The sequence below is a fragment of the Sphingomonas aerolata genome (assembly GCF_003046295.1).
In the GTDB taxonomy this organism is placed as follows: domain Bacteria; phylum Pseudomonadota; class Alphaproteobacteria; order Sphingomonadales; family Sphingomonadaceae; genus Sphingomonas; species Sphingomonas aerolata.
Genome location: NZ_PZZN01000001.1, coordinates 1,261,645 through 1,317,209, shown reverse-complemented (window position 1 = coordinate 1,317,209; position 55,565 = coordinate 1,261,645). Strand labels below are relative to the sequence as shown.

The window sequence follows — 55,565 nt, the reverse complement described above, 5'->3', positions numbered from 1 at the left end:
CGGATCGTGCTCGGGCTGGTGTGGCGGCCCGAGGAGATTTTCTCGGTCACGCTGTCGTGAAGCCGGGCGCGCCGCTTCTCCTGCTTGCGCCGCTGCTGATGGCACAGGCCAAGCCCGTGCTCGTCCCCGACGTGTCGCAGCGCAATATCGAGATCGCCTACAGCTTCACCGGGGCCGAACTGCTGCTGTTCGGCGCGATCCTCTATCCCGGCGGGCGCCTGCCGAGCGGCGAGAGTCCCACCGACATCGTCGTCGTCGTCAAGGGGCCGACCCAGTCGATCGTGATGCGCGAGAAGGAGAAGGTCGCCGGCATCTGGGTCAACACGTCGCGGCTGCGCTATCGGTCCGCGCCCAGTTTCTATGCGATCGCCTCATCCAAGCCGATCGGGCGGCTGGTCGACGACCGCACCCGGGCGATCTACGAACTCGGCCTCGACAGCCTGCAATTGTCGCCCGCCTCGAGCGCGCCGATTCCGACGCAGGACCGGTTCCAGCGCGGCCTGGTCGACCTGAAACGGCGTGCCGGGCTGTATTACGAGGCGCCGGGCGCGGTCGAGATCACCGATGACGTGCTGTACCGCGCGCGGGTTTCGGTGCCCGCGCGCGTACCGGTCGGCCGCTTCACCGCGGAAACCTTCTTGATCCGCGACGGCCGCGTGCTGGCCGCGGCGGTGCGTGACATCGACATCCGCAAATCGGGGTTCGAACGCTTCGTCGCGCGCGCGGCCGACCGGTCGGCGATCGCCTATGGCCTGGCCGCGGTCTTTCTCTCGATCTTTCTCGGCTGGGCGGCCGGCTGGATCGCGCGCCGGGTCTGAGGCCCGCAGGCGCGCGGACGCTCACGCATTCTTTACCCGTGCGCGGCATGGATGCGGACATCTGGCAAAAGCCGGAGGATCGAGGACCGACCGCCTATGACCGACATGCCCGCCGCCCATCTGTTCCAGCGGGCGATTGCCGCCGCGGCGATCGCGGACGGCGCGGGGCCGGACGCACCACCGGGGGGACAGGCCGACGCTCCGATCGGCGTCATATCCGCGATTGCCGGTGCCAGCAGCCGGGTCCTGCTCGACCGGGCCGCGATCGCGCCGCTGCTCGCGCACCCCGATGCGGTGCTCGCCGCCGCCGGCCAGGTCGGCAGCCAGGTCAAGATCCGGGTCGGCACGTCATGGATCATCGCCAATGTCCGCTCGCTCGCGCTCGAGGCGGCGATGGGCAGCGTCATCGCGGGCGAGATCGATTTCCTTGGCGAGGGGGATGAGGACCGGGCGACCGGCGCGTTGTACAGATTCCGCCGCGGCGTGACGCGCTATCCCATGCCGGGCTGCGAGGTGTTCGCGGTCACGACGCGCGACCTGCGCGAGGTCTATGCCGCCGAGGACCGCGCGAATATCGCGATTGGTACCGTCTATCCGACCGCCGACGTTCCCGCCGCGCTGTATGTCGATGCGATGCTGGGCAAGCATTTCGCGCTCGTCGGCTCGACCGGCACGGGCAAGTCGACCGCTGCCGCGCTGATCCTGCACCGGATCTGCGACCTCGCGCCGCAGGGGCATATCGTGATGATCGACCCGCACGGCGAATATGCCGCGGCCTTTGGCACGAACGGCGCGATCCACGACGTGTCGAACCTGCAAATGCCCTATTGGCTGATGAATTTCGAAGAGCATTGCGAGGTCTTCCTGACCAGCACCGGGGAACAGCGCCAGTTCGATGCGGACATCCTCGCCAAATGCCTGCTCGCCGCCCGCGCCAAGAGCCGGCTCGGCCAGACGATCGCCAAGCTCACGGTTGACGCGCCGATCCCCTATCTGCTCAGCGACCTGACCGGGATCATCAGCCTCGAAATGGGCAAGATGGACCGCGCCGGCGACACCAGCCCCTATCTGCGGCTCAAGGGCAAGATCGACGAGATCAAGGCCGATCCGCGCTATGGCTTCATGTTCTCGGGGATGCTCGTCGCGGACACGATGGCCGCTTTTCTTCAGCGCATCTTCCGCCTGCCGGGCGACGGCCGACCGATCTCGATCATCGACGTGTCGGGCGTGCCGTCGGACATCACCGCCGTCGTCGTCGCGATGCTCGCACGGATGACGTTCGACTTCGCGATCTGGTCGCGCAACGAGCCGCAACGACCGATCCTGCTCGTCTGCGAGGAGGCGCATCGCTACATCCCGAACGACCGTCAGGCGGAGAGCTCGGTCGGGCGGATCCTCGGACGGATCGCCAAGGAGGGCCGCAAATACGGCGTTTCGCTCGGGTTGATCACGCAGCGCCCGTCCGATCTGGCGGAAGGCGTCCTGTCGCAGTGCGGGACGATCGTCGCGATGCGGCTCAACAACGAACGCGATCAGGCCTTTGTCCGCGCGGCCATGCCCGAGGGCGCACGCGGCTTTCTCGAATCCATCCCTGCGCTGCGCAATCGCGAGGCCATTATCTGCGGGGAGGGCGTGACAATCCCGATCCGCGTCGCGTTCGACGATCTCGAGGACACGCGCCGCCCCGCCTCGAGCGATCCGCTCTTCTCGGCGCTGTGGCGCGATGTCGGCGGCGAGGAGCAGATCATCGACCGGACGATCCTGAAATGGCGCGCGCAGGGCAAGTAAGCCGGCTGTAGGTCGTCGTGGCGGGTGCTACTCGCGGCGGCGCCTAGGCGGCGTAGTCGGTTTCGTGGATCTCATTGTCCGCCATCAGCCGCAGCCGGTTGATCAGGCGGCATGCGATCTCCGACTTGCCGGGCCCGTTCGGGGTGGCGAGCATCGGGATGAGCTGCTGGTCGACGAACGTGTCGGGACCCGAATAGGCCAGTGAAAAGCGCCGGAACCCCCGGTCGAGGCCGATCATGTCCGTGATGATCGTCACGTCGCTATGGCGCCGGTCGGCGCTCAGCCGCGCGAGCAGATTGGAGATCGCCGGATCCGGTCCCTCGACCAGCTGAACGAAGTGCAGATCGGTGATGATCAGCGCGCCGGTGATGCCGGCCTGTGCGTTCCGCGCGCTGGACTCGTTGACGATCTCCATCAGCGCGCGCTGATCCATCGCGATATCGGGCTTGATCTTGCTCAGATACAGCACTGTCCGCAAGGCCGGCATGGGCGTCGCGCGGGCGGGCCGGATCGCGGTAACTGGTGTCGGGCGCGGTTGCGGCCGGCTGGCACCGCGCAGGGCCCAGTCCTGCTCGCGGCGCACCGCGCGTCCCGGAACATAGCCCTGGATCGAAATGAGCCGTCCGGTCGCGGTCGAGGAGAGCCCTGTCTGCATGATCGTCACATATCCGGTAAAGCGATGGTGCATCCCGCCTAGCATGGTGCATGACGGTCCTGTAATATCGTAGAACTACGAACCGCACTTTAGTATGGGATCTGCGTCCGTGATTGGGGCCGACAGCGCGTTAGTCTGTGAGAATTCGGAAAGATGATCGATCAATAGTGCACGCGGTCGACACGGGCATCTGCGGGGACTCGGCGGCGGATGCAGATTCGTACGGCGCGACGCGCGTCCCTAGGTGCCGGTGCGGACCGCGAGCAGGCGGGTGACCCGCGCCTTGAACGCGCGCAGTGCCTGGCCGGACAGCTGTGCCGCGCTCGCCAGCGATACCGATCGCGGATTGATAGCGCCGCCGTTCTTCCACACCTCCCAGTGGAGATGCGGCCCCGTCGACATACCGGTCGAGCCGACATAGCCGATGACCTGGCCCTGGCGTACGCGCGTGCCCGATGCGACCGCGATCCGGCTCAAATGGCCATAGCCGCTCGCCAGACCGCCGCCGTGGACGAGCTTGACGAAATTGCCATAGCCGCCGGTCCGGCCCGCGAAGCTGACCACCCCGTCGGTCATCGCATGGATCGGCGCGCCCCGCGGCGCCCCGATGTCGAGTCCCTTGTGCATCCGCGTGAAACCGAGCAGCGGATGCACGCGCAGGCCGAAACCGGACGTGATGCGGCCGATCACCGGCATGCCCGACACGGCGCGGCGTTCGGTCTGGCCATTGGCATCGAACCAGCCGCCGCGGCCGGCGTCTTCGCCCTCTGCAGTGTCGAGATCCGACTGGTTGTCGGTCGCAGCGGCCGGTGCGAAGCGGACGAGTTGCAGCGTGCGCCGTCCCTGGTTGATCCCGGCGAACAGCAGCGCGCCGATCCGCGTTTCGCCGGTCGCGGCGCGTTCGCGGGCAACGATCAGGTCGAAACGGTCCGTCGCGCTGACGTCGCGCCCGATCGACAGCCGTGTCGCGATCGCCTTGATATAGGTCTCGACCGCCTTGGCGGGCACGCCGGCGGCGCGCATCGACCGGTAGAGGCTCGATCCGGCGAGTCCCTGGATCCGCAGCGGGGTGCGGTCGACCGCGATCGCCGTGCGCGTCATCGCCAGACCCGCCGCGGTGCGGTGCAGCGATACGTCCAGGTCGAACCGCGCGCGCACCGCGAGCGAGTCGAGCGGACGCGCGACCGTGCGATCCGCGCGCCGGCCCAGCGTCAGCGCGATCCGCGTGCCCGCCGGGATCGCGCCGGGATCGACCGTCTGCGCGATCAGCGCCGATGCAGCACTGGCGTCACGCCGGCTGACGCCCGCGCGGATCAGCACCCGGTCGAACGCATCGCCCTGACCCAGTGTCGCGGCAAGGTCGACGCTCGGCCGTTCGGGTGCCTGCGCGAGCGGTACGACGAGGTCGTTCGCCGCCATCCGCCGCCCCGTATCCGCGCCCTGGCCAAGCGGCGCGATCGCCAGTGCCCGCGCCTGCTCGCGTGCCGAACCGGCCAGCGGTGCCGCGACGCCGCCGGTCAGCGGGCGAAAGCCGGGGGCGAGCATGACGGTCGCGGCGCACAGCGCGGTGCAGGTCGCGAGGCCGCGCCACCAGACGGCGCTGCCGATCGCGCTGCCCAGATCGGGCACCCAGTCGATCCGTGCTGCGGCGTCGTGCAACCGCGTGACGCCCCGGGGAATTGCGTCGGAACCGGTGGTGGCGGCGCGCCCGAAACCCCGGGCGTCGATGCCGCCGGCCAGCCTCAGTTCCTGCTCCGTCCCTAGATACACGTCGCGCACCTCGTGGCCCAAATTCCTGGCGCACGTTCCCGGCCAGGCTCGCCGTTCCCCCCGGCGCGGGTCGGAGTCCTGTGCAGCAAGGGTCCTAAAGTCAAATTAACCCGCCGCGTGCCAGCCACGCACGACGACGAGGCGTGGTGCGGCGGGGGCGGACGGAAGCCCGTGCGCGGAATACGGCGAACTTGTCCTGCCGGTCATTGCGCCGCGCGACCTTACGCCCGATGTTCTGGGCTATGAGTGACGATGTGTCCGGCGGCGTGACCGCGGTCCTGGGGCCGACCAACACAGGCAAGACGCACCTCGCGATCGAGCGGATGTGTGCGCATTCCAGCGGCATGATCGGCTTCCCGCTGCGGCTGCTGGCGCGCGAGGTCTATGACCGCGTCGTCGCGATCAAGGGCGCGAATCGCGTCGCGCTGGTCACCGGCGAGGAAAAGATCATGCCGCCCGATGCGCGCTGGCTGCTCTGCACCGCCGAATCGATGCCCGACCGCGACGTCGCCTTTGTCGGACTGGACGAGGCGCAACTGGGCGCTGACCCGGAGCGCGGCCATGTGTTCACCGACCGGCTGCTGCGTGCCCGCGGACGCGAGGAGACGATGATCCTCGGGTCGGAGGCGCTGCGGCCGATGATCAAGGCGCTCGTGCCCGGGGCGGAGATCGTCAACCGCCCGCGCTTTTCGACGCTCACCTATGCGGGCGCCAAGAAGATCAGCCGCCTGCCCAAGCGCTCCGCGATCGTCGCCTTCTCGGCGGAGGAGGTCTATGCCGTCGCCGAGATGCTCCGCCGGCTGCGCGGTGGCGCCGCGGTGGTGATGGGCGCGCTGTCACCCCGGACCCGCAATGCGCAGGTCGCGATGTTCCAGGCGGGCGAGGTCGATTATCTCGTCGCCACCGACGCGATCGGCATGGGGCTCAACATGGACGTCGCGCATGTCGCCTTCGCCAGCCTCAACAAGTTCGACGGCAAGCGCCAGCGTCGCCTGACCGTCGCCGAGATGGCCCAGATCGCCGGCCGTGCGGGCCGGCATCAGCGCGACGGCACGTTCGGTGCGCTGTCCGATGACGGGCCGGGCGCGTTCCTGCCCGAAGAGGTGCTCGCGATCGAGGAACACCGCTTTCCCCGACTCGAAAACCTCTACTGGCGCCAGGGCGAACCCGATTTCGCGAGCATCGACGCGCTCGTCGCGAGCCTCGAGGCGCGCCCGCCCGCGGGCGTCCTGCGCGCCGCACCCCAGGCGCTCGACCTCGGCGTGCTCAAGCGGCTCGCCGAGGAGGGCTGGGTGCGCGAGCGCACGCGGCATCCGAAGATGGTCGCGCGGCTCTGGGCGGCGTGTGGCATCCCCGATTTCCGCAAGGTCGGGCTCGACCCGCATGCGCGCTTCGTCTCGCGCGTGTTCGGGCATCTCAGCGAGGGGCGGGGGCATATCCCGCACCAATGGTTCGCCGACGAGATCGCGCGGCTCGACACCGTCGCGGGCGACGTGCCGGTCATCGCGGGCCGGATCGCGGCGACGCGGATCTGGGCCTATATCGCGCAGCGGGCCGACTGGCTCGCTGAGCCCGCGCACTGGGCCGCGCGCACCGCCGCGCTCGAGGAGCGTCTGTCCGACGCGCTCCATGCCAGTCTGACGCAGCGCTTCGTCGACAAGCGCACGACCGCGCTGATGCGTCAGATCGGCGCGGACGCCGCGTCGCTTCCCGTCGTGATCGGTCCGGAGGGCGAGGTGATGGTCGAGGATCACCCGATCGGCCGGCTCGACGGCTTCCGCTTCACCGTCGCTGCCGACGCGCGCGCCAGCGACAAGCGCCTGCTGCTCGCCGCCGCCGAAAAGCGACTTGCGGGCGAACGCACGCGCCGCGGCCAGTCGCTCGTCGATGCGCCGGATGCGGACATCGCGCTCGACGAGTCGGCGCAGATCGTCTGGGCGGGGCATCCGGTCGCCCGTCTCGGCGCCGGCCCGTCCTTCGCCCGACCGAAACTGATCCTCGATCGTGCACTCGACTGTCTCGACAAGACGGCGCGCGAGCGGATCGAGACGCGCCTGTCGCGCTGGCTTGCGGGGATGCTAAAGCGGCGGCTCGCGGTGCTCGTCGATCTTGCCGCGCTCAGCCGCGACGCGGACGCGACCCCGGCGCTGCGCGCGGTCGCCAGCGCGATCGAGGAAGCGGGTGGGATCCTCCCCCGCCTGCCGATGCGGCTCGCGCTCGAGGCGGTCGATCCCGACGAGCGCAAGCGGTTGCGCAAGATCGGCATCATGATCGGCGCGCTCGACCTGTTCGACATCCGCCTGCTCAAGCCCGAGCCGGCGCGCTGGCGCCGTATCCTCGCTGGCGTCCGCGGGACGGTGATCACCGCGCCGCGCGACGGGGCGACCGTGCTCGCGCGCGGCAGCGACGGCGCGACGCTCGAGGCCGGGTTCCGCCCGCTGGGGCTTCAGGCGGTGCGCGTCGACCTGATCGAGCGTATCGCCCGCGCCGCGCATGACTCGCGTACCGGCCGCGCACCGTTCGCGCCCGACCCGGCGCTCGCGACCTCGATCGGGCTCGAGCCTGCGTCGATCGAGCGGCTGATGGCCGAGCTCGGCTTCAAGGCGCTGGCGGGCGACACGCCGCGTTGGGTCTGGCGCGGCCGCCCGCCCGCGCGCGCGGTCCCTGTAACGCCGATCGACCCGTCGCGGCAGAACGCGTTTGCCGGGCTCGCCGCACTGGTCCGCCATGGTTGAAGGCGCGATGCGGATCGATCGGTTCCTGTGGTTCGTCCGGCTCGCCAAGACGCGCAGCGCGGCCCAGGCGATCGCCGAGAAGGGGCATCTGCGAATCGACGGCCGCGCGATCGATCGCGCACACTGTCCCGTCCGGATCGGCAACGTCCTCACCTTCGCCGCCAACGACCGCGTCCGCGTGATCCGCATCGAGGCACTGCCGACACGCCGCGGTCCCGCCCCCGAAGCGCAGGCGTGCTATCAAGACCTGATCGCCGGCCAGACCCCCGCCCTCGACCAACCGAATCCTCCCCCTGGCGGGGAGGGATTAGCCAGCGGCAAAGCCTGATAACGTCTCGCAGAAGGCTTGCTATGATTGACGCGACGGGCCTGCGCGCATAGTCGCAGGCCGTTCGTCGCCGGGAAGGAATCCGGCCCAGGAGTTCTGCAATGACCTACGTCGTCACCGATGCCTGCATCCGCTGCAAGTACATGGATTGCGTGGAAGTGTGCCCGGTCGATTGCTTCTACGAGGGCGAGAACATGCTGGTGATCAATCCCAGCGAGTGCATCGACTGCGGCGTGTGCGAACCCGAATGCCCCGCCGAGGCGATCCTGCCCGACACCGAAAGCGGGCTGGAGCAGTGGCTCGAACTCAACACGACCTTCTCCGCGCAGTGGCCCAACGTCACCCGCAACGACAACCAGACGCCCCCCGACGCGGACGCGATGAAGGGCGTTGAGGGCAAGTTCGACAAGTATTTCTCGCCCGAACCCGGCGCCGGCGACTGAAAATCGCGCGAAATTCGTGTCTTTATGGCGGATTGGGGCACGAGGGCTGTCACGATCGGCTGGTAATTTTGTTGCAAAGATGGTAATTGGGTCCGTGACGGGCGCGATATGTCAAGTCGTCCGCCTGGAGTATGTTCGAACCCTATTCCTCCACGGTGCAATCCGGCGAACGCGTCGCTGTGGCACCGCGTGGAGGCATTGATCCGGAAAGGCCCCCAATGGCTGCCAAGGCACTGTCCTTCGACGTCGGTGATTTCGTCGTTTACCCAAAGCACGGAGTCGGCCGTGTGATCGAGCTGCAACGCTCGGAAATCGCCGGCATGACGCTCGAACTTTACGTCCTCCGTTTCGAGAAGGAGCGCATGACGCTCCGCGTTCCGACCAACAAGGCCGAAAGCGTCGGCATGCGCAAATTGTCCTCGGACAAGACCATGCGCGAGGCGATGGACACGCTCAAGGGCAAGCCCAAGGTCAAGCGCACCATGTGGTCGCGCCGCGCGCAGGAATATGAAGCGAAGATCAATTCGGGCGACCTCGTGTCGATTGCCGAAGTGGTCCGCGACCTGTTCCGCGCCGACGACCAGCCCGAGCAGAGCTATTCCGAGCGTCAGATCTTCGAAGGTGCGACCAGCCGTCTCGCCCGCGAACTCGCCGCGATGGAAGAGATTGACGAGCCCAAGGCGCAGGAGAAGATCCTCGACATCCTCCGCGCCGCTGCCGCGATCTACAACAAGGACAAGCTGCCCGCCTGACCGCTGGCGCTCCGTTCGATGACGCAAGGGCGGTCCCGCGGGGCCGCCCTTTTGCGTTTATGGTCCGCCGGCCGATGACCACCACGGATTCCGCTTCCGCCTCTCGCCGATCGGGTGTATTGTTTGGGCAATACACAGGATGATGCCATGAAGTATCTCGCGCTCGGTCTGATGATGCCGCTTGCCGCCTGCTCGTTCAGCTGGTCGGGGGACGATGACGGGGCGGGGGCATCGCCGAGCGGCACCGGCACGACCCGTACCTATATGGTCAGCGATTTCAGCACGATCGACCTGCGCGGTGCGAGTGACGTCGATGTGCGCGTAGGCACGGGCTTTTCGGTGCGCGCCCAGGGACCGGTCGAGCTGCTCGACCGGCTGAAGATCGAGCGGGAAGGCGACACGCTCGAGATCGGGCGGCGCAAGAATATGGATTTTGGCTGGGGCCGATCGGACAAGGTCAAGGTCTTCGTCACGCTGCCACGGCTGGCGGCGGCGGCGATATCGGGATCGGGCGACATGACCATCGACCGGGTCGAGGGAACGCGATTCGCAGCCAATGTCGCAGGGTCCGGCAGCCTGGGGGTCGCGGCGGTGAAGGTCGATGATCTCGCCGTCTCGATCGCGGGCTCGGGCAGCGTCTCGGCGGCAGGATCCGCGCGGGCGCTCGCAGTCTCGATCGCGGGCTCGGGGGATGTCGACGCAGCCGGGCTCAAGGCCCGCTCCGCGCGGGTCGAGATCGCCGGCTCGGGCAGCGTCCGCGCGGTCGTCGATGGCCCTGCCACCGTCGACATGATGGGGTCGGGCGATGTCGATTTGGGCAGCGCGGCACGGTGCACCGTGTCCAAGATGGGCTCCGGCTCGGTCCGCTGCGCACCGTGACCCGCTGCGCGCGCGGCTTGCGTCGGTGCGTCGAAGCGGCAACGATCGGGCGATGATCCGTTTTCTTGCCCTGCCGCTCCTGTTTGCCTGTCCCGTCGCCGCGGCCGCGGCCGATCGTAGCGTGTCGGTGGGCAGCTTCGAGCGGGTCCGGATCGACGGTCCGTTCGACGTGCGCCTCGTCACGGGATCGCCCGGCGCAAAGGTCTCGGGGGATCCGCATGCGACCGAGGCGGTCGAGATCCGAGTCGACGGCGCGACGCTGTCGGTCCGGCGGAGCACGAGCCGCTGGGGCGAGCGCCCTGAGACAGGGGCGCCGCGCCCGGTAATCGTGACGCTGTCCACCCCGCGTCTCGCCTTTGCCAGTGTCGTGGCGGGGGGGCGGCTGACGATCGATCGCATGAAGGGGATGCGGCTGGACCTCGCGGTCAGCGGTGCGGGCAGCGTTGCGGTGAACGATGTGCAGGCGGACCAGTTGAACGCCACCGTCATCGGCACCGGGCGGATGACGCTCGCAGGGCGCAGCGCGCGCGCACGTCTGACCGTCAGTGGTCCGGGGCTGATCGACGCGACCGCACTTGCCGTCGATGATCTCGTCGTCATGCAGGACGGCGTCGGCGAAACCCGCGCCTCGGCGCGCCGCACCGCGCAGGTGACGAACGGCGGTGCGGGCTCGGTCACGGTCGCGGGCACCGCCGCCTGCACGGTCCGCGCCGCCGCCACCGGCCCGGTGATCTGTGGCCGCTAAGCGCGCAGGCTAGATCAGCGCGAGTTCGGCGAGCTTGGTCATCAGCGCGGGCGGCATGATGTCGAGCCCGGTCGCGTCGCCGCCGAGATCGGGCGGCGCATCGGCGCCCTCGAGATACCGCCACCCCTGATGTGCGCGCTTTGGCCGGGCCTGAACCAGCACCAGTTTGGGGTCGATATGGATCGCGACGCGTCCGCCCTCCGCCTCGCCAAAGCCCAGGATCGGCGACCGCGCGATCAGCTGGTGCTTCAGGATCCAGTACATCGAGCCGCCTTCGCCGACCGGCCCCGCTACCTCCTCGTGTCGCTTGGGCAGGTAGCGGGTGGTCAGGAACACGGGGCCCTCCTCACCGCGCAGCCGCAGGCGCTCCGCCAGATGGTCGACGCTGTCCGCGCCGAACGCGACTTTGGTGAGGTGAAGCGGCATCCGTCTGGAAATGGGCGCTAATCCGCGCCAGTCAACCGGAGCATCAACCGTGCAGCCCCCACAGGCTGGCAAGACCGAGGAACGAGAAGAACCCCATCGTGTCGGTCATCGTGGTCACGAATACCGCCGACGAGACCGCGGGATCGATCCGGAACTTGTCGAGCGTGATCGGCACCAGCACGCCGGAAAGCCCCGCGGTGATGTTGTTTGTCAGCATCGCCGCGGCGATCACGACCGACAGGTCGGTGTTGCGGAAGATTACATAGGTGCCCAGACCGATCAGCGTGCCCAGCATGATGCCATTGGCCGTGGCGATCCGGAATTCGCGGACGATCATCCGCTTGGTATTCGAACTCGTCAGCTGGTTGGTCGCGAGCGCGCGGACCACGACCGCGAGCGTCTGCGTCCCGGCATTGCCGCCCATCCCCGATACGATCGGCATCAGCACCGCGAGCAACGCGAAGCTCGCGATCGTCCCCTGGAACAGCCCGACGACCGACGATGCGACCATCGCGGTGCCGAGATTGACCACCAGCCAGGTGAAGCGCGTCCGGACCGTCAGCCGGATCGGCTCGTTGATGTCGCCGTCGCCTGCACCCGCCAGACGCAGCGTATCCTCGCCCGCCTCTTCGGAAATGATGTGGACGATGTCGTCGACGGTGATCATGCCGACCAGCCGGCCGCCATGATCGACCACCGCGGCGGAGATCAGCGCATATTTCTGGAAGCGGAGCGCCACCTCTTCCTGGTCCATGTCGACCGGGATCAGCGTCTGTTCGCGCTTCATCACATCGGCCATCGCGATCCCGCGCGGCGTGCGCAGCATCCACGACAGCTGGCACGTGCCGATCGGCTTGTGCGCGGGGTCGACAACGAAGATTTCCCAGAAATCGGTCGTCAGCTCCTCGTGACCACGCAGATAATCGATCGCGTCGCCGACGGTCCAGTGCTCGGGCACCGCGATCAGCTCGCGCTGCATCAGGCGGCCCGCGGATTCCTCGGGGTAGCTCAGCGCCTCCTCGATCGCGGCGCGATCATCGGGATCGAGCGCGCGCAGCACCGCGCGCTGCTCGTCCTCGTCCATGTCCTCGATGATCGCGACCGCGTCATCGGTATCGAGTTCGGAGGCGAGGTCGGCGACCTGGTGCGGCTCGAGCGCATCGATCAGATCCTCGCGGACATAATCGTTCATCTCGGCGAACACGTCGCCGTCGAGCAGATCGGTGACCGCGCGCGCCAGCGCCGCGCGATCCTCCTGCGGCGTCAGCTCGAACAGATCGGCGATGTCGGCGGGGTGCAGCGGCTCGACCAGCGCGCGCGCTGCCGCATTGTCGCCGTCCTCGACCGCGTCGAGCACGGCGCGGACGAATTCGGGCCGCAGCCGGTCGTCGCGATCGAGCTGGGTTTCGGGCTGGGTCTCGGTTTCGACCTCGGGAAGCTCGAGTTCGCTCATGGCTGCCTCCCTTAAAAGCGTGCGCTTGGGCCCTAACGCGCCGCGCATGCATTTGCCAGTCGCGGGGTGGATCCCTATCTGCCGCGCATCAATTCAGGAGAAGACCCAATGGCCGATACCCCCGAAACGCTGACGCTGACCCTCGACGGCGGTGACGTGACGATCAAGCTGCGCCCCGATCTGGCTCCGAAGCACGTCGAGCGCATCGTCGAGCTGGCCAATGATGGCTTCTATGACGGCGTCGTGTTCCACCGCGTGATCCCGGGCTTCATGGCGCAGGGCGGCGATCCCACCGGTACCGGCATGTCGGGCTCGGACAAGCCAAACCTCAAGGCCGAATTCTCGGCCGAGCCGCATGTCCGCGGCGTGTGCTCGATGGCGCGTACCAACCAGCCCGACACGGCGAACTCGCAGTTCTTCATCGTGTTCGACGACGCGCGCTTCCTCGACAAGCAGTACACCGTCTGGGGTGAAGTCACCAACGGCATGGAGCTGATCGACGCGCTCCCCAAGGGCGAGCCGCCGCGCGCACCCGGCAAGATCGTGAAGGCACGCGCAGCCTGAGCTGAAGACTGCACCGGCGCAGCGAAGCTGCGTCGGAGACAGTCGAAGCCGGCCGGCGGAGCAACGCTCCGTCCGACGGCGCGGCTTGGCCGCGACGCGCTTCAAGTCAGAAGCGCGTCGCGGTTGCTGCCCTGACCCTCTCTCAACCGTACATCCGGTATCCGAGCGGAGGCTGTGCCTCGCTAAACTTCCGCTAGCGTCTTGATCAGCCAGTCATGGAACAGCTTGACCGGCTTGGCCTGCAGCGCGCGCGGGCGGCAGACGAACCAATAGCTGTACGGGCTCTCCACCTCGATTTCGAACAGCCGCACGAGCCGCGGATCGTTCGCATCCTCGAAATGGCTGGCATGCATGAACGCGACGCCCAGCCCCTGCGCCGCCGCTTCGAGCATCAGCGCCCCCGAATCAAAATGATCGATCGCCAGCGGCTCGATATCGTCGAGCCCAGCCGCCGTCCGCCACGCGGTGAACGTATCCGTCATGTCGCGGTGGACCAGCGCGGTCAGCGTCGAGAGCTGTTCGGGTCGGGTGATCGGATCGGCGCGGTCGAGCAGGGTGCGCGCACCGATAACATAGACCGAATTGCGATCGAGCCGCCGCGCATAGAAGGCCGGATCGATCTCGCGCGACAGCGCGATCACCGCGTCCAGCCCGTCACCCAGCCGCGATACCAGATGCGCCGCGGTATCGATGTCGAGATGCAGTTCAGGATGCGACGCGCGCAGTTCACCGAGCCGCGGGAACAGCTTCTGCGACGCATAGAGCGGCAGGATGCCCAGCCGCAGCCGCAGCACCTCGGTCGTGCTGGTCATCGACTCGACCGCATCCGACAGCGAATCGAGCACCGGCGCGATCTGCGCGAGCAGGCGTTCGCCGTCGGCGTTCAGCACCATCGCCTGATGCCGGCGTGCGAACAGCGGCTTGGCGATGAACCGTTCGAGGCTCTGCACGCGCCGGCTGAGCGCGGGCGCGGACAGCGCGAGGTCCTCCGCGGCGGCCTTGATCGAGCCCAGCCGCGCGACCTGGACGAACGCCTCGATAGCCCCGAGTGGCGGCAGCCTCCGCATGATTCCTCCCCGACTCCCTTATCCGACTCGATGCATGTGATCCGCATCATTGGCCGCATTGAAGCCTACGATTGCAGTTAGCGCAATCGTAGCGGATCCATTCGCACTTGCAACATGAACCGCCTCGACGCAAAAAGACCTCGCCTTTCAGGCATCCTCTCCTAAAAACTTTCATGGGCTGGCCTTCATTGGCCGGCCCTTTTTTTTGTCTTTTCAAGTCCTCGCAAGCCCGGCGGCGGCCCCCCATCTGACACGCTTCGAGTTTGAAGGAGTCGAGATGCCCGATAGCGAAACCCCGACGCGGAAAATCCAGGTGGCGAACGCGCGTCCCGAGGACAGCGGCCGCGGCCTGGCGCATCTGCCGCGCGCGCTGATGGCGACGCTCGGCATCGGCGAGGGCGACGTGATCGAGATCCTCGGCAAGCAGAACACGCCCGCGCGTGCCGTCGGGCCGTATCCGGAGGACGAGGGGCTCGACATCCTGCGCATCGACGGGCTCCAGCGCGCGAATGCGGGTGTGGGCTCGGGCGATTTCGTCGAGGTGCGCAAAGCCGAATCGAAGCCCGCGACGCGCGTCGTCTTCGCGCCCGCACAGCAAAATCTGCGGCTTCAGGGCTCGACCAACGCGTTGAAGCGCACATTCCTCGGCCGGCCGATCTGCCAGGGCGACATCGTCGCGACCGCGGGGCATCAGCGGGTCGGCAACATGCCCGCGGGCGTCCAGCAGTTCATGAATGCGCCCGCTTATGCACTGCAGGAGATCCGCCTCGCGGTGATCGCCGCCAGCCCCAAGGGCGTCGTCCATATCGACGAAAATACCGAGATCGAGCTGCGCCCCGAATATGAGGAGCCGCAGGACGCACGCCGCGCCGACGTCACCTATGACGATATCGGCGGCATGGCACAGACGATCGACCAGTTGCGCGAGATGGTCGAGCTGCCGTTGCGCTACCCCGAACTCTTCCAGCGTCTCGGCGTCGATCCCCCCAAGGGGGTGTTGCTGCACGGCCCCCCCGGCACCGGCAAGACGCGGCTCGCGCGCGCGGTCGCCAATGAATCCGACGCACAGTTCTTCCTGATCAACGGCCCCGAGATCATGGGGTCGGCCTATGGCGAATCGGAAGGCAAGCTGCGCCAGGTGTTCGAGGAAGCCGCCAAGGCCGCACCGTCGATCGTCTTCATCGACGAGATCGATTCGATCGCACCCAAGCGCGGGCAGGTGTCGGGCGAGGCGGAAAAGCGTCTCGTCGCGCAGCTGCTGACGCTGATGGACGGGCTGGAGGCACGCGCCAATCTCGTCGTGATCGCCGCGACCAATCGTCCTGAGGCGATTGACGAGGCGCTGCGGCGTCCCGGCCGGTTCGACCGCGAGATCGTCGTCGGCGTTCCCGACGAGCGCGGCCGCCGCGAGATTCTCGGCATCCATGCGCGCGGCATGCCTTTGGGCGACCGGGTCGATCTCGACGAGTTGGCGCGCACGACGTACGGCTTTGTCGGTGCCGATCTCGCAGCGCTGGCGCGTGAGGCGGCGATCGAGGCGGTGCGGCGGATCATGCCCAAGCTCAACCTTGAGGAGCGCACGATCCCGCCCGAGGTGCTCGACGACCTGTCGGTCACGCGCGAGGATTTCCTCGGCGCGCTCAAGCGCGTCCAGCCCTCGGCGATGCGCGAGGTCATGGTCCAGGCGCCGACCGTGCGCTGGGCCGATGTCGGCGGGCTCGACGATGCGCAGATGCGGCTGAAGGAAGGCGTCGAGCTTCCGCTCAAGAACCCCGACGCGTTCCGCCGGCTCGGCATCCGCCCGGCCAAGGGCTTCCTGCTCTACGGCCCGCCCGGTACCGGCAAGACGCTGCTCGCCAAGGCGGTCGCGCGCGAGGCGGAGGCGAATTTCATCGCCACCAAATCGTCCGACCTGCTCAGCAAATGGTATGGTGAGAGCGAGCAGCAGATCACCCGGCTGTTCCAGCGCGCGCGCCAGGTCGCACCCTGCGTAATCTTCATCGACGAGCTTGATTCGCTGGTGCCCGCCCGCGGCAGCGGCGCGGGTGAACCGCAGGTGACCGAGCGTGTGGTGAACACGATCCTCGCCGAGATGGACGGTCTGGAGGAGCTCCAGTCGGTCGTCGTGATCGGCGCGACCAACCGGCCGAACCTGATCGACCCGGCGCTGCTTCGCCCGGGGCGGTTCGACGAGCTCGTCTATGTCGGCGTGCCCGACAAAGCGGGGCGCCGGCGGATCCTCGGCATCCAGACGCAGAAGATGCCGCTCGCGTCCGACGTCGATCTTGATCGTCTCGCGGACCGCACCGACTGGTTCTCGGGTGCGGATCTGGAGGACGTCGTCCGCCGCGCAGGCCTTGTCGCGTTGCGTCGCTCGATCGATTCGACCGACGTGACGATGGCCGATTTCGACAACGCGCTGAAGGAATCGCGCGCCAGCGTCACGCCCGAGACCGAGCGTGAGTATGAGCAGATGGCCGCCCGCCTGAAACAGGACGCGACCGCCATCCAGCCGATCGGCTTCGCCTTCCCCAGTAAAGGCGCGGCGTGATCATCGCCCCTCTCCTTGGCGGGAGAGGGGCTACCGCCAGCATGGTTCCATTCGGCGGTCTATAGTCGACTGGCCGAATGGCCCTGATCTTGTGCCATGTGTTGACATTACCGGGCACGGGTCCAATGTAACTTTCATGTACGCATCCGCGACACATAAGCGTTTCCTCGACCACGCCGGCCAACTCGCCGCACGGGGTTAGCCCGAGCTCGCGGCTATAGGCCGCTGGAGTTCGGGCTTTATTCGATCTGACCTTTGGGACGTGCGCTGCACGCCCATGATCTCGAATATACGGAAACCACGCAATGTCAGGCCCAGCCTCTGAATCTGGCGATCACTCGCCAGCGCGCCGCGACGTCGATGAAGACGCCCTGTCTCCGAAAGCCTCGTTGCGGATGCGTCCCAGGCATTTCTTTTCGAAGCAATTCGATATGGAAATCGTCGAAGACTATTCAAAGGAAGAGGCCGATCGGGACTCCGCCGGGCAGCCGAAATGGCTCAACCGACTGATCCAGATGAACTTGTTACTGATGATCCTCTTGATCGGGGTTCCGCTGCTTCTGTACTGCATCGGAATGTCGGCGAAGTAGCGGAATCGCGGCCTGATGAATCTCGGTCAGCCGCCCAACGCGTCCTTCGCCTCATTCAGCGTCGCCCAGGCATAGCCGATCAACACCACGCACGCCGCGCCCGCGACCAGATAGGGCAGCGAGTGCTGCGCCTCGTACAGCCCGACCCCGATCGACGGGCCGAGCACGAAGCTCGCGCCGTTGATGCTGGTCACCTTGCCCGCGACCGACCCTTGCGCGTTCGCGCCGACCGCGAGCGAAGCGCCAGCGGTAAAGCCCGGCCGCGTGAAGCCGAAGCCGAGGCTCGCCAGCGCATAGGCGGTCGCGATCGTGTAGAGCGAGGTCGCGATCCCCGTCAGCGCGGTGCCCGCCGCCGCCAGCACCAGCCCGGTCAGCACGAGCTGGCGCGGGGTCAGGTTGAGTCGCGGAATGATTCCCCATTGCGCGAGCAGCGCCGCACCCGCGCCCATCATCAGCACGATCCCCGTGGGCTCGAGCGCGAGTGCGGGCGCAAGGTTGAGCCGGTCGATCACCAGGAACCCGATCGCCTGCCCGGTCATCGCCTGCGCATGCCCCATCACCAGCCCGGCGATCATCCAGGCGCGGATGCGCGGGTCGGTATAGCCGACCTGTTCGACATGCGACTGGGTCGCGGCGGTGACCGACGCCCCGCTCGGCGCCCCGCCGATCGACGGATAGGCCGAACTCGCGCCGTGCGTGTCGTCATGCGGCGCGACGATCCGGTCGTCGGGCAGCATCCGCCGCACCGTGATCCACACCGCCACGCCGAACAGCGCGAACAGGAAGGCGGGGCCCGCCAGCCCTACCTCGAGTCCGCCGACCGACCCGAGGATCAGATAGGGCGCGATCGCCGGCCCCAGGATCGTGCCGAGCCCGAAGGCGGAAGCGAGCAGGGTCAGCGCGCGGGTCCGCTCCGCGCGCGTCGTCTCGCCCGCGACCAGCGCCTGCACCGCGGGCGGCGCGGCGGCACCGAATGCGCCATAGATCAGCCGCCCGGCGATGAAGCAGCCGAACGCCGCGGTCCCGCCGATCCAGTGATTGATCCCCGCCATCAGGAACAGCCCGCACAATGTCAGCGACACGCTGAACCCGCCGATGCCGAGCAGTATCATCGCGCGGCGGCCATGCCGGTCGGACCGGTTCGCCCAGAACGGCGCGGCGATCACCCACAGCAGCGCGGACACCGAAAACGCGCCCGCCACCGCGCTGTCGGCGACGCCCAGCGACCGGCCGAGCGCGGGCAGCACCGATTGCAGCGCGGTATTGCCCGCCGCGATCGTCAGCATGACGAGGAACATCAGCGCGAAGCGACGATCGATCCGCGCATCCTCGCGACCGGTGCCGGTCATGGCCGCGCCCAGTCATAGTCGCGCTCGACCCGTGCGACGGTGACGCGGTAGCGGTCATACCAGAGCGCCCGCCCGCGCTCGCGAATCGCGGCATGGTCGGGATCGTCGCGCCACGCGATCGCCGCGGCGTCGTCCGCCCAATAGCTGATCGTGATCCCCAGCCCGGTTTCGTTGCGCACGCTGTCGATCCCGCGATAGCCGGGCTGCGTCGCGGCGAGCGCCTCCATCGCGGCGGCCGCCGCGGCATAGCCGGCGGGGTCGGTGCCGTTACGGTTCGACATGAAAATGACCGCCGTCTGGCCCGTCCGATCGTCGTGCATACCCAATGCTTAAGCCAAGCCCGGGGGTTGGCAAGCGCGGGTTGCGGCACCGGGCACTGGTCGCGTTCGGCGCGGTTCGTCGCGTGATGCAACCCGCAGGCCTTGAAACACGTTTGGAATCCGTGCGACGGGGGGCTCAAAGCCTCGCGTGCGCGCGGGATCCCTGATCGTAAGGAACACGATGCCCAGTCCGACCACAGCCGCCCGGCGCGCGCGCACCCGCCCCGCCGGCGTGCCCTCCCCGTGGCAGATGTTCTTCACCGAATTCCTGAAACACCCTGTCATGGTCGGCTCGATCGTGCCGTCCTCGGACAAGCTGATCCGCAAGATGCTCGGCCGGGTCGACTGGGACAACACCAAGGTGTTCGTCGAATATGGACCCGGCGTCGGCACTTTCTGCCGCCCGATTCTCGACCGCATGGCGCCCGACGCGACGCTGATCGTGATCGACACCAACCCCGATTTCATCCGCTATCTGCGCCACACGATTACCGATCCGCGGTTTTCGGCGGTGCTCGGATCGGCGGCCGATGTCGAAAAGATCGTCGCCGATCACGGCTTCGAGTCGGCCGACTATGTCCTTTCGGGCCTGCCATTTTCGACGCTGCCCCCCGGCGTCGGTCCGGCGATCGCCGCCGGCACGCATTCGGTGCTGCGCAGCGGCGGCGCGTTCCTGGTCTATCAGTTCAGCCCGAAGGTGAAGGATTTCCTCACCCCGCATTTCGAATCGATCGATCACGACATGGAATGGTGGAACGTGCCCCCGGCACAGCTCTACTGGGCCTGGAAGGACTGATCCGTCAGCCGCGCGCGCAGTGCGGCGAGTTCGTCGGGCGAGGTATCGGGTCTCGCCGATGCGGGCTTGCCGGCCCGCAGCCGCGCCCGGTCCTTGGCGTCGGGCTCGACGCGGCGGACGCGGACCGCGGCCCGGCCGAGGCGCTCGATCCCGAGCAGCCGGGCGGCGCCGCGTGACAGGTCGATCAGCCGCGAGGGCGTGAACGGCCCGCGGTCGTTGATCCGCAGCAGGATCGTCCGGCCGGTGTCGAGCGCAGTGACCTCGACATAGCTTGGCAGCGGCAGGACGGTATGCGCGGCAGAAATGCCCTTCACACGAAACCGTTCGCCGTTCGCGGTCTGGTTGCCCGATTCCCGGCCATACCAGCTCGCCATGCCGACCGCGTCATAGGCTGGCAGATCGGCGGGGCGGTAGGTCGTGCCGCGTACGCTGTAGGGGCGGCCGATCTTGACCGGATAGTCGCTGACCGGGCGGTAGCGCGTTGTGCCGCAGCCGGCGAGCATGGCGCACAGCGCGAGGGCGGCCAGCAGGCCGGGCGTATCGGAACGCGGTGCGATTGGGATCATTATCCCTGCTAGCGGACACCCGGTCGAAGCTGAACCCCATTGCGGCGAACCGCCCGCGCGCGGGATCGTAGCGTTTGCTTAACCGCTTTACCCTACGGTTACAGTCTGTTCGAAGGTGCCATGACGCATTTCATTACCCGGTTGAGGCAGCTTCGCCACTCGGATCACGCGGTCGCCGCGGACGTCCGGGCGACTCTGGTCACCTCGCTCTATGCCTCACCCAAGTCGCTGGTGATCGGTGCGCTGACGAGCACGGGTATCGCCACGGTCGTGGCCGTCACCAGTGGCGATCGCTGGCTTGCCGGCTTCGCGGTGCTGATTGGGCTGGTCGCCGCACTGCGGATCATCGGCATCGTCCAGCGCGTGCCCGATCAGCAGGATGCTGACGTATTTGCCGTCGATCGGGGTGCCGCCGAGCGCCCGCGGGCAGGACAATGGGAGTTTTACTACCGCATCGGCGCCTTCGCCTTTTCCGCGCTGCTCGGCATGTTCGGGTTGCTGACGCTGACCCGGACCGCGGACGGCGTGCTTCATCTCCTCTCGGTGACGACGGCGATCGGCTATGCGGCGGGGATTGCCGGACGCAATGCGGGCCGGCCCACGATCGCGCTCGCACAGCTCTGCCTCGCGTCGCTGCCGCTCGCGGCGGGGCTCTTCCTGTCGGGCGAGCCGCTCAACGCAATGCTCGCGGTCGTCATCATCCTGTTCGTGCTGGCGATGATCGACATCACGCTGCAGACCTATGAGGCCATCCTCGGCGCGACCATCGCCGCGAGTGAAAAGACCGCGCTCGCCGAGCATCACGCCGCATTCGCGCGACGCGACGACCTCACCGGGGTCGCCAACCGCACCGCGTTTCGCGAATGGTTCGAGCGGCGGCTGCACCGACTGGAATCGACCGGTGAGCTCCTGTCGATCCACTGGATCGATCTCGACCGGTTCAAGGAGATCAACGATTCGCTCGGTCACCTGGCGGGCAACGTGCTGCTGACCGAGGTTGCGCAGCGGCTCCAGACCGCGTTCGTCACCGATGGGGGCACCATCGGGGTGGCCGGCGACGCGATCGTCGCGCGGCTGGGCGGCGATGAGTTCGCGGTCGTCTGCGCGATCAGCGCGCGCGACGATGCCCGCACGATCGCCGATCATATCCTCGACCTCGTCGCACAGCCCGTGGCCTATGCCGGGCGTCGGCTGACGGTCGGCGCCTCGCTCGGCGTGGCGATCGCACCGATCGACGGGGGCGACGCTGACACGCTGCTCAAACACGCCGATCTCGCGCTCTACCGCGCCAAGGAAAGCGGCCGGGGCGCCTTCTGCTTCTACGAGCCGGTGATGGACGAGAAGATCGAACGGACCCGCGCGCTGACCAGCGACCTGCACGGCGCGATCGCGCGCGGCGAGCTGTGGCTCGCCTTCCAGCCGATCTTCGATCTGGCGACGCATCGCATCCTGTCGTGCGAGACGCTGCTGCGCTGGGACAGCCCGTGCCACGGCAGCGTGTCGCCAGCCGAATTCATCCCGATCGCCGAGCAGAGCGGGCTGATCGTCGAGATCGGCGCCTGGGTGCTGCGCGAGGCCTGCCGTCACGCGCGCGACTGGCCGGACACGGTGCGCGTCGCGGTCAACCTGTCGCCGATCCAGCTCCTGTCGCCCGGGCTCGCCAAGGTGCTGAAGGACGCGCTCGACGCTACTGGGCTCGCGCCGGGGCGGCTCGATCTCGAAGTGACCGAATCGGTGTTGCTCGACGATATCGACGCATCGCTGGCGGCGCTGTCGGCGATCAACCGGATGGCGGTCGGCACCACGCTCGACGATTTCGGCACCGGCTATTCGTCGCTCGGCTATCTCACCAAATTTCCGTTCCAGACGCTCAAGATCGACCGGTCGTTCATCACCGCGCTCGACGACAATCCCGCGTCGATGGCGATCATCCAGACGGTGGTCGATCTCGCCGCGACGCTCGGCATGCAGACCGTCGCCGAGGGTATCGAGACGCAGACCCAACTCACGCAGCTGCGTCGCACCCGCTGCACCGCGGTGCAGGGTTTCCTGCTCGCGCGCCCGATGTCGGCAAGCCAGGTGGCGAACCTGCTTGCCGACGAAACCCCCAGGATGCGTGCGCTGTCCTGAGGGCCGGGGGCGATGTCCGTCAGCCTTTCGGCTTGTCGAGCAGACGAGTCTGCGCCGCGACGAGCCGCCGCATCAGCTTGAGATCCCCTTCGCTGAGGCGCAGCGCGGCGTCCGCCCACAGGTCAACCACCGCCTCGAGCTCATCGAGCGTCAGCGGATTGACCGCGCGCGACGCCTCGTAGATCGCGCAATGCCCGCTGTGGCGACGCCGGTTTTGCCGAATATAATCCTCGACCACCCGGCGTCCCTGGCCGGGGTCGGCGAGCGCGTGGACGATACCCAGATCATAGAGCTCCTCCGCGCTGTAGTTGCGCCCGCTGAGGATCATCTGCTCGGCCCGCGCCGCGCCGAGACGCCGCGACAGGAAGCAGTGCGCCCCCATGCCGGGGAACAGCCCGAACACGGTCTCGGGAAGCCCGAAGCTCGCGCCGCGTTCGGCGACGACGACGTTGAACGACAGCAGCGCCTCGAACCCGCCGCCCAGCGCATCGCCCTCGACCAGACCGATCGTCACGATCGGCAGATCGAGGCCGCGCAGGTTGCGGTGCAGGATCTGCACGCAGGCGCGGCCATATTGGACCAGCGCCTCGCGGTGACCGGCACGGATATGCTGTGCGAACAGGTCGAGATCGCCGCCGAGCGAGAAGACGCCGGGGAATCGCGAGCCGAGCACGAGATAGCGAATCGGCATCGCCCCGGAGGTGTGGGCGCTGTGGATATCGGCCTGCCACTGACCAAAGTCCGCGAGCAGCGCAGGGTTGAAGCTCGGCCGCGTCCTTGGCCGCATATAGGTCCACAGCGTGTCGGCCTGCGGGTCGAACGTCACCTCGAGCTGGTCGAGCGCGAACAGCGGCGGGGTTGGGGCGGGGGCCGCGATCCCGGCTGTGGTCGCGGTTGCGGGCCTGGGGGCCGGCGAGAAATGTCGGGCGGGTAAAGCAAGAGTCACTGTGGCATTCCTTTGTAATCGCAGCGCAGTGCTGCACCGCCGAACCTAGGGCACAATGGCGGCGATCCCGCGGGGGCGTGCGCGCGACGCGCGTTAAAATCCGTCTCGCGCGACACCGCGCCGGTGCGCTAGGCGGGGTCGGGGTCAGGGGCGGTCGTGGCACACGGCCCGCGACCCGGTGCTGGCCCCTAAAACTGGACGTTTGCCGATCATGACAGTGAGATGGATGCAGGCGGGGCTGGTCGGAGCGCTGGTAGCGGGGTTGGGGTTCGCGACGCCGGCTGGTGCGGCACAGACCAGTGTCGCACCGTCCGTGCCATCACCGATCGCGTCGGTGTCGACGCCGGTCCCGGTCCCGGTCGATGCCCTGCAACTTCAGCTCCCCGTCGATGCGGCGATGCAGGACGCGGCGGAATATGCGCGGCGGTTCGGCGTGCCGCTCGATGTCGCGCTCCACCGGATGCGGGCGCAGGCGGCGACGATTCCTGTCACCGATGCGCTGCGCCGCGAATTCGCGGATCGACTCGCGGGCATCGCGGTCGAGCATGACCCGGCCTACCGGATCGTGGTGCTGCTGACCGGCACCGACCCGGTCGCGGACCGCGTCGTCGAGGCGGGGGGGATGAGCGTCCCGCTGGTGTTCCGGACCGGCGCGGCGGCCACGCTCGACCGGATCCTCGGCCAGATCCGCACCTTCCAGGCGGCGATCCGCGCTGCGCTTCCGCATCCCCCCGGCATCGGAGCGGATCAGCGAACGGGTACACTCGTCGTGATGGTCGCGACCGCGGACCTTGCGCTCGACCGGGATGGCGCACTTACCGCGAAGTTCGCCGATATGACCGGCGTTCCCGTGCGGATCGAAGCCAGCGATCGCCCGATGCTGCCGATGGCGCTTCAGACGAGCGTAACGGCCACGCCGGGCGCCACAGTGCCCGGGATCCCAGTGGCGACGATCCCGCCTGTCGACGCGGTGACCGTGATGCCGGACGTCGCGGGCGGGGGGCGGGTGGTCGGGACGGTCGACGGCCGGCGCTATATCTGCACGACGGGATTCGTCGTCACCGATGGCGTCGCGGATGCGATCGCCACCGCCGCGCATTGTCCCGACACGCTCGATTATGTCGGGCGGCCGCCGGCGGGCACGGAGCGGCGGGCGATCGCGCTGCCCTATGTCGGCCAATGGGGCTGGGGGTATCAGGACGTCCAGATCAATCGGGCGCCCGCGCTGCCGGCGACTGCGCCACGGCTGCCCGCCTTCTTCGCCGATACCGCCAAGACCCGGCTCCGCACCGTCGCGACGTGGCGCAACCGGACCAGCACGCGCGCGGGCGACTTCGTCTGTCACCGCGGCGAGCGTACCGGCTATAGCTGTGCGCCGGTCGCGATGGTCGATTTTGCCCCCGCGGGCGATCTGTGCGGCGGCGCGTGCCTGCCGACCTGGGTCGCGGTCGAGGGGCCGACATGCAAGTCGGGTGACAGCGGCGCGCCGGTTTTCGAAGGGCAGGTCGCACTCGGCCTCGTCAAGGGCGGCACCTACCGCGCCGATGGCAGCTGCCTCTTCTATTATTACATGTCGACCGACTATCTGCCGCCCGGCTGGACGCTCGCCTATCGCTGAGCGCAGACGCGCAGCCTAGAGGGGCAGGACGAACGCCGCCCCCGGAACCGCGACCCGGGCGACATGCGGCCCGAGCAGCCCGTCCGCGTCGATCGGCAGCAGCGTCACGCATTCGTCCTTCTCGTTCGCGATCACCATCAGGCCCTCGTCCTCCAACAGCACGCAATGACGTGGATACGCCGCCCCGGCCGGTGCATGCTGGATCAGCCGCGGGTCGCCTTTCGCGTCGAGCGCGAAGACCGCGATGCTGTCATGCCCGCGGTTGGAGACATAGAGCTGGTCCCCCGCCGCGTTGATCGCCAGATGCGCGACGATGCTCGGACCCTCATACTCCTCGGGCAGCGTCGACACGGTCCTCGCCGCCGAGAACCGACCCTCGCCGCCGACCAGCACGGTCAGCGTGTTCGCAAGTTCGTTGGCAAGATACGCCACGCGCCGCACATGCGGATGCAGCAACAGATGGCGTGGCCCCGACCCCGCTGGCGCGTGAAAGGCTGTGCCGGCCGCCCGTACACGGTTGCCGCCCGGCGCCGGCGCCACCGCGAAGGCGCGGATCTCGTCGGTCCCCAGATCGGTTGCATAGAGCCAGCGATCATCGGCATCGAACCCGACCCAATGTGCGTGCGGGCTCGCCTGACGCTCGCGGTTCGGACCAGATCCGCTATGGGCAAAGATGTGCGCTGGCGCGATCGGCAGGCCGTTGGAATCGAGGTCCAGGATCGACACGCTCCCGCTCGCATAATTGGCGACGGCGAGCAGGCTCTGGTCGTGGCTCAGCGCGAGATGACAAGGCGCGTTCCCATCGACCGCCACGCGGGCGATCTGTCGCCAGCCGTCGGCGGTCGCGCGATACACGCCGATCGCGCCGTCATCGCGCTCGTCGACGAGATAATGGAGGTCATGGCGCAGCGAATGGACGCCGAAGGACACGTTTATCGCGTCAGGATAAGGCATGCCGGTCGACCAGCCATCGCCGTGTCGCAGGGGGTGCAGCCCGCCGCGATTGGTGCCGATCCAGAGGTCGGCGGGTCGTCTCACAGGGCATTCGCCCCGTGTCGACACCGCCGGGATCCTCCGACCAGCGGGGCCGCGTGGACGCGGCCCCGGTTGATCACTTGCCGCGCAGCGTGTTGAGCAGCGCGATGCCGACGACACCGACCAGCGCCGCGGTGGCGAACGGACGATCCTTGGCAAACGCACGCGCCTTGTCGGCGAGCGGGGCGACAGTGTCGGTCGCGGTGCCGATCGCCTTGTTCGCAGTGCCTGCAATCTGATCGGCGACGCCGCCGGCCTGGAGCGAGCTGTCGCCCGTTGCATTGCCTGCTGCCTGCTTCACCGAACCGAGCAGATCCTGGCCTTCACCCTTCAAGGTCGTCGTGTTCATGCTAAACTCCTATGCTGGACGGCATCCGGAACGAATGCGCTCGGACCGCTGAACGGCCGACACGCCAAGATGTGCCATCGACCTGCGTATAAACCGCCTGCGCAGGGTCGAGCGGCCCGTTACCAGCGATACCCGATCGTTGCCTGCACGGTGCGGCGGTTGCCGTACCAGCACCAGGCATAGTTGGCGAAGCAGCTCGTCAGATACTTCTTGTCGAACAGGTTGGTCGCGTTGACGCCGAGATCGACATTGGCGAGCCGCGGGCTGAGCTTGCCCAGATCGTAGCGCAGCAGCGCGTCGAACACCGTATAGGCGGGTGAATAGCGCGCGACGCCGTCCGAATAGAAATCGGCATAGGTCTTGTCGACGTGCCGCACCGCGCCGCCGATCGCGAAGCCCGATGCCGGCCCCTCGGTCGGCGCCCATTCAAGGTTCGCCGAGATCCCGCCGCGCCCGACCGTCGCGAGCGGCAGGCCGATATTGGCGGCAACGACGTCCTCGACCTTCTTCACGCGCTGGCGGCTATACGCGAGCTTGGCATTGAACCCGTAGGGCAGCGGCGCGCTCGCCTCGACCTCGATACCCTGCGACCGCACCTTGCCGATCTGCTCCGCGGTGAAATCGGGATTGGACACGACGACATTGGTCTGCTCGATCCGGAACCAGGCCGCGGTGACGAGGATCGACGTGCCGGTCGGCTGATATTTCGCCCCCGCCTCGATCTGCTTGCCGAGCGACGGCTTCGCGGGGCTGCCGTCGCTAAGAAGCGCATTCTCCGGCTGGAACGAGGTCGAGTAGCTCGCATAGGGCGCAAGCCCGAACGGCAGCAGGTACAGCGCGCCCGCGCGCCAGGTGAACTTCTCGTCCTTCTGCGCCTGGCCGTCGCGCGCCTGGCGGGCCCAGTCCTGGCGGCCGCTTAGCGTCACGCGCAGCCCGCCGACCGCGATCTGGTCCTGCGCATAGATCCCCTGCTGGCGCTGGCGGACATTGGCCGAGCCGATGCCAAAGGACCCTTGGACATCGGCTGGCGTCTGCGGCGTGGGCATCGTGCCATAGACCGGGTTGAAAACGTCGATCGGCGTCCCGCCGCCAAAGGCCGAGAGCCCCGCCGAATGCGCGACCTGACGGTCGACCCCGAACAACAGGTTGTGCGTGACGGGGCCAGTGACGACCTTGCCCGTCAGCTGATTGTCGAACGTCCAGTTGTTGAGCTGCTCCCGCGTCGAATAGGAGGACCGGGCATACAGCGTCGGCGCTACCGCGAGCGGATCGACCGCGGGTCCACTGGTATAGACCAGCCCCATCCGGCTCTTCACATATTGATAGCGCCCCGACGAGCGCAGCGCCCAGCCGCTACCGAAATCGTGATTGAAGATATAGGTCAGCGCGGCCTGTTCGCGACGGAAGAAGTCCCCGGGCTCGCCACCATAGAATTTGGTCGAGATCTTGCCTGCCGGGTTGTCGATCAGCGTCCCGAGCGTCGGGAACACCCCGTAATTGCCATTGAACGGATCGTGCGAATAGGCGCCGAGCAGCGTGAAGCTGGTGCTGCTGCCCGCGCCGGCGGTCACCGCGGCGGAGATCGTCTGGCGTTCGCGCTTGCCCTGACCCTGGGTCTGCTGGTCGTCGGCGCCGTTCGCGCTGCCATAGATGCGCCACAGCACGTCGTTCCCCGCGCGCCCGCCGATATCGGCGTCGACGCGGTACAGGTCATAGCTGCCATAGGTGCCGCTGACCGCGCCATAGAGGGCGCGGTCGAGCGGCAGCTTGCTGACCTCCGCGACCAGACCGCCCGGGCTCGACTGGCCATAGAGCACCGACGCCGGGCCCTTGATAATCTCGACCCGATCGAGCCGCGACACGTCGACCTGCGGCACCGCATAGCCGGTCGCGCTGCCGAACTGGCGCAGGCCGTCGAGATAGACCGGTGCGTCGAACCCGCGCAGCTTGAACTGGTCGTATACCTCGGCGGATGCACCGCGCGTCTCGGGTGTCACGCCCGCGACGAAGCGCAGCGCCTGATTGAGGTTCTGCAGCCCCAGCCCGGCAATGTCGGCGGCGCTGATCACGCTGATCGACTGCGGCGTCTCGACGATCGGCGTTGCGCTCTTCGTCCCCGACGACGCGATCGTCGTTGCCTTCTCGCCGGTCACGACGATCACGCCGTGATCCTGCGGCTCGGACGCGTCGGACGCGTCGGACGCGTCGGACGCGTCAGACTCGTCGGTGCTTGTTGCGGCTGCCACAGACGCGTTGGGGGTCGTGTCATCCGGGGCGGACCCGGCCCAGGCCGGTGTTGCGGACAGCGCGGCCGTGAGAATGGTGCCGGCTAGCAGCAGGCGGGCGAAGCGACGATCGGACATGAAAAACCCCTTTCCGACTCGCTACTGTTGTCGCGACTGATTTGCAATAGCGTTGCGACCGATTCGCAAATTGCGTTTTCAGTGGCTTGGAAAAGCGGTTCACCGTTCGCGTCTGAGCGGTGGTCCTGATAGGGTGTTGCCATGGACTTCTTCCCCGCCCTTACCGACGCGCACCGCGCGTTCGTCGAACGCCAGCCCGTGTTCTTCGTCGCGACCGCGGCCGAGGGTGCGCGGATCAACCTCAGCCCGAAGGGCATGGACAGCTTCCGCGTGCTCGACGCTGGCACCGTCGCCTATCTCGACGTCGGTGGCTCGGGGAACGAGACCAATGCGCATCTCACTGCCGACGGACGCATCACGATCATGTTCTGCGCGTTCGACCGCCCCGCGCTCATCTTCCGCATCTATGGGCACGGCACCGCGGTGCTGCCGCAGGACGATCGCTGGGACGCGCTCTATGCGCAGTTCACGCCGTTGCCGGGTACGCGGCAGATCTTCGAGATCGCGGTCGATCAGGTGCAGACGAGCTGCGGTTGGGGCGTGCCCGTCATGACGCTCGATCGCGAACGCCAGACACTGTCCAAATATCATGCCGGGCAGAGCGATGCCGAACGGCTCGCCGAATGGGCCGAACATCCGCGCAGCATCGACGGCCTGCCGACGCGCGTGCCGACCATCGCACCCGCCGCGACCGGTGCAGCCCGATGAGTCTCGCCGAGCTTGGCCGCTACAGCCGCAACGAGGCGCTGATCATCGCCGGTCGGCTCGAAAGCGAGGGCATTGCCGCGATCGTGTTCGACGGCGACATGGCGATCGGCGACGGCAGCGATCTGCTGATCCCGGTCCGCGTGATGGTCGATGCCGACGATTTCGCCGAGGCGCGCGCGATCATTCCCGACCGCTGACCGGAAAACTGCCCGACGGCGCGCTGCCCGTTTTTAAGGCAATCGTCGCGCGCTGCACAGTTTCTAACGGCCCGGCGCGCCTGGCACGCCGTCCCCGCCCCGTCCCGCACCCTGCCGGTAAACTGGCACGGTCGTTGCGTTGTGTTCGACGTAACAAGGGGAAGGGGCGCGATGAAACTCGTCATTGCCATCATCAAGCCGTTCAAGCTCGACGAGGTGCGCGAAGCGCTCACCACGCTCGGCGTGGCGGGCATGACGGTCACCGAGGTCAAGGGGTTCGGCCGGCAAAAGGGTCAGACCGAGATTTATCGCGGTGCCGAATACACGACCAACATGGTGCCCAAGATCAAGGTCGAGGTCGTGTGCGCGACGAGCCTGGTGGATCGCGTGGTCGAGGCGATCCAGGCATCCGCCAACACCGGCGCGATCGGCGATGGCAAGATCTTTGTGGTCGACGTCAGCCAGGCGGTGCGCATCCGCACCGGCGAAACCGACGACTCGGCGCTCTGAGGGGAGGGGGACACGATGAAGCATGACATGAAGACAGCCGCCGCGGCGGTTCTGGGGTTCGGTGCCGCGCTAGTCGCCGCCGCGCCCGCCTTTGCGCAGACGGTCGTCGCACCCGCGGCCGCGCCCGTCGTCGCCACCGTCAACAAGGGCGATACCGCCTGGATGATGACCTCGACGATCCTCGTCCTGATGATGATCCTGCCGGGTCTCGCGCTGTTCTACGGCGGTCTCACCCGGTCGAAGAACATGCTCTCGACGATGACGCAGATCGGCGCGGTCGCAGCGCTCGCGATGCTCATCTGGGTGATGTGGGGCTATACGCTGGCCTTCGGTCCCGACGTGACCAATCCGCTGCTCAGCAATTTCATCGGCAGTCTCGACAAGGCGTTCCTCAAGGGGATCACCCCGGCCTCGCAGGCGGCGACCTTCACCGCGGGCGTCGAAATTCCCGAATATGTCTTTGTCTGTTTCCAGATGACCTTCGCCGCGATCACGATCGCACTGGTGCTGGGCTCGGTCGTCGAGCGGATGAAATTCTCCGCGGTGATGGTGTTCGGCCTGGTCTGGCTGACGATCGTCTATTTCCCGATCGCGCACATGGTCTGGGCCGCATCGGGCTATTTCTTCAAGGCCGGCGCGCTCGATTTCGCGGGCGGGACCGTCGTCCACATCAACGCAGGCGTCTCCGCGCTGGTCGCCGCACTGATGCTCGGCAAGCGGATCGGCTATCCCAAGGAGCCGATGGCGCCGCATTCGCTGGTGATGACCGGGATCGGCACCGGGCTGCTCTGGGTGGGCTGGTTCGGCTTCAACGCCGGCTCCGCGCTCGAGGCGAACGGGTCGGCTGCACTGGCGATGATCAACACCTTCGTCGCGACTGCGTCGGCCGCGTTGTTCTGGATGCTTGCCGAGCGGCTGTCGGGTCACAAGGGGTCGGCGCTCGGCTTCTGCTCGGGCATCGTCGCAGGGCTGGTCGCGGTGACGCCGGCAGCGGGCAATTCCGGCCCGTTCGGCGCGATCGTGCTGGGCGCGATCGCCTCGCTGATCTGCTTCATGGCGGTGTCGAAGATCAAGCCGCTGCTCGGCTATGACGACTCGCTCGACGCGTTCGGCATCCACGGCATCGGCGGCATGGTCGGCGCGATCGGCACTGCGGTGGTCTATGCGCCGTCGCTCGGTGGCCCGGGTGCCGCCGACTATGCGATCGGCGCCAAGCTGCTGGTGCAGATCCAGGCGGTTCTCGTCACGATCATCTGGGCCTCGGTTGGCACCGTGATCGCGATCCTGATCGCCAAGGCGGTCACCGGCCTGCGCGTCTCGCCCGAAGTCGAGGTCGAGGGTCTCGACATCGGCGAGCATGGCGAGCGTGCCTATAACTGACCCTGTTCGGTAGCGGGCCGCCCGAGCCCGCACCCACGATGTTCCTCCTGCGGACAACCTGGCCCGGTGCGCACAACGCACCGGGTCTTTTTTTGCGTGTCGATCGCGGTGCCGGCAGGGTGGCCGCTAGACGCCGATGTTCCTGGGAGCCAGCCGCCGGATATCGAGCACGTCGACCCGCGAGAGCATCACCGCGCCGAGCGTCCGGTCGCCGGTCTCGACGAGGATTCCCTCCTGCGTCGCGCGCACCGTCCGCCAGGTGACCTCGCGCACCGCGATCCGCTTGCCGACACGCTTGACCGCGGCGACACGGCCATCGTCCGCGACGGCGAGCGCACCGCGCCCATCGGCGCCGACGACGGCCCCTGACACGGCAAAGCCCGGCAGTTGCGCCTGCGCCGCCTCGGCGGCCTCCTCGGCGGTCTCGATCCGTATCACGCGCCGTTTCCGGGCCGTTGCCCAGCCGATACCGCCGACCGACGCCACCAATGCCGCGACCGCAGCCCCGATCACCGCGGGGCCGAGCGCGATCGGGATCATCGCGGCCCTGCGAGCGCGTCCAGCATCGGGCGGATCCCGCGCAGGTCATAGCCCGCGTCCTCGGCCTGCGCGAGCAGCAGGTTGGGATTGCGCCCCGCCTTAGCCGCGGCCAGCGCCCACAGATTGCAGCTCCGCGTGCCCGACCGGCAATAGGCGAGGACGGGGCCTTTGGCCTCGGTCAGCGCCTGGGTCATCGCGTCGATCTGTGGATGCGAAAAGCCCGCATGCGTCACCGGGATCGCGACATAGTTCAGGCCGGCTGCCTCGGCCGCCGCACGGATCGCGTCGCCCGAAGGCTGTCCCGCATCCTCGTCGTCGGGGCGGTTGTTGACGATCGTCTTGAACCCCGCCGCGGCAATGTCCGCGACCTGTTCGACCGCGATCTGCGGCGCGACCGAAATGCTTTCGTTGATGTGCCGGATCATGCGGACTCGCGGATAACTGCCAGAAAGGCATCCCCATAGGCGTCGAGCTTGCGCGCGCCAATGCCCGATAGCACCGCGAGCGCCGCGCGCGACGCGGGCCGCTGCGCCGCCATGTCACGCAGCACCGAATCGTGGAAGATCACATAGGGTGGAACGCCCGCGTCCTTCGCCAGATCGCGGCGGCATACGCGCAGCGCCTCGAACAGCGGATCGTCGACCGGGTTCGGCACGGCCCCCGGTGCCGCCTTGCGCCGCCGCTCGCGCTTGGGCGGCACGATCACCGACAGCGCCGCCTCGCCTTTCAGGATCGCCTTGGCCGCAGGCCCGAATTCGAGCCCGCCGTGTGGATTGGTGCGCAGCGCATCCTTCAACATCAGCGCGCGCGAGACCGGTTTCAGCAACGCCACCTCGTCGCCCTCGACGATCCCGTACACCGACAACGCCTCATGCCCGTTCATCAGGCTGCGCTCCGACGACACGCCGGTCAGGATGCCCTCGATATAGCCGACGCCGAACATCTGCCCGGTCCGGAACACCGCCGACAGGAATTTCCGCGCGGTCTCGGTCGCGTCCACCGCGTCGACATTGCCGAGGCAATTGTCGCAATTGCCGCAATCCTCCAGCCGCTCCTCACCGAAATGCTTGAGCAGGATGCGGCGCCTGCACCCTGCGGTCTCGACCAGCCCACCCATCGCGGTCAGCCGCTGGCGCTCGCCCGCCTGCCGCTCGGGCTCGACCTCGCCGATCCGCTGGCGCGCGCGCGCGAAATCCTCCGCACCCCAGAACAGATGCGCGATCGCCGGATCGCCGTCGCGCCCCGCGCGCCCCGTCTCCTGATAATAGGCCTCGATCGATTTCGGCAGCCCGGCATGCGCGACGAAGCGCACGTCGGGCTTGTCGATCCCCATCCCGAACGCGACCGTGGCACAGATCACCATGTCCTCGCTCGCGACGAAATCCGCCTGGTTCTTCGCACGGACCTGCGGATCGAGCCCGGCATGATAAGCGCGCGTCGGCCGCCCGCTGCGCCCCAGCGCCTCGGCGAGCTTCTCGGTTGCCGCGCGCGTCTGCGCATAGACGATCCCCGGCCCCGGGATCTTCTCGAGGATGTCGGCGATCTGCCGGTTGACGTTGTCGCGCGTCGAAATCGCATAGCGGATGTTCGGCCGGTCGAACCCCGACACGATCAGCCCCTCGCGCGAAATCCCCAGCTGTTCGAGGATATCCGCGCGCGTGTGCGCATCCGCCGTCGCGGTCAGCGCGAGCCGCGGCACATCGGGAAAGCTGTCAAGCAGCGGCCGGAGCAACCGATAGTCGGGCCGGAAGTCATGTCCCCATTCGCTCACGCAATGCGCCTCGTCGATCGCGAACAGCGAGAGCTTCGCCTGCGACAGCAGATTGCGGAAACTCTCGTTCGAGGCCCGCTCGGGCGCGACGTAGAGCAGGTCGAGATCGCCCGCCCGGAACCGCGCGATCGTCTCCTCGCGATTTGTATCGACCGAGGTCAGCGTCGCCGCCTTGATCCCGACCGCGGTCGCGGCACGCAGCTGGTCGTGCATCAGCGCGATCAGCGGCGACACGACCACGCACGTCCCCTCGAGCATCGTTGCCGGCAACTGGTAGCACAGCGACTTGCCTGCACCGGTCGGCATCACCGCCAGAGTCCGCTGCCCCGCGAGCACGCGGTCGACGACATCGCGCTGCACGCCACGAAAATCAGGAAAGCCGAAGATGCGCTGGAGATCGGGAAGGGGGTCGAGTGCCATCGCCGTCTAGGTAGCGATCCCCGCTGCGATGTCGAGGATAGCGCGGGCCTTATCGCGCCGGTGCACCAGGGTCTGTCATCCCGACCAGATAGCATGCACCTCCCCGGCGGAGGCCGGGGCCCAGTTGGAAAGGTGGTCGTAACGACGGGACGTCCTTTGTCAGCAACGTCTCCCAACTGGACCCCGGCCTCCGCCGGGGAGGCATACATTCATACTCGTGGCGAATGCGGTTGCGGTCGTCGAGCGATGTGCAACACCCCTCGCGATCGATTGGTGGAGGTGGCATGAAAGGCTTTGGTTTGCGGAGCGGTGCCACGGCGCTCGTCTTGGTCGGGCTCGTCCCGATCGGCAGCGCGGGCTTCGCTGCGGACAAGCCTGTGGCGGTGCGAGACGTGCCGGTCGGTGGCATGATCGCCGCGACGATCGACGGCAGGCCGGTCACGCTCCGCGTCGATCCTGGCGCGCCCGGGCTGGTCCTCATGACCACCGCCGCCGCCGACCGGCTTAGGTTGAAAGGCGGCATGATGGAAATCGGCTATTCGGTGGGCGGAAAGGGCGCGATGCAGGCCACGACCGTGCGGCCGATGACGTTCGACGCCACCCGCGTGAAACGCCGGGTCGGCTTTCCCAGTCCCAAAAAAGGGTCTGCCGACGGTCGCTGGATCGGGCGTGTCTATGCGACCGTCGGCGATGGCAGCATCGGGCCGGGGTCGCTCCCCGAACCCGTCGTGCGTATCGCCCTCCACGCGCCGCGCGCGAGCGAACGGACGGTCGCACTGCCGATGGTCGATGGCGGCGGCCTGTTCGGACGGCTGTCGGGCGAATTCGCGCAGATCATGATCGGCGGCCAGCCAGTGCGCGTCCGCTTCGATCCCTATCACCCGCGCACCACGGTCACCGCCAACGCCGCGTCGCTGATCGCCGAGGCGCAGCGCGGCACGCTCGTCGGTACATTGGAGCCCGTCGAAATCGCTTTCGGCATCGTCCGGCCGGTGCGCACGATGATGCTCGCCACCGCGCTCCCGGTCGGCCCGCTGATGCTGTCGACGCTCGGCGTCCGCGCCAGCGACGTCGGCAGTGCCGTGTCGATTCCCGAAGCCGACGCCGCACCACCCGACCCCGACGAGATCGTCGTCACCGCCAAGGGCAAGTGCGACCCCAAACACGACCGCCTGACGCTCGGCGCGGACGTGCTCGATCACTGCTCCACGATCGTGTTCGACAGGCCGCAGAAGCAGGTACGGCTCACGTGCGGGTAACTGGCTAGGCTCGCACAATACACCACCCCGGCGAAGGCCGGGGTCCAGTTGGAGAGGGTGCAGTAACGGAGCGACGTCCTTCGTTATCGACGTCTGCCAACTGGGCCCCGGCCTTCGCCGGGGTGGAAGACGGTGGGACGACGCTATTCCGCCGCGAGCGCCCCCGCGTCATCACCCGCACGCTCCTGCGCCTGCCGGTTCCACATTTCCGCATACACGCCCTCGCGCCGCAGCAACTCGGCATGTGTGCCCTTCTCGACGATCCGCCCCGCCTCCAGCACGACGATCTGGTCCGCATGGACCACGGTCGACAGCCGGTGCGCGATCACGATCGTCGTGCGACCGCGCTCGATCGCCTCGAGCGTGTCGAGGATCTCCGCCTCGGTGCGGCTGTCGAGCGCGGACGTCGCCTCGTCGAGGATCAGGATCGGCGGGTTCTTCAGCAGCGTGCGTGCGATCGCCACGCGCTGCTTCTCGCCGCCCGACAGCTTCAGACCACGCTCGCCGACGCGCGTCGCATAGCCAAGCGGCTGGCGCTCGATAAAGCCCGCGATCGCCGCGCCCTTCGCCGCCGTCTCGACCTCGGGTATCTCCGCCCCCTCACGGCCATAGGCGATGTTGTAGCCGATCGTGTCGTTGAACAGCACCGTGTCCTGCGGGACGATCCCAATCGCCGCGCGCAGCGATGCCTGGCGGACCTGCGCAATGTCCTGTCCGTCGACGGTGATCCGCCCGCCCGTCAGGTCGTAGAAGCGGTAGAGCAGCCGCGCGAGCGTCGACTTGCCCGCGCCCGACGGCCCGACCACCGCGAGCGTCGATCCCGCGGGCACGTCGAGCTCGAGATCGCGCAGGATCGGCCGGCCCGCATCATAACCGAACGAGACATTCTCGAACCGGACATGACCCGCGCTGACCGCCAGCACGGGGGCGTCGGCCACGTCGACGACGGAAGCGGGCGTGTCGATCAGGTCGAACATCGCCGCCATGTCGAGCGCGCCCTGGCGGATCGTGCGATACACCATGCCGAGCAGGTCGAGCGGCCGGAATAGCTGCGCCAGCAGCGTGGAAACGAAGACCACGTCGCCCGCCGACGCCTCGCCCCGGCTCCACCGCCACACGACGAAGCCCATGCCGCCCGCGAGCATCAGATTGGTGATCAGCGCCTGGCCGAGGTTCAGCCATGCGAGCGAATTCTCGCTCTTCACCGCGGCTTCGGAATAGGCGGTGATCGCACTGTCATAGCGCTTCGCCTCGCGCTCCTCCGCGCCGAAATACTTGACCGTCTCGAAGTTCAGCAGCGAATCCACCGCATGCGCGACGGCACCGGTATCCAGGTCGTTCATGCGTGCGCGCAGCGCATTGCGCCAGTCGGTGACCATCCGCGTGAACGCGATATAGCCGACCACCATCACGACCGTCGCGACGACCAGCGGCCAGCCGAACTTGGTCCAGAACAGGCCCAGCACCAGCACGAGTTCGAACAGCGTCGGCGCAATGTTAAAGAGCAGGAAATAGAGCATCGTATCGATACTCTTGGTCCCGCGCTCGACCACCTTGGTCACTGCGCCAGTTCGGCGCGACAAATGGAAATCGAGGCTCAGCGCATGGAGATGGCGAAACACCTGCGCCGCCAGCCGCCGCGACGCGTCCTGTCCGACCCGCTCGAACACCGCGTTGCGCAGATTGTCGAACAGCGTCGTGCCGAACCGCGATGCGGCGTATCCGATCACCAGCAGCACGACGAGCGTCAGCGCGCCGCGGTCGTTCCCCGCCATCGCATCGACCGCATATTTCAGCGTGAACGCGGCACCGAAGACCTGCACCAGCTTCGATGCGATCACGAGCAGCATCGCGACGACGATCCGCGCCTTCAGCTTTGGCTGCCCCGCCGGCCACAGGAATGGCAGAAAGCGGCGCAGCGTCGGCAGCAACGGCTGGTCCGCGCGGGTGGAGGTGTAGGTATCAGGGGGCATTGCTGGTGGTGATGTAGGCGTGGTCAAGCCCCGGCGAAAGCGGTTGGCGGAACAATCCTGCCACTTCGTCGCTTTTCATACCGTGTCCAACGCCGGGCACGGCGATCCACTGGAGAATGAAATGGAACCGCTGTTCTACGTCATGGCCATCATGGGTTGCAGTGACGGCAATATGAACTGCACCGAGGCACGGGTCGTGCCAGCGCGGTACGAAACGATGGCGCAGTGCCGCGCGGCGCTTCCCGATCAGCTCGCGCAGAACACCGACGTCCCCTATCCAATGATCGGTGCCAACTGCCGCACCGCGGGCGCGCAGATCGCCGTGACAGGCAAGGCCAAGACCCGGGGCTGATATGTTGGTTCGAGCGAGTTTGAGTTCGTCACCTTCGCTCTCTCTTCCCCGTTCGTGCTGAGCGAAGTCGAAGCACAGGTCCCGAACGGAGGCCCTTCGACTTCGCTCAAGGCGAACGGATGAGGGGTGAAAGACTAAGCTATCGCGGTCGTGTCCACAGCCTCGGATCGCGCGGCGTACGCGGATACAACCGCTCCCGCGCCGCCGCCTCCCGCGCGGCTTTCGCGATAAACCCCAGCTTCTGCGCCCCCGACGTCGTAACGCGGTGATCCCAGGCATGCTCGCCACGCGCTGCGACGGTCCGCCCGATGGCGCCATAGATACCGGCCGCGGACAGCACGGCCCAGGCCGATCGGAACGATAGCGCGGGCGTGCCCTCCCGTGCGCTCGCCTCGAACGCCGCCGCGCGGTCCGCCATCCGTTTCGTGAGCACCGCGAGGCGCGCGCGGAATGGCGGCTTCATGTGCTGGCCGGGCGGAAAGTCCATCTCGACGAGCCAGTCTTCGGGCAGGTAGCAGCGCCCGACCCGGTCATCCTCCTCGACATCGCGCATGATGTTGGCAAGCTGGAATGCCATCCCCAGGTCACAGGCGCGGTCGAGTGTGTCCTCGTCGTCGGGATCGACGCCCATCGCGATCGCCATCATGCAGCCGACGACGCCCGCGACATGGTAGCAATATTTGTACAGGTCGTTTTCGGAGCGCGGTCGCCACTCGCGCGCATCGAGCGCGAAGCCCTCGACCAGATCGCGCGCGTACCGTTTGGGCATCCGCGTCTCGGCCGCGACGATCCGCAGCGCGTCGAATGCGGGTTCGCCGACGACCTCGCCCGCCAGCGCCTGCTCGGTCATCGCGGACAGCGTGACGAGCCGTGCCGGGGCATCGTCGACCACGGTCATGCCGTGCCCGTGATCCTGCCCGTCGGCGATATCGTCGCACCGTCGGCACCAGGCGTAGAGCAGCCACGCACGCTCGCGCGTCGGCTTGTCGAACAACAGGCTGGCGGCTGCGAAACTCTTCGAGCCGCGCGCGATCGACTCCTTCGCCGTCGCGACGATCGCTTCGCGGGTGGGGGAGGGGGAGGTCATGCCGCCACCTTTACTAACACCCCGGCGATGGCCGGGGCCCAATCGGAAAGGCCGGAGTAACGACGCGCAACGCTCACCAACTGATGTCCCCCAATTCGCCGGGGTGGTGCAGGTTCAAGTCAGATGCGAAGACGCTCACAGATCCGACGCGTTCATCCGGACGATCGGCTGTGTCGGCACATGCTCCGCCATCCGGTCGAGCAGCAGGTCGAGCGTATCCGCGACGATCAGCAGATCACGGTGCTGCGGTCGCAGGAAGCCGACCTCGCCCATCTTGTCCCAGAACGCGATCAGATGGTCGTAATAGCCCGCGGTGTTGAGCAGCCCGACGGGTTCCGCATGATAGCCGAGCTGCGCCCAACTCAGCGCCTCCCACAGCTCGTCCATCGTGCCCGTACCGCCGGGGATCGTCACGAACCCGTCCGACAGGTCGGTGAACATCTGCTTGCGCTGGTGCATCCCCTGCACGACGTGGAGCTCGGTCAGCCCGCGATGCGCGACTTCGGCATCGACCAGCGCCTGCGGGATCACGCCGATCACCTCGCCGCCACCCGCGAGCGCACCGTCGGCGATCGCGCCCATCAGGCCGGTGCGGCCACCGCCATAGACAAGGCCGATTCCGCGCTCGGCAAAGGTCCGCCCCAGCGCGCGTGCGCCTTCGATATACAGGGGATCAGCCGGCGTCGCCGACCCGCAATACACAGCAAGTCTTTTCATGTGGCCTCGCTAGGGGAAGCGCGCGTGGTGCCGCAAGAAAAGAATGGGTTCGCGCGGAGACGCGGAGGCGCGAAGTTGCAGCAAGGGTCGCGGAGCGACTTTATACCATGATGACGTACAGCCGAGAGGTCTTCCGACCGATAGGCTGGACGCACCATCCCCGCGCCTCCGCGTCTCCGCGCGAACAAACCCTTACTGCTCGCCCTCAAGCATCAGCCGCGCCGTCGCCTTCGCACTCCCGACGACGCCCGGAATCCCCGCCCCCGGGTGAGTCCCCGCACCAACGAAGTACAGGTTCGGGATATGATCGTCGCGGTTGTGCACGCGGAAATAGGCGCTCTGCGTCAGCACCGGCTCGAGCGAGAAGGCCGAGCCCAGATGCGCGTTCAGATCCTGCGCGAAATCCTTCGGCGCATAGCTGAACTTGGTCACGATCCGGTCGTGGATGTCCGGGATCAACCGCCGGCCGATCTCGTCGAGGATCCGCTTCTCCAGGATCGGGCCGATCTCGTCCCAGTCGACCGGGAACTTGCCGAGATGCGGCACCGGCGCGAGCGCGTAGAAGGTCGAATGCCCCTCCGGCGCCAGGCTGGGATCGGTGACGGTCGGGTGGTGAAGATAGAGCGAGAAATCTTCCGCCAGCACGCCGTGATCGTAAATGTCCGACAGCAGCCCCTTATAGCGCGGGCCGAACAGGATCATGTGGTGCGGAATACCCGGCCACGTGCCCTTGATCCCGAAATGCACGACGAACAGCGACGGGCTGTACTTCTTGCGTTCGAGCGACGCCTTGGTCCGCTGTCCGCTGCGCGACGTCGCCAGCAGGTCGCGATAGGTGTGCATGATGTCGCTGTTCGCCGCCACCGCATCCGCCTGGCCCGACCAGCCGCTCGCCGTCGTGACCCCGGTCGCGCGGTCGCCCAGCGTCTCGATCGACGTCACCGGGTCGTCGAGCCGCAGCACGCCGCCCAGCCGTTCGAACTGGGTCACCAGCGCCGCGACCAGCCGGTTGGTGCCGCCCCGCGCGAACCATACGCCGCCATCGCGCTCGAGCTTGTGGATCAGCGCATAGATCGCGCTCGTCGTCATCGGATTGCCGCCGACGAGGAGCGTGTGGAACGAGAGCGCCTCGCGCAGCTTCTCGGACTTCACGAAGCTCGACACGATCGAATAGACCGAGCGCCAGGCCTGGTATTTCGCCAGTGCCGGCGCCGCCTTAATCATCGACCCGAAGTCGAGAAACGCGACATGGCCGAGCTTCTCATAGCCTTCGTGAAACACGCCGGCGGAATAGGCGAGGAACTTTTCATAGCCCGCCCAGTCGCCCGGGTGCAGCTTCTCGATCTCCGCCCGCATCTGCGTATCGTCGTTGGTATAATCGAAATTCGTCCCGTCCGCCCAGTTCAGCCGGTAGAAGGGCAGCACCGGATCGAGCGTCACGTCCGCGCTCATGTCGTGCCCGCTCAGCGCCCATAGCTCGCGCAGGCACTCGGGATCGGTGATGACGGTCGGGCCGGCATCGAAGGTGAAGCCGTCGCGCTCCCAGTAATAACCACGCCCGCCCGGCTTGTCGCGGCTCTCGACGATGGTCGTCTGGACGCCTGCGGATTGCAGCCGGATCGCGAGCGCCAGCCCGCCAAACCCTGCGCCGATGACGATAGCTGTCTTCATGATCTCATACTGCCTGCGATGGCGCGGACGGCGCGCACGATGGGGACGGGGGGCTTGCCGGTCAGGATCCGCGCCTTGTCGGTCATGGTCGAACGTCCGGCATAGAAACGGCCTATCAGCGAAGGGGAGAGGCGATAGAAGCGCTCGAGGATCCGGTAGCGTTCCTCGGGCTCCGCCGCACGGAACAGCATCGTGTCGAGCATCCGGTAGAAACCGCGGCTCTTCCACGTCGCCTGCGCCATCGCATAGGTCGCGTCATGCAGCCGTGCGCCCGAGAAATCCCCCAGCGCCGCAATCATCGACGCGGTCCGCACCGCATCGGGCAGCGAATAGCCGGTGGTCGGGTGGAACATCCCCGCGCGCATCCCCGCCTTGGCGACGCGCGCGCCGGTCGAGCGCCAATAGGCCTCGAAATCGCCGCCCATCGCCACCGGCAGCACGCCCGATTCCTCGCGCTCGATCCGCTTCACCGACCAGCCGCGCTCGGCGACATAGGCGTCGATCCGGTCGCGCAGCACGGGCAGATCGAGATCGGGCGTGTCGCTGTAATAGGTGTCCTCGACGAACATCCGCCGCGCCTTGAATGGCAGGCAATAGACGAAGCGATAGCCGTCGAGCTGTTCGACGCCCGCATCCATGACCATCGGCCGCGGTGCCTTGTGCATCGCGTCGAGCAGCAGCTCGCGTCCGAGAAATTTCTGCCACGCCAGATCGAGCAGCGTGAGGTCGCCCGGCCCGCGCGCGTCGATCACCCCGGTCGCCTCGATCCGGTCGCCGTCGCTCAGCACCACCGCGGTCGCGCTCGCGCCGCTCACCTTGCGGTCGAGCATCAGCGCGTGCGGCGGCAGGACGCGGCGTACCTCGCGGTCGAGCTGGACGCTCTCGATCGAATTGTAACGCGCGTCGATGGTCCGCGCATGCCCTGGAAAGCGCACGTCATAGCCCTGCCAGCCATGCACCACGAGCGGCGCGACGATCCAGCGGTCCGCCGCCGCCACGTCGCTGTCGAAGAACGACCAGAGGTGGTTGCCGCCGACCGTCGGGGCGGCATCGACCAGCCGCACGTCGAGCGCCGGATGCTTCGCTTTGAGCGCCAGCGCGATCATCCCGCCGGCCAGGCCCGCGCCAACGATCGCGACGTCGCAGGAGATCGTCGATGCCATGGCTCCGACTAGCGCAAACCGGCGCCTGCGAAAACAGCCTTTCCCGCCCAATCGCACGCGAAGACAACCTGCATTGCCGGCCCGGCGGCCTCTCCCGCCACCGGGGCGATCCCCCGCACGTCATCGCCTTCCGCTGCCACCACGTGACGGACGCGAAGGGACGGGGGACGTCAGGTCGGGCATGGCGCGCCGCCGCCATCTCCGCCACTATGTCCATGCCAGATCCGGAGCCGCCATGCCCCCCTCACACCCGACCGACGCTTCGCCAGCACCGCACGCCGGCGATCCCGGCCCCCGCCACCCCCAGGCCCCGACGCTGGCCACGTCGCGCCTGACGCTGACCGGCCATGTCCTTGCCGATCTCGACGACTGCGCCGCGATGTGGGCCGACGCCCGCGTCTATGCGATGATCGGCGGCACGCCACGCAGTCGCGAGGAGGTGTGGATCCGGTTGCTCCGGTCGATCGGGCAGTGGACGGCGTTCGGCTATGGCAGCTGGATCGTGCGCGAGACTGTGACCGGCCGGCTGATCGGCGAGATGGGGCTGATCGAAGCGCGGCGCGCGATCCTGCCGCCGATCGACGGTCCCGGTGCGATCGGCCCCGAAATGGGCTGGACCCTGACCGGCGACGCGCAGGGACAGGGTTATGCGTCGGAGGCGATGGCGGCGGTCCTGGCCTGGGCCGACCCGCGCATCGCCGCCACGACCTGCATCATCGACCCCGGCAACGCGCCCTCGCTCCGCCTCGCCGAGCGCCTCGGCTACCGCCTGCGCATCGAGGGTCGTTATCGTGACGCGCCGATCCTGATCCTCGACCGGCGCGCCTGACCTCGGTTCCGGACGCTCGGCGGACAGGTCGAGCGATGCTGGCCGAGGAACTGCGCGGGTTTTTGCGGTACCGGGCAGCCGCAAGTGGTCGCTGCTGCCCGGCACCGTGTGCGCCGCGCGCTCTTTTCCGGATCAGCCGAGAGCGCTCATGGCCATGTTTACGCGCTGGCGATCAGTTCGCCGTGACGTTGACGAACGGGTCATAGCTGTAGGTCTTGTTCGACATCGAGAAGACCACGCTGTATTGGTAGGACCCCGTTGCTGTGCCGTTGTTGATCACACAGGTCCAATAGACGACGCCCGCGGGCGTCGTCTGGTGTTCGAGATTCTGGAATACACTATTCGGCGGGTTCTGCGTGCATTGACCGGTAAACCCGGTGATCGCGATATTGTCGGCGGGATTGATGGGATAGACGGTCCACACCAACGTGTCACCGGCATTGCATGGCGTCGACAACTCGTTGCCACCCTCGGGCGTGCCTTCATAGCCCGTCGTGTCGATCATATACAGACCTTGGGTGATGGTCTGGCCACTGGCCGTCGACTGAGCTGTTTCCACATCCACAGCAATCATGATGTTGATGGTTGCCATATCCTCATCTCCCAAATTTATAGTATCGAGATGGCCTGTCTCTGACATGGCGTCGGACTTTCAAACAGGCGATATCGTCGTAATGGAGCAATGTTCTGCTATCAGGGTCTCAAATCTGTTGACCTGAAAAAAAATATCACATTGGGAGGCGTCAAATAAAGTTCGATAGATGAATTCGTGGCGCTGAATTCTGAAAAATCGATAAAGATATGATGAGGGTCCGGTGTTCCGACATAGAATGGGGCGGCGTTAGGTTTGCAGGCGCACAGGCCGTCGTGCTTTGCAGCCGCGTACCCGGATGCCGCCGGTTTCGATCATTTTGCGGGGGCGATAGACTAGAGTCAGTGCAAACAGGTGGAGCACCGGCCGGGCGTGGTCGACCGAGGGTCTGAATGGCAACGGCGTTCGATCCGGTCCCGGCGCTGTGATAATTCCGCTACGGGTCATTGCGATTCCGACCCTGGCGGTGCGCTCGGTTTGGCTCTGACGGTCATGACCGTTATGGAGGGGGCCAATCCGATGGGCCGGGAGGTTTTTCCCCGGTTCATGTGGAGGGGAGCATTGGGGACATGGCTGATCACGGCCAGCCACCATCAGCCACATCATGAACGATACAGGTGCAATTATGAGCTCATTTTCCGGTTCTGGGATCGGCTCTGCGGCACCGACCGGGAGCTCGGCGATGTCCGCAGATCGCATGCCAAGGCTGCCGCGCGTGCTGGCCGCGGCGGCGCTCTGGGCCGTTCTGGCGGCGGCGAGCCCGGTCACGCGGCTTGACGTCGAGGTCGACAATCTTCGCTCGGCCAAGGGCTTGATCCGTATCTGTCTGACCGCCGACCCCGATAATTTCCCCGCCTGTGTCGACGATGCCAAGGCGCTGACCCGGACCCTGCCCGCCGCGGTCCGGACGACGAGCTTTCCGGGCCTGCCGCAGCGCGGCTATGCGCTGGCGATCATCCATGACGAGAACAGCAACTCCAAGCTCGACACGATCGCGGGCATCCCGCGCGAGGGCTATGGCTTCTCGAACAACGCGGCGGTACGCTTCGGACCGCCGCGCTTTTCCGCGGCACGGTTCATGCTCGCCGGTGATGCCGAAATGCAACAGGTCAGGATGCGTTACATCTTCTGACGGATTGCAACGGACCGAATGGGGTTGCCCCGCGTTGCGCGGTGGAACCTTTTTGTCCGGAGCCCGTCCTTGCGCGCATTCTCACTCGTTCTGACTGCCGCAACCGCGGCCGTCGCCCTCGCCACGCCGGCACTTGCGCAGACGGATCCCAATCCGACCCCGCCAATCACCGATCCCGCCGACAACAACCGCATCACGCTGGGGCTCGGCGTCGCGTCGCTTCCCGATTACGAGGGTGCGGACAGCAACAGCTTCACCCCCGGCGCGGTCGCGATCGGCACGATCCGCGGGCATGACTTCTTCACGCGCGGTACGCAGCTCTACGTGAACCTGATCCCCAATACCGGGTCGGTCGGGATCAACTACGAAGTCGGCGTTATCGCCGCCGTCCGCACCGATCGCACGGGCCGGGTCGACAACCGGCAGGTCCGCGCGCTCGGCAAGATCGACACGGCCTATGAAGTCGGCGGCTTCGTCGGCATCGGCAAGACCGGCGTCATCACCAGCGATTACGACACGCTGACCGCGCGTGTCGCCTATATCCACGACGTGTCGGGCACGCACGACAGCTATGTCATCACCCCGCAGGTCAACTACACCACGCCGCTGTCGGTCCGCACCCTGGTCGCCTTCGGCCTGTCGGCGGATTATGCAGGCAAGGGCTTTGGCCGGACCTATGCCGCGGTCACGCCGATCGGCACGATCAACAGCGGTCTGCGCACCTATGACATCAACGACAGCGGCTTCCGCCGGGTCAACGTCTCCGCGTTTGCTTTGCAGAGCCTGTCGGGCGATCTGCGCCGCGGCTTCGGCGTCGGCGCAGGGGTGCTCTACGGCCGCATGCTCGGCAAGTACAAGGACAGCCCGATCGTCGCGGACGTCGGCGATGCCGACCAGTGGCTCGGCGCGGTGGGCCTGACCTACACCTTCTGATCGCAACCCGCCGATCGATCCGAAACCCCGTGCGGCCCGGCCGTGCGGGGTTTTTCCGTTTGCGCCCCCGTCCGTTGCGCCTATGCTCGCCCTACCCCGGGGGAGCGCCGATCCGCGCTTGAGAGGAAGGCAGGAGCCTTCGACCCGCTGAACCTGATCCGGTTGATACCGGCGGAGGGAGGGAGCGGTCGCCACAGAACCGCATGCCTTGCTCCGAGACCTTTAGGAGCAAGCGCATGGCCGATTACGATCCCCGCATCCCGACCGCCGACATCGGCGTCACCACCGGCCCGATCCGCGGCTCGCGCAAGATCCATGTCGCGGTGCCCTCCAGCCCCGACGTCCGCGTCGCGATGCGCGAGATCGTGCTCGACCCGAGCTGTTCCGAGCAGCCCTTGCGCGTCTACGACACCAGCGGTCCGTACACCGACCCCAGGGCGACGATCGACATGAACGCCGGCCTGCCGCAACTCCGCCGCCAGTGGATCGAGGCGCGCGGCGATGTCGAGAGCTACGACGCGCGGGAGATCCGGCCCGAGGACAATGGCCAGCTCGGCCCCGACCGCTCGGGCGGCGTCCCGCAATTCCCCGGCAGCATTGCACGCCCGTTGCGCGCCAGGGCCGGCGCCAATGTCAGCCAGATGCACTATGCCCGCCGCGGCATCATCACGCCCGAGATGGAATATGTCGCGACCCGCGAGAATCTCGGCCGCGCGATGCTGAAAGAGTATAAGCGCGACGGCGAGAGCTTCGGTGCGTCGATCCCCGACTTCGTCACCCCCGAATTCGTCCGCGACGAGGTCGCGCGCGGCCGCGCGATCATCCCCAACAACGTCAATCACCCCGAATCCGAGCCGATGGCGATCGGCCGCAACTTCCTGGTCAAGATCAACGCCAATATCGGCAACTCCGCGGTCGCGTCGAACGTCGCCGCCGAGGTCGACAAGCTCGTCTGGTCGATCCGCTGGGGCGCCGACACGGTGATGGACCTGAGCACCGGCCGCAACATCCACGACACGCGTGAATGGATCCTGCGCAACAGCCCCGTGCCGATCGGCACCGTGCCGATCTACCAGGCGCTCGAAAAGGTCGGCGGCGTCGCCGAGGAGCTGACGTGGGAGATCTTCCGCGACACGCTGATCGAACAGGCGGAGCAGGGCGTCGATTACTTCACGATCCACGCTGGCGTGCGCCTCGCCTATATCCCGATGACCGCCAAGCGGGTCACCGGCATCGTCTCGCGCGGCGGCTCGATCATGGCGAAATGGTGCCTCAGCCACCACAAGGAGAGCTTCCTCTACGAGCGCTTCGACGAGATCACCGAGATCATGAAGGCGTATGACATCGCCTATTCGCTCGGCGACGGGCTGCGCCCCGGCAGCATCGCCGACGCGAACGACGAGGCGCAGTTCAGCGAGCTCTACACGCTCGGCGAACTGACCCACCGCGCATGGAAGAGCGACGTCCAGGTGATGATCGAGGGCCCCGGCCATGTGCCGATGCACAAGATCAAGGAAAACATGGAAAAGCAGCTCGAGGTCTGCGGCGAGGCGCCCTTCTATACCTTGGGGCCGCTCACCACCGACATCGCGCCGGGTTATGACCATATCACCAGCGGGATCGGCGCGGCGCAGATCGGCTGGTACGGCACCGCAATGCTTTGCTACGTGACGCCCAAGGAGCATCTCGGCCTTCCTGACCGCGACGACGTGAAGGTCGGCGTCGTCACCTACAAGCTCGCCGCACACGCCGCCGATCTGGCGAAGGGGCATCCCGCCGCGCAGATGCGCGACGATGCGTTGAGCCGCGCGCGCTTCGAATTCCGCTGGCGCGATCAGTTCAACCTGAGCCTCGACCCCGATACGGCCGAGCAATATCACGACCAGACGCTTCCCGCAGAAGGCGCCAAGACCGCGCATTTCTGTTCGATGTGCGGTCCCAAATTCTGCTCGATGAAGATCACGCAGGAGGTGAGGGACTTCGCCGCCAAACAGAACGGCCCCGCCGACACGTTCCTCGCAGCCGATGTCAATCAGACCGACGCCAACCGCGCGATCTTTGCCAAGGGCGCGCATGCCGACGCGGAAAAGGGCATGGCGGAAATGAGCGAGAGGTTCCGCGAGAAGGGCAGCGAGATCTACCTTCCCGCAGACGTCTGATCCGCCACACCCCGAACTCCTCCCCCTGGCGGGGGGAGGATCAGGGGGTACGTCCGTTACCGCTTGCGCACGAACTCCGCGCGCAGCACCAGACCCTTGATCCCCTCGTAGCGACAGTCGATCTCCTGCGCGTCACCGGTCAGGCGGATCGCCTTGATCAGCGTGCCGCGCTTGAGCGTCTGGCCCGCGCCCTTGACGGTCAGGTCCTTGATCAGCGTCACCTGGTCGCCGTCCGCCAGCACGTTGCCGACCGAGTCGCGGACCACGACCGTGTCGTCGTCCGCCGCGCGGGTCGTGGATGCGGCGTCGGCGGCGACCCATTCGCCGCTGGCCTCGTCATAGACGTAATCGTCGTCCGCCATCGTCATCGTCCTGTTTCGTGCCGGATCACTTGAGCGTCGTCATCTCGACGGGCTTGCCCTTGGTCGTCGGGTTCGACGCGTTCGCCTTGGGCTCCTTCTCGGCCTTCGGCTTGCGGACTTCCTTGTTCGATTTCTTCTGGCTCTTGGCCATGATGCTGCCCTTCCGGCGGGGCGGAGCGCCCCGGGACGGCGACGATACACGCTTGCACTCGCGCATACCCGTAGATTCGGATCGCCAGATCGCCCCGGCAGTGCGGGCATCGCGGGCAACCTCGGCCCGGTCGGCGCGTTGGGATGAAAAGAGCATGAGGGGGCTGCGATGCATATCGGATCCGGGGCTGCGCCAATCACCCTGTCGCTGCGCGCTGGGATAGCAATGCTTGCCATGGCCGTGTCAGGCTGCAGTGCGGGCGACGATTCCCAGCAGACCGCTGCGGTCACCAATTTCACGCCGCCTGCCACGCGGACGCCGACCCCCGTGGCGGGGCAGGCGCAGACCACGCCGCTCACCGCCTATGTCGGCAAATATCCGCATGACGCGGTCGATGGCGTCGATTTCTTCGATCGCACCGAGGTGGCCGGCGGGTTGCTCGCGGTGGTCGACGATGCCCGGCTGCGGTTGCTGATCCGTGGGCGTTCGGGGCCGCAGACGCCGATCTTCCAACGGGGCAGGCGCATCGCCTCCTGGGGGTGCGAGGCGCATAACTGCGGCGATCACAACTGGATGGTCGCGATCGATCCGGCGGGTGGGACAGCGCAGGCCTGTTATCACGATGCCGGCACGATGCGCGATCAGAGCCGCTGGTATGCCGATGGCGCACCGGTCCTGCGCCCTGGCGCCTGTCCTTCGGAGGGTAACGATGCTTGAACACATGCCTGCCTGGCTCGGCCACGCACTTAAAGGATTGCGCGCTGGTGCCGACGCGTTGGTGATCGCCCGGTCCGGTCTCGGGTCGGGCGCGCAGGCCGGCACGGGGTTCGCGACGCTCGACCTGACCAGCCCCGCCTTTGCGCATGAGGGGCGGTTGCCGCCCCGGTTCACCGCCGATGGTGACGGGGTGTCGCCGCCGCTCCTCTGGAGCGCGCCGCCTGCGGGCACCGCCGCACTCGCGCTGATCGTCGAGGATGCGGATGCGCCGACGCCGCAACCGCTGGTTCACGCGATTGTCTGGCATATCGCTGCCGATCGGCTGCGACTGGCCGAGGGCGCGATCACGGCCGACGGCGCAGGGACGCCCGACGGCGATGTCGGGCGCAATTCCTATCTACGCGAAGGCTGGCTGCCGCCCGATCCGCCGACCGGGCATGGCGAACATCGTTATGCCTTCCAGCTTTTCGCGCTCGATGCGGCGCTGGGCGATCCAGGCGTGTCACCGGGCCGCACCGCGCTGGTCGAGGCGATGTCGGGACATGTGCTCGCGGCGGGGTTGCTGATCGGGACCTATTCGCGCGAGGAGGCCGCGCCCGTCGGCCCTGCTTCATCGGCCATGCCGGCCTGACCGCGATCCGCGCCTGGCGGGCAGGGATCCGCCACGCTGCCGGTCAGGCGAACGCTGCGGCGTGGGTCGCGATCAGCAGGACGGTGGTCGAGAAGGCGACGATGCAGACGAGCAGGCCGGGGTCCCGCGCCCGATCGGGCCGCGATTGGGCGCGATGGAGATGACGAAGCATGATGCAGTCTCCGCAGTCAGGCCAGATCACGCGATCGGGATGATCGGCGTCGCTGCGCTGATCGCGATGCCGGCGAAGACCAGCGCCCCGGCGAACGAGAGGAGGATGCGCTTGGCGGATTCGAAATGGATCGAGGACATGGTGGCTTCCCTTCGGTGATGGCGGCGTCCGGAACATCCGGCTGCCGATATCCCCTGCTTTGCACACCCCGTGCCAGTTCCGTATCCGGCTGAATTAGCGCAGTTTTTCGCTGCAGGCACGCAGCAGTTGGGATTTTGCGCCACACTTATCCGGTGAACGGCGCCAAGGATCGGTGCCGCGGACCGCCGCGAGGATCAGGCGGCGCAGATCCGGTCGCGCCCGTCGCCCTTGGCAGTGTAGAGGAGCCGGTCGGCGCGGGCGAACGCGCTCTCGGCGGCTTCGTCCGCGTGGATCGCGGTTACGCCTGCAGAGAAGGTGATCTGGCCGAGCGGCGAATCGGTCTCGCGGTTGCGGAAGCGTTTGGCGGCGACGATTGCGCGGACCGAATCGAGAAGGCGCGCGGCGTCGCTCAGGCTGACGCCGCACAACAGCACCGCAAACTCCTCGCCGCCGTGCCGCACGACGAGATGCCCCTCGCACCCCGCCGCGATCATCTGGCCGATCGCGGTCAGCACCCGGTCGCCGACGCCGTGGCCGAACGCGTCGTTGACTCGCTTGAACCGGTCGACGTCGCATACCGCCAGGCAATAGGGGCCCTTGTCCGCGTCGCGTGCGCCGAACGCCTCGTCGAACGCGCGTCGGTTGGGCAGGCCGGTCAGCGTGTCGCGTCGTGCGCTGTCGCGCGCTTCGATCAGCTTGGCGCGCAGGACGTCGGTCTCGTGCTTCGCCTTGGCCAGCCGCACCTCCGACTCACGGATCCGGCCGATCATCGCGGTGGTGATCCGCGTGATCTCGTCGATCTCGGCTAGTCCCGGCGAGGTCGTGATCGCTGCCGCGCTTTCCGCCAGGTCATGGCCGAAGCCGCGGGTCTCGGCGTGGATGCTGTGCATGATCGTCGCGAACCCGTCGACATACTCCTGCGTCTCGGCGACCAGCCGGTCCGCCTGCCCTTCGCGTTGCGCGGGATCGCACGGGCCGTCGTGATCGACCACCGCAGAGGGCTCGGTGACCTGTCCGCCAAGCGCCTCGATATCCCTGCGCAGCAGCCGGACGCCGCCCTCGGTCAATTGCGCAACCTGCGCCGCGAGCGGGCCGTCGGGTGCCGACAGCACGGCATGCGCGAACGCATAATGCGACGGATCCGGACGCAACCGGTGCTTACGGAGGAATCGGCCGATCTGGTCGAACAGGTCCTCCGTGCTCACCTGTTGTGCGCCCTGCGCGTCCCGCATGTCATTTGCCCCCGTTTCGCCCCCGGAATAGAACGACAAAGGTTAGCAACGCGTGACGATTTGCAAGCCTATCGGCGGTTAAGCGTCTCGACTGCGGCCAGCGTCGAACTAACATGCTCGGCCGGGTTCATGTCGTCGTGAACAAAGGCGACCCGGCCGTCGCGGCCGATCACGTAACTGGTGCGCTTCGTGACATTGCGTCCCATCACTTGCTTGCCGAGCGCGACGTCATAGCCCGCGACGACCTTCGGCCCTGCACTTGCGACCGCGAACTTGCCCGCGCATTTCTCCGCCGAGAATTTGCTCAGCGTCTCGACGTTGTCCGCCGACATGCCGATCACCGTCGCGCCGGCCTTCTTGAACGCGGGGACCGCTTCGGCAAAGGCATGCGCCTCGGCATTGCAGCCGCCGGTATAGGCCGCGGGGAAGAAGTAGAGGACGACAGGGCCCTTCTTCAGCTGTTCGGCGAGGTGGACCGTGAACACCTTGCCGGCGATCGCGCCGCGCGTGGTGAAGTCGGGCGCCTTCGCACCGGGCGCGAGCGCCGCGACTGCGGGGGTGGCGAGGAGGAGGGCGGCAAGGGTCGGGACAAGGCGCATGGGGCTATACTCCGGTATGATCGCAGTGACGTACGCCCGCTCGCGGCATCCGTCCATTGCTCGCGCCGTACCGTATCGATAGGCAGGGCAGATGCCAGTGACCCAAGCCGATATCGACCTCGCGCACCGCCTCGCGGATGCCGCGGGCCACGTCATCCGACCCTATTTCCGCCACGAGCACGGCGTCGAGATCAAGGACGACCAGTCCCCCGTCACCCGCGCCGACCGCGAGGCCGAATCGGCGATGCGCCGGCTGCTCGACGCCGAACGCTCGGGCGACGGTATCGTCGGCGAGGAGTTTGGCGAGAAGACCGGCGTCACCAACCGCAAATGGGTGCTCGACCCGATCGACGGCACGCGCAGCTTCACCGTCGGCCGCGCGATCTTCGGCACGCTGATCGCGCTGGTCGAGGATGGCTGGCCGGTGCTCGGGATCATCGACCAGCCGGTCCAGCGCGAACGCTGGGTCGGCGTCGCGGGGCGTCCGACGACGCTGAACGGCGTGCCGGTGCGCACCCGGGTCTGTCGCGAGCTGGCGGGATCGACGATCGCGACGACCAGCCCGCATCTGTTCGGCGAGGCTGACGTCCCGCATTACCTAGCGCTCGTCGCGGCGATCTCGGGCGGCAATCCGCGCCAGGGGCCGGTCTATGGCGGCGACTGCTATAATTACGGGCTGCTCGCGAGCGGGCATCTCGACGTCGTCTGCGAATCGGGTCTCCAGCTCTACGACTTCGCCGCGCTGGTCCCGGTCGTCGAAGGCGCCGGCGGGATGATGTGCGACTGGAACGGCGACCCGCTGACCGCCGACAGCGAAGGCCATGTGCTCGCGATCGGCGATCCGGCGCGGCTGGACGACGTGCTCGAGGCGATGCACCGGATCACGGGTGATGCGCATGACCATGGCGATCACGACCACTGAGACCGTCTTGGCGGGAAGGCGGGCGTTACGCCTCGCACCTAGTCCCATATCCGTCATCCCGGCGAAAGCCGGGACCCATGGACACGGCACGGTCGCTAACCGCACTGGCTGAAACCATGGGCCCCGGCTTTCGCCGGGATGACGGGGGCCAGTAAGGTAAGGCGCGCGGCGTGGCCGCGACCAAAGCCGCCGCGCCGTTAGAAGATCCCGAGAAACTTCTTCTTCTGCCCCTTCTTCTCCGCCTCGGACGCCTTGCCGTCCTCGCCCTTGGCAGTCGTCCCGCGGCCGACATCGTCGCGGGTCTCGCCCTCGGTCGTCCGCTGCGCCTTTGCGGTCGCGCCGGCCAGCACCGGGCCGCACGCGGTGGCCTTCGCATCGCCGACATCCACGAACGCAAGCACACCCGCGACCGGCGTCGCCACCAGCGCGAGGCCCAGCCCGGTGCCGACGCGGGCGAGCAGGTCCTTCGAGACCACGCTCATCTTCGGTGCCGCGAACACGCCGCCGAACCCGACCGGCGACTGGCCTGCGAACAGGCTGAACTTCTTCGAATCGGCGCGGAAGGCGAGGTCGACCGCCTCGTTGCGGAAGCTGAACCCGCCGCGGCCGACGATCACGTTCTTCTTCGTGTCGATCAGGATCGGGTCCGCTGCCGCCACACCGCCGCGCACGGTGAAGCCGATCAGGCCGCAATTGACCTGGACCGGCTCGTCGAGCTTGCCCTGGAACATGCGCTGCGCGAACGTGCCGATGTCGAGCTCGGCGAGCTGGACGTTGCGCACCGACAGTGCGCCCGACGGCATCACGAACGCGATCCGGCCGCGTGACGACGCCAGCGAATCATGGATCGAATCGCCGCGCCCGTCGAGTTTGATCCGCCCCTTGATCGTCCCGGTCGTCCCCGCCTCGGCAAGCCCATAGCCCTTAAGCAACCGCCCCATCGGGGTCGGTGCGAGGCGGATGTCGTACGACACCGCGCTCGGCCGCGAACGCGTGTCGAAGACCGCGTCGGAGGCGACATTGCCGCGCGCCATCGCAAACGTCAGCGGCGACAGCGCCAGCCGCCCGCGCTCGAGGTCGAGCGTCAGGTCGACGTTCGAGATCGGGATGTTCTTCGACCGGACCACGCCGATCGTCCATTTCAGGTCGGCATCGAAGATCTGCATCGTCTCGACCGGGAAATTCCCATCGGGCAACAGGCGTTGCGCGCCCGCGCCGGTCGCGGCGGCAGCCGCCACCGCGCCGCGGCTCTCAACGATGTCGGGATTGTAGCCGATGAACGGCGCGGCATCGACGATATCGAGGCTCTTCGTCGCCAGCACCGAATCGAGGTGGATGCGCTCGCCATTGGTAATCGTCAGCTTGCCCGCCAGATCGGTCTTCCCCGCCACGCCGGTGATCCGCGTGAAATGATATTCCTCGCCCTGTTTCACGAGCTGCCCGCGCAGCCGATAGGTGCGTGTGTTCGGGATCGCGACGTCGATCACGCCGAGTAGCGTCGACAGGTTTGCGCCGCGCGCGGTCACCGCGAGCGGCACGTTCTCGACGTCCGCGATGCTCGGCAGCGTGCCGGCGACGTCGATCACGTTGCCCGTCGCGCGCATCCGCGCGACCAGCTTGTTCTGTCCCCGATTGGCAGTCGCGTCGGGCGACAGCAGCTGCGCGGTCACCGTGAACGGCGTCTCGCGCAGCTGGCCGGTGCCCTTGAGGCCGACCGCGCGGCCGATCGTCGCATCGACCGAGCGGATGTCGGCGACATCGAGATTGGCGAGCACGCGCATCCGCGGGTCGAGATAGCGCACGCTCGTCCCCGTCACCGTCGCCACGTCGATCCGCGGGAATTCGAGCGGCTCGCCGCCCTTCTTGTCGCTGAACGTCCAGCTGTTGGCGGTATGCGCGGCATTCCATTCGAGATCGACCGCGCCATTGACGAGATCGAGCCAGTAGAGCCGCCGCTTGCCGAAGATCAGCGACAGCGGCGCTATCCGCGTGTCGAGCTTGTCCGCCTGGAATAAATTGGGCCGGCTCGCCCAGTCGGGGTTGGAGAGCGTGAAGCGCTCGGCATAGAATTTGATTCGGAACGGCGCGAAATAGAGCTGGAAATCGCCGCCGACCGTCACCGTCCGGTTGGTCATCGACCCGACGATCCGCTCGAACGGATGCTTCAGGAAGCGACCCTTGGTGATGTAGAGTACCAGCCAGATCGCGG

General features: G+C 67.3%; 55 protein-coding genes, 1 pseudogene and 1 riboswitch (2 of these 57 only partly in view). Of the genes and pseudogenes, 29 read left to right on the top strand and 27 right to left on the bottom strand.

What is annotated here, in order from left to right; genetic code table 11:
• The 3 genes from C8J24_RS06125 to C8J24_RS06115 all read left to right on the top strand — a co-directional run.
• A protein-coding gene (locus C8J24_RS06125; protein WP_037529957.1) for a sulfite exporter TauE/SafE family protein crosses the window boundary here: on the top strand, positions 1-60 show its end. 855 nt of this gene lie to the left of the window's left edge; 60 of the gene's 915 nt are visible here — the last part of the coding sequence; its start codon lies off the left edge, out of view; it ends in the stop codon at positions 58-60.
• Positions 61-98: 38 nt separating this feature from the next.
• Positions 99-818: a TIGR02186 family protein gene (locus C8J24_RS06120; protein WP_107931473.1), complete on the top strand. Its 720-nt coding sequence runs from the start codon at positions 99-101 to the stop codon at positions 816-818.
• A 96-nt stretch (positions 819-914) separates the two neighbouring features.
• On the top strand, positions 915-2,606 hold the full coding sequence (locus C8J24_RS06115) for an ATP-binding protein (RefSeq protein ID WP_107930998.1): 1,692 nt from the start codon (positions 915-917) through the stop codon (positions 2,604-2,606).
• 43 nt (positions 2,607-2,649) lie between these two features.
• Here the strand turns inward: C8J24_RS06115 and C8J24_RS06110 are convergent, their stop codons facing one another.
• Together C8J24_RS06110 and C8J24_RS06105 are read right to left on the bottom strand one after the other, a co-directional pair.
• Positions 2,650-3,261: a BLUF domain-containing protein gene (locus C8J24_RS06110; protein ID WP_208620914.1), complete on the bottom strand. Its 612-nt coding sequence runs from the start codon at positions 3,259-3,261 to the stop codon at positions 2,650-2,652.
• A 240-nt stretch (positions 3,262-3,501) separates the two neighbouring features.
• Entirely contained in the window at positions 3,502-5,031 is a 1,530-nt protein-coding gene (locus C8J24_RS06105) for a M23 family metallopeptidase (protein WP_107931472.1), read from the bottom strand.
• 242 nt (positions 5,032-5,273) lie between these two features.
• Between C8J24_RS06105 and C8J24_RS06100 the strand changes: the two genes are divergently transcribed.
• The 6 genes from C8J24_RS06100 (at position 5,274) to C8J24_RS06075 (ending at position 10,913) form a co-directional block, all read left to right on the top strand.
• Positions 5,274-7,766, top strand: a complete 2,493-nt coding sequence (locus C8J24_RS06100; RefSeq protein WP_107930993.1) for a helicase-related protein — start codon at positions 5,274-5,276, stop codon at positions 7,764-7,766.
• Positions 7,767-7,773: 7 nt separating this feature from the next.
• Positions 7,774-8,094 (top strand): RNA-binding S4 domain-containing protein, encoded by a 321-nt coding sequence (locus C8J24_RS06095; protein WP_082451266.1) that lies wholly within the window; start codon positions 7,774-7,776, stop codon positions 8,092-8,094.
• Between the two features lie 101 nt (positions 8,095-8,195).
• Positions 8,196-8,537, top strand: coding sequence for a ferredoxin FdxA (gene fdxA, locus C8J24_RS06090; protein WP_031393648.1), 342 nt, complete (start codon positions 8,196-8,198; stop codon positions 8,535-8,537).
• A gap of 218 nt (positions 8,538-8,755) precedes the next feature.
• Positions 8,756-9,289, top strand: coding sequence for a CarD family transcriptional regulator (locus C8J24_RS06085; RefSeq protein WP_031393647.1), 534 nt, complete (start codon positions 8,756-8,758; stop codon positions 9,287-9,289).
• A gap of 147 nt (positions 9,290-9,436) precedes the next feature.
• Complete coding sequence (locus C8J24_RS06080; protein ID WP_107930991.1) at positions 9,437-10,168, top strand: head GIN domain-containing protein; 732 nt, start codon at positions 9,437-9,439, stop codon at positions 10,166-10,168.
• Positions 10,169-10,220: 52 nt separating this feature from the next.
• Positions 10,221-10,913 (top strand): GIN domain-containing protein, encoded by a 693-nt coding sequence (locus C8J24_RS06075; protein WP_167396706.1) that lies wholly within the window; start codon positions 10,221-10,223, stop codon positions 10,911-10,913.
• Between the two features lie 9 nt (positions 10,914-10,922).
• Here the strand turns inward: C8J24_RS06075 and C8J24_RS06070 are convergent, their stop codons facing one another.
• Together C8J24_RS06070 and mgtE are read right to left on the bottom strand one after the other, a co-directional pair.
• Positions 10,923-11,339 (bottom strand): DUF1489 family protein, encoded by a 417-nt coding sequence (locus C8J24_RS06070; RefSeq protein ID WP_107930987.1) that lies wholly within the window; start codon positions 11,337-11,339, stop codon positions 10,923-10,925.
• A gap of 43 nt (positions 11,340-11,382) precedes the next feature.
• Positions 11,383-12,792 (bottom strand): magnesium transporter, encoded by a 1,410-nt coding sequence (gene mgtE / locus C8J24_RS06065; RefSeq protein ID WP_107930985.1) that lies wholly within the window; start codon positions 12,790-12,792, stop codon positions 11,383-11,385.
• Between the two features lie 108 nt (positions 12,793-12,900).
• Between mgtE and C8J24_RS06060 the strand changes: the two genes are divergently transcribed.
• Positions 12,901-13,356 carry a peptidylprolyl isomerase gene (locus tag C8J24_RS06060; RefSeq protein ID WP_056406711.1) on the top strand — a complete coding sequence of 152 codons (456 nt, stop codon included), beginning with the start codon at positions 12,901-12,903 and terminating at the stop codon, positions 13,354-13,356.
• Positions 13,357-13,538: 182 nt separating this feature from the next.
• On the opposite strand, the gene C8J24_RS06055 is transcribed toward C8J24_RS06060, so the two are convergent.
• Positions 13,539-14,423 carry a LysR substrate-binding domain-containing protein gene (locus C8J24_RS06055; RefSeq protein WP_037530034.1) on the bottom strand — a complete coding sequence of 295 codons (885 nt, stop codon included), beginning with the start codon at positions 14,421-14,423 and terminating at the stop codon, positions 13,539-13,541.
• 277 nt (positions 14,424-14,700) lie between these two features.
• On the opposite strand from C8J24_RS06055, the gene C8J24_RS06050 reads away from it, so the two are divergent.
• Both C8J24_RS06050 and C8J24_RS06045 read left to right on the top strand, forming a co-directional pair.
• On the top strand, positions 14,701-16,974 hold the full coding sequence (locus C8J24_RS06050) for a CDC48 family AAA ATPase (RefSeq protein WP_107930982.1): 2,274 nt from the start codon (positions 14,701-14,703) through the stop codon (positions 16,972-16,974).
• Positions 16,975-17,279: 305 nt separating this feature from the next.
• Positions 17,280-17,564: a hypothetical protein gene (locus C8J24_RS06045; protein WP_146163640.1), complete on the top strand. Its 285-nt coding sequence runs from the start codon at positions 17,280-17,282 to the stop codon at positions 17,562-17,564.
• A 26-nt stretch (positions 17,565-17,590) separates the two neighbouring features.
• On the opposite strand, the gene C8J24_RS06040 is transcribed toward C8J24_RS06045, so the two are convergent.
• Positions 17,591-18,913 carry an MFS transporter gene (locus tag C8J24_RS06040; protein WP_107930978.1) on the bottom strand — a complete coding sequence of 441 codons (1,323 nt, stop codon included), beginning with the start codon at positions 18,911-18,913 and terminating at the stop codon, positions 17,591-17,593.
• Entirely contained in the window at positions 18,910-19,233 is a 324-nt protein-coding gene (locus C8J24_RS06035; RefSeq protein WP_107930976.1) for an antibiotic biosynthesis monooxygenase, read from the bottom strand. The genes C8J24_RS06040 and C8J24_RS06035 overlap by 4 nt, the downstream gene beginning before the upstream one ends.
• A gap of 181 nt (positions 19,234-19,414) precedes the next feature.
• Here C8J24_RS06035 and C8J24_RS06030 point away from each other — a divergent pair, with 181 nt between their 5' ends.
• Entirely contained in the window at positions 19,415-20,029 is a 615-nt protein-coding gene (locus C8J24_RS06030; protein WP_031394390.1) for a class I SAM-dependent methyltransferase, read from the top strand.
• Here C8J24_RS06030 and C8J24_RS06025 read toward each other — a convergent pair.
• The gene (locus C8J24_RS06025; protein ID WP_166746526.1) at positions 20,008-20,595 is read right to left on the bottom strand and encodes a septal ring lytic transglycosylase RlpA family protein; all 588 of its coding nucleotides are present in this window, start codon (positions 20,593-20,595) and stop codon (positions 20,008-20,010) included. The genes C8J24_RS06030 and C8J24_RS06025 overlap by 22 nt on opposite strands.
• 120 nt (positions 20,596-20,715) lie before the next feature.
• Between C8J24_RS06025 and C8J24_RS06020 the strand changes: the two genes are divergently transcribed.
• Positions 20,716-22,725 carry a putative bifunctional diguanylate cyclase/phosphodiesterase gene (locus C8J24_RS06020; protein WP_107930974.1) on the top strand — a complete coding sequence of 670 codons (2,010 nt, stop codon included), beginning with the start codon at positions 20,716-20,718 and terminating at the stop codon, positions 22,723-22,725.
• Between the two features lie 19 nt (positions 22,726-22,744).
• Here the strand turns inward: C8J24_RS06020 and C8J24_RS06015 are convergent, their stop codons facing one another.
• A complete protein-coding gene (locus tag C8J24_RS06015) occupies positions 22,745-23,671 on the bottom strand; it encodes a crotonase/enoyl-CoA hydratase family protein (protein WP_042466417.1) in 927 nt (308 codons plus the stop codon).
• 211 nt (positions 23,672-23,882) lie between these two features.
• Between C8J24_RS06015 and C8J24_RS06010 the strand changes: the two genes are divergently transcribed.
• Positions 23,883-25,289, top strand: coding sequence for a hypothetical protein (locus C8J24_RS06010; protein ID WP_244180443.1), 1,407 nt, complete (start codon positions 23,883-23,885; stop codon positions 25,287-25,289).
• A 15-nt stretch (positions 25,290-25,304) separates the two neighbouring features.
• Here the strand turns inward: C8J24_RS06010 and C8J24_RS06005 are convergent, their stop codons facing one another.
• The 3 genes from C8J24_RS06005 to C8J24_RS05995 form a co-directional block, all read right to left on the bottom strand.
• Complete coding sequence (locus tag C8J24_RS06005) at positions 25,305-26,327, bottom strand: lactonase family protein (RefSeq protein ID WP_107930970.1); 1,023 nt, start codon at positions 26,325-26,327, stop codon at positions 25,305-25,307.
• 73 nt (positions 26,328-26,400) lie between these two features.
• Positions 26,401-26,673 (bottom strand): CsbD family protein, encoded by a 273-nt coding sequence (locus tag C8J24_RS06000; RefSeq protein WP_031396253.1) that lies wholly within the window; start codon positions 26,671-26,673, stop codon positions 26,401-26,403.
• Positions 26,674-26,792: 119 nt separating this feature from the next.
• Positions 26,793-29,036 carry a TonB-dependent siderophore receptor gene (locus C8J24_RS05995; RefSeq protein ID WP_107930968.1) on the bottom strand — a complete coding sequence of 748 codons (2,244 nt, stop codon included), beginning with the start codon at positions 29,034-29,036 and terminating at the stop codon, positions 26,793-26,795.
• 141 nt (positions 29,037-29,177) lie between these two features.
• On the opposite strand from C8J24_RS05995, the gene C8J24_RS05990 reads away from it, so the two are divergent.
• The 4 genes from C8J24_RS05990 to C8J24_RS05975 all read left to right on the top strand — a co-directional run bounded on the left by C8J24_RS05990 (position 29,178) and on the right by C8J24_RS05975 (position 31,831).
• Positions 29,178-29,744: a pyridoxamine 5'-phosphate oxidase family protein gene (locus C8J24_RS05990; protein ID WP_107930966.1), complete on the top strand. Its 567-nt coding sequence runs from the start codon at positions 29,178-29,180 to the stop codon at positions 29,742-29,744.
• On the top strand, positions 29,741-29,941 hold the full coding sequence (locus C8J24_RS05985) for a putative signal transducing protein (RefSeq protein WP_031439290.1): 201 nt from the start codon (positions 29,741-29,743) through the stop codon (positions 29,939-29,941). Before C8J24_RS05990 ends, C8J24_RS05985 begins: the two co-directional genes overlap by 4 nt.
• Before the next feature lie 171 nt (positions 29,942-30,112).
• On the top strand, positions 30,113-30,451 hold the full coding sequence (locus tag C8J24_RS05980; protein WP_031439291.1) for a P-II family nitrogen regulator: 339 nt from the start codon (positions 30,113-30,115) through the stop codon (positions 30,449-30,451).
• A 27-nt stretch (positions 30,452-30,478) separates the two neighbouring features.
• Positions 30,479-31,831, top strand: a complete 1,353-nt coding sequence (locus C8J24_RS05975; protein WP_031394700.1) for an ammonium transporter — start codon at positions 30,479-30,481, stop codon at positions 31,829-31,831.
• 126 nt (positions 31,832-31,957) lie between these two features.
• Here C8J24_RS05975 and C8J24_RS05970 read toward each other — a convergent pair whose 3' ends face one another.
• From C8J24_RS05970 to recQ, 3 genes are read right to left on the bottom strand one after another with little or no spacing between them, the layout of a single operon-like run.
• On the bottom strand, positions 31,958-32,371 hold the full coding sequence (locus C8J24_RS05970) for a hypothetical protein (protein ID WP_056406723.1): 414 nt from the start codon (positions 32,369-32,371) through the stop codon (positions 31,958-31,960).
• The gene (locus C8J24_RS05965; RefSeq protein WP_056406725.1) at positions 32,368-32,796 is read right to left on the bottom strand and encodes a protein tyrosine phosphatase family protein; all 429 of its coding nucleotides are present in this window, start codon (positions 32,794-32,796) and stop codon (positions 32,368-32,370) included. Before C8J24_RS05965 ends, C8J24_RS05970 begins: the two co-directional genes overlap by 4 nt.
• Positions 32,793-34,562 (bottom strand): DNA helicase RecQ, encoded by a 1,770-nt coding sequence (gene recQ, locus C8J24_RS05960; protein ID WP_107930963.1) that lies wholly within the window; start codon positions 34,560-34,562, stop codon positions 32,793-32,795. The genes C8J24_RS05965 and recQ overlap by 4 nt, the downstream gene beginning before the upstream one ends.
• Before the next feature lie 284 nt (positions 34,563-34,846).
• Here recQ and C8J24_RS05955 point away from each other — a divergent pair, with 284 nt between their 5' ends.
• Positions 34,847-35,821: a hypothetical protein gene (locus C8J24_RS05955; RefSeq protein ID WP_107930960.1), complete on the top strand. Its 975-nt coding sequence runs from the start codon at positions 34,847-34,849 to the stop codon at positions 35,819-35,821.
• 143 nt (positions 35,822-35,964) lie between these two features.
• Here C8J24_RS05955 and C8J24_RS05950 read toward each other — a convergent pair whose 3' ends face one another.
• On the bottom strand, positions 35,965-37,794 hold the full coding sequence (locus C8J24_RS05950) for an ABCB family ABC transporter ATP-binding protein/permease (RefSeq protein ID WP_107930958.1): 1,830 nt from the start codon (positions 37,792-37,794) through the stop codon (positions 35,965-35,967).
• A gap of 19 nt (positions 37,795-37,813) precedes the next feature.
• Between C8J24_RS05950 and C8J24_RS05945 the strand changes: the two genes are divergently transcribed.
• Positions 37,814-38,146, top strand: coding sequence for a hypothetical protein (locus tag C8J24_RS05945; RefSeq protein WP_235516396.1), 333 nt, complete (start codon positions 37,814-37,816; stop codon positions 38,144-38,146).
• A gap of 139 nt (positions 38,147-38,285) precedes the next feature.
• Here C8J24_RS05945 and C8J24_RS05940 read toward each other — a convergent pair whose 3' ends face one another.
• The 4 genes from C8J24_RS05940 to crtY all read right to left on the bottom strand — a co-directional run bounded on the left by C8J24_RS05940 (position 38,286) and on the right by crtY (position 42,784).
• Positions 38,286-39,233 (bottom strand): phytoene/squalene synthase family protein, encoded by a 948-nt coding sequence (locus C8J24_RS05940; RefSeq protein WP_107930955.1) that lies wholly within the window; start codon positions 39,231-39,233, stop codon positions 38,286-38,288.
• Between the two features lie 135 nt (positions 39,234-39,368).
• Positions 39,369-39,950: an LOG family protein gene (locus C8J24_RS05935; RefSeq protein WP_107930953.1), complete on the bottom strand. Its 582-nt coding sequence runs from the start codon at positions 39,948-39,950 to the stop codon at positions 39,369-39,371.
• Positions 39,951-40,142: 192 nt separating this feature from the next.
• Complete coding sequence (locus C8J24_RS05930) at positions 40,143-41,621, bottom strand: phytoene desaturase (protein WP_107930951.1); 1,479 nt, start codon at positions 41,619-41,621, stop codon at positions 40,143-40,145.
• Positions 41,618-42,784: a lycopene beta-cyclase CrtY gene (gene crtY / locus C8J24_RS05925; RefSeq protein WP_031394043.1), complete on the bottom strand. Its 1,167-nt coding sequence runs from the start codon at positions 42,782-42,784 to the stop codon at positions 41,618-41,620. Before crtY ends, C8J24_RS05930 begins: the two co-directional genes overlap by 4 nt.
• A 235-nt stretch (positions 42,785-43,019) precedes the next feature.
• Between crtY and C8J24_RS05920 the strand changes: the two genes are divergently transcribed.
• A complete protein-coding gene (locus tag C8J24_RS05920; RefSeq protein ID WP_107930948.1) occupies positions 43,020-43,613 on the top strand; it encodes a GNAT family N-acetyltransferase in 594 nt (197 codons plus the stop codon).
• Positions 43,614-43,785: 172 nt separating this feature from the next.
• Here C8J24_RS05920 and C8J24_RS05915 read toward each other — a convergent pair whose 3' ends face one another.
• A complete protein-coding gene (locus C8J24_RS05915) occupies positions 43,786-44,205 on the bottom strand; it encodes a hypothetical protein (protein WP_107930946.1) in 420 nt (139 codons plus the stop codon).
• 418 nt (positions 44,206-44,623) lie between these two features.
• Between C8J24_RS05915 and C8J24_RS05910 the strand changes: the two are divergent.
• The 4 genes and pseudogenes from C8J24_RS05910 to thiC form a co-directional block, all read left to right on the top strand.
• Positions 44,624-44,982: pseudogene (locus C8J24_RS05910) on the top strand (sterol desaturase family protein); the annotation flags it as partial.
• A complete protein-coding gene (locus tag C8J24_RS05905) occupies positions 44,888-45,337 on the top strand; it encodes a DUF2141 domain-containing protein (protein ID WP_236559186.1) in 450 nt (149 codons plus the stop codon). The pseudogene C8J24_RS05910 and the gene C8J24_RS05905, both read left to right, overlap by 95 nt.
• A 69-nt stretch (positions 45,338-45,406) precedes the next feature.
• Positions 45,407-46,270, top strand: coding sequence for a MipA/OmpV family protein (locus C8J24_RS05900; RefSeq protein WP_236701581.1), 864 nt, complete (start codon positions 45,407-45,409; stop codon positions 46,268-46,270).
• Positions 46,271-46,359: 89 nt separating this feature from the next.
• Positions 46,360-46,467: riboswitch (TPP riboswitch) on the top strand.
• Positions 46,468-46,506: 39 nt separating this feature from the next.
• Complete coding sequence (thiC, locus tag C8J24_RS05895) at positions 46,507-48,429, top strand: phosphomethylpyrimidine synthase ThiC (RefSeq protein WP_107930942.1); 1,923 nt, start codon at positions 46,507-46,509, stop codon at positions 48,427-48,429.
• A 56-nt stretch (positions 48,430-48,485) separates the two neighbouring features.
• Here thiC and C8J24_RS05890 read toward each other — a convergent pair whose 3' ends face one another.
• A complete protein-coding gene (locus C8J24_RS05890; protein WP_031439303.1) occupies positions 48,486-48,791 on the bottom strand; it encodes an alkylphosphonate utilization protein in 306 nt (101 codons plus the stop codon).
• Positions 48,792-48,816: 25 nt separating this feature from the next.
• Positions 48,817-48,942: a hypothetical protein gene (locus C8J24_RS17970; RefSeq protein ID WP_260171387.1), complete on the bottom strand. Its 126-nt coding sequence runs from the start codon at positions 48,940-48,942 to the stop codon at positions 48,817-48,819.
• Positions 48,943-49,167: 225 nt separating this feature from the next.
• Between C8J24_RS17970 and C8J24_RS05885 the strand changes: the two genes are divergently transcribed.
• Together C8J24_RS05885 and C8J24_RS05880 are read left to right on the top strand one after the other, a co-directional pair.
• A complete protein-coding gene (locus tag C8J24_RS05885; RefSeq protein ID WP_244180441.1) occupies positions 49,168-49,659 on the top strand; it encodes a hypothetical protein in 492 nt (163 codons plus the stop codon).
• Positions 49,652-50,290, top strand: coding sequence for a YbhB/YbcL family Raf kinase inhibitor-like protein (locus tag C8J24_RS05880; RefSeq protein WP_056673382.1), 639 nt, complete (start codon positions 49,652-49,654; stop codon positions 50,288-50,290). Before C8J24_RS05885 ends, C8J24_RS05880 begins: the two co-directional genes overlap by 8 nt.
• Positions 50,291-50,333: 43 nt before the next feature.
• Here the strand turns inward: C8J24_RS05880 and C8J24_RS17965 are convergent, their stop codons facing one another.
• From C8J24_RS17965 to C8J24_RS05870, 3 genes are all read right to left on the bottom strand, one after another.
• The gene (locus C8J24_RS17965) at positions 50,334-50,462 is read right to left on the bottom strand and encodes a hypothetical protein (RefSeq protein ID WP_260171388.1); all 129 of its coding nucleotides are present in this window, start codon (positions 50,460-50,462) and stop codon (positions 50,334-50,336) included.
• Positions 50,463-50,797: 335 nt separating this feature from the next.
• Complete coding sequence (locus C8J24_RS05875; protein WP_311724103.1) at positions 50,798-51,808, bottom strand: GGDEF domain-containing protein; 1,011 nt, start codon at positions 51,806-51,808, stop codon at positions 50,798-50,800.
• 95 nt (positions 51,809-51,903) lie between these two features.
• Positions 51,904-52,434 (bottom strand): peroxiredoxin, encoded by a 531-nt coding sequence (locus C8J24_RS05870; protein ID WP_056673387.1) that lies wholly within the window; start codon positions 52,432-52,434, stop codon positions 51,904-51,906.
• 91 nt (positions 52,435-52,525) lie between these two features.
• Between C8J24_RS05870 and C8J24_RS05865 the strand changes: the two genes are divergently transcribed.
• Complete coding sequence (locus C8J24_RS05865) at positions 52,526-53,356, top strand: inositol monophosphatase family protein (RefSeq protein ID WP_107930936.1); 831 nt, start codon at positions 52,526-52,528, stop codon at positions 53,354-53,356.
• A gap of 197 nt (positions 53,357-53,553) precedes the next feature.
• Here the strand turns inward: C8J24_RS05865 and C8J24_RS05860 are convergent, their stop codons facing one another.
• Positions 53,554-55,565, bottom strand: the 3' portion of a protein-coding gene (locus C8J24_RS05860) for an AsmA family protein (RefSeq protein WP_107930934.1). Its footprint extends 112 nt past the window's final position; only the last 2,012 of its 2,124 coding nucleotides appear in the window; its start codon lies off the right edge, out of view — the gene reads right to left on this strand; it ends in the stop codon at positions 53,554-53,556.

Excerpts from the sequence above, each read along its gene's own strand:
- C8J24_RS06120 (WP_107931473.1), top strand. The coding sequence starts at position 99 with ATGGCACAGGCCAAGCCCGTGCTCGTCCCCGACGTGTCGCAGCGCAAT.
- C8J24_RS06115 (WP_107930998.1), top strand. The coding sequence starts at position 915 with ATGACCGACATGCCCGCCGCCCATCTGTTCCAGCGGGCGATTGCCGCC.
- C8J24_RS06110 (WP_208620914.1), bottom strand. The coding sequence starts at position 3,261 with ATGCAGACAGGGCTCTCCTCGACCGCGACCGGACGGCTCATTTCGATC.
- C8J24_RS06100 (WP_107930993.1), top strand. The coding sequence starts at position 5,274 with ATGAGTGACGATGTGTCCGGCGGCGTGACCGCGGTCCTGGGGCCGACC.
- C8J24_RS06095 (WP_082451266.1), top strand. The coding sequence starts at position 7,774 with ATGCGGATCGATCGGTTCCTGTGGTTCGTCCGGCTCGCCAAGACGCGC.
- fdxA (WP_031393648.1), top strand. The coding sequence starts at position 8,196 with ATGACCTACGTCGTCACCGATGCCTGCATCCGCTGCAAGTACATGGAT.
- C8J24_RS06085 (WP_031393647.1), top strand. The coding sequence starts at position 8,756 with ATGGCTGCCAAGGCACTGTCCTTCGACGTCGGTGATTTCGTCGTTTAC.
- C8J24_RS06080 (WP_107930991.1), top strand. The coding sequence starts at position 9,437 with ATGAAGTATCTCGCGCTCGGTCTGATGATGCCGCTTGCCGCCTGCTCG.
- C8J24_RS06075 (WP_167396706.1), top strand. The coding sequence starts at position 10,221 with ATGATCCGTTTTCTTGCCCTGCCGCTCCTGTTTGCCTGTCCCGTCGCC.
- C8J24_RS06070 (WP_107930987.1), bottom strand. The coding sequence starts at position 11,339 with ATGCCGCTTCACCTCACCAAAGTCGCGTTCGGCGCGGACAGCGTCGAC.
- mgtE (WP_107930985.1), bottom strand. The coding sequence starts at position 12,792 with ATGAGCGAACTCGAGCTTCCCGAGGTCGAAACCGAGACCCAGCCCGAA.
- C8J24_RS06060 (WP_056406711.1), top strand. The coding sequence starts at position 12,901 with ATGGCCGATACCCCCGAAACGCTGACGCTGACCCTCGACGGCGGTGAC.
- C8J24_RS06055 (WP_037530034.1), bottom strand. The coding sequence starts at position 14,423 with ATGCGGAGGCTGCCGCCACTCGGGGCTATCGAGGCGTTCGTCCAGGTC.
- C8J24_RS06050 (WP_107930982.1), top strand. The coding sequence starts at position 14,701 with ATGCCCGATAGCGAAACCCCGACGCGGAAAATCCAGGTGGCGAACGCG.
- C8J24_RS06045 (WP_146163640.1), top strand. The coding sequence starts at position 17,280 with ATGTCAGGCCCAGCCTCTGAATCTGGCGATCACTCGCCAGCGCGCCGC.
- C8J24_RS06040 (WP_107930978.1), bottom strand. The coding sequence starts at position 18,913 with ATGACCGGCACCGGTCGCGAGGATGCGCGGATCGATCGTCGCTTCGCG.
- C8J24_RS06035 (WP_107930976.1), bottom strand. The coding sequence starts at position 19,233 with ATGCACGACGATCGGACGGGCCAGACGGCGGTCATTTTCATGTCGAAC.
- C8J24_RS06030 (WP_031394390.1), top strand. The coding sequence starts at position 19,415 with ATGCCCAGTCCGACCACAGCCGCCCGGCGCGCGCGCACCCGCCCCGCC.
- C8J24_RS06025 (WP_166746526.1), bottom strand. The coding sequence starts at position 20,595 with ATGATCCCAATCGCACCGCGTTCCGATACGCCCGGCCTGCTGGCCGCC.
- C8J24_RS06020 (WP_107930974.1), top strand. The coding sequence starts at position 20,716 with ATGACGCATTTCATTACCCGGTTGAGGCAGCTTCGCCACTCGGATCAC.
- C8J24_RS06010 (WP_244180443.1), top strand. The coding sequence starts at position 23,883 with ATGACAGTGAGATGGATGCAGGCGGGGCTGGTCGGAGCGCTGGTAGCG.
- C8J24_RS06000 (WP_031396253.1), bottom strand. The coding sequence starts at position 26,673 with ATGAACACGACGACCTTGAAGGGTGAAGGCCAGGATCTGCTCGGTTCG.
- C8J24_RS05995 (WP_107930968.1), bottom strand. The coding sequence starts at position 29,036 with ATGTCCGATCGTCGCTTCGCCCGCCTGCTGCTAGCCGGCACCATTCTC.
- C8J24_RS05990 (WP_107930966.1), top strand. The coding sequence starts at position 29,178 with ATGGACTTCTTCCCCGCCCTTACCGACGCGCACCGCGCGTTCGTCGAA.
- C8J24_RS05985 (WP_031439290.1), top strand. The coding sequence starts at position 29,741 with ATGAGTCTCGCCGAGCTTGGCCGCTACAGCCGCAACGAGGCGCTGATC.
- C8J24_RS05980 (WP_031439291.1), top strand. The coding sequence starts at position 30,113 with ATGAAACTCGTCATTGCCATCATCAAGCCGTTCAAGCTCGACGAGGTG.
- C8J24_RS05975 (WP_031394700.1), top strand. The coding sequence starts at position 30,479 with ATGAAGACAGCCGCCGCGGCGGTTCTGGGGTTCGGTGCCGCGCTAGTC.
- C8J24_RS05970 (WP_056406723.1), bottom strand. The coding sequence starts at position 32,371 with ATGATCCCGATCGCGCTCGGCCCCGCGGTGATCGGGGCTGCGGTCGCG.
- C8J24_RS05965 (WP_056406725.1), bottom strand. The coding sequence starts at position 32,796 with ATGATCCGGCACATCAACGAAAGCATTTCGGTCGCGCCGCAGATCGCG.
- recQ (WP_107930963.1), bottom strand. The coding sequence starts at position 34,562 with ATGGCACTCGACCCCCTTCCCGATCTCCAGCGCATCTTCGGCTTTCCT.
- C8J24_RS05955 (WP_107930960.1), top strand. The coding sequence starts at position 34,847 with ATGAAAGGCTTTGGTTTGCGGAGCGGTGCCACGGCGCTCGTCTTGGTC.
- C8J24_RS05950 (WP_107930958.1), bottom strand. The coding sequence starts at position 37,794 with ATGCCCCCTGATACCTACACCTCCACCCGCGCGGACCAGCCGTTGCTG.
- C8J24_RS05940 (WP_107930955.1), bottom strand. The coding sequence starts at position 39,233 with ATGACCTCCCCCTCCCCCACCCGCGAAGCGATCGTCGCGACGGCGAAG.
- C8J24_RS05935 (WP_107930953.1), bottom strand. The coding sequence starts at position 39,950 with ATGAAAAGACTTGCTGTGTATTGCGGGTCGGCGACGCCGGCTGATCCC.
- C8J24_RS05930 (WP_107930951.1), bottom strand. The coding sequence starts at position 41,621 with ATGAAGACAGCTATCGTCATCGGCGCAGGGTTTGGCGGGCTGGCGCTC.
- crtY (WP_031394043.1), bottom strand. The coding sequence starts at position 42,784 with ATGGCATCGACGATCTCCTGCGACGTCGCGATCGTTGGCGCGGGCCTG.
- C8J24_RS05920 (WP_107930948.1), top strand. The coding sequence starts at position 43,020 with ATGCCCCCCTCACACCCGACCGACGCTTCGCCAGCACCGCACGCCGGC.
- C8J24_RS05915 (WP_107930946.1), bottom strand. The coding sequence starts at position 44,205 with ATGGCAACCATCAACATCATGATTGCTGTGGATGTGGAAACAGCTCAG.
- C8J24_RS05905 (WP_236559186.1), top strand. The coding sequence starts at position 44,888 with ATGTCCGCAGATCGCATGCCAAGGCTGCCGCGCGTGCTGGCCGCGGCG.
- thiC (WP_107930942.1), top strand. The coding sequence starts at position 46,507 with ATGGCCGATTACGATCCCCGCATCCCGACCGCCGACATCGGCGTCACC.
- C8J24_RS05890 (WP_031439303.1), bottom strand. The coding sequence starts at position 48,791 with ATGGCGGACGACGATTACGTCTATGACGAGGCCAGCGGCGAATGGGTC.
- C8J24_RS17970 (WP_260171387.1), bottom strand. The coding sequence starts at position 48,942 with ATGGCCAAGAGCCAGAAGAAATCGAACAAGGAAGTCCGCAAGCCGAAG.
- C8J24_RS05885 (WP_244180441.1), top strand. The coding sequence starts at position 49,168 with ATGCTTGCCATGGCCGTGTCAGGCTGCAGTGCGGGCGACGATTCCCAG.
- C8J24_RS05880 (WP_056673382.1), top strand. The coding sequence starts at position 49,652 with ATGCTTGAACACATGCCTGCCTGGCTCGGCCACGCACTTAAAGGATTG.
- C8J24_RS17965 (WP_260171388.1), bottom strand. The coding sequence starts at position 50,462 with ATGCTTCGTCATCTCCATCGCGCCCAATCGCGGCCCGATCGGGCGCGG.
- C8J24_RS05870 (WP_056673387.1), bottom strand. The coding sequence starts at position 52,434 with ATGCGCCTTGTCCCGACCCTTGCCGCCCTCCTCCTCGCCACCCCCGCA.
- C8J24_RS05865 (WP_107930936.1), top strand. The coding sequence starts at position 52,526 with ATGCCAGTGACCCAAGCCGATATCGACCTCGCGCACCGCCTCGCGGAT.